Origin of the sequence: Kibdelosporangium banguiense, from assembly GCF_017876405.1 — a bacterium.
Lineage (GTDB): Bacteria > Actinomycetota > Actinomycetes > Mycobacteriales > Pseudonocardiaceae > Kibdelosporangium > Kibdelosporangium banguiense.
Genome location: NZ_JAGINW010000001.1, coordinates 10217588 through 10275258, shown reverse-complemented (window position 1 = coordinate 10275258; position 57671 = coordinate 10217588). Strand labels below are relative to the sequence as shown.

Here is a 57671-nt window from a genome sequence, read left to right as displayed (position 1 = left end):
GCACGAACAGCAGTAGCAGGTTGGACGCGATTCCGGAGGCGAGCGCCACGCCCACGGTGGGGGCGACCATTGTGGCGAAGCCGGTGAGCCCGGCGACCCGGCCACGTTGCTCTGCCGGCAGACGGTCGGCTTGCACGTTGAGAAGCGATGCGGTGGCGGTACCCCAGCCCAGCTGAGTGAGGATCCATCCGACGTGCAGAAGCGCGACGGAGCTCGCCAGGCCGAGGACGACCAGACCGAGAAGGCCGACCGCGAGACCGCCGAGCATGAAGGGCCGACGGCGGCCAAGGCGTGATCGCGTCCGATCGCTGAGTACCCCGACCAGCGGCCCCGTCACCAGTGCCGCGATCGACCCGGCGGCGCTGAGCCAGCCGAGGATCTCCTCACGGCCGGGGGCGATCCGTTCGATCGCCAGTGACAACGAGAACGCGCTGGGCAGGATCAGCGCCAACATGACGCCGAACGTGGCGAAGACCAGGCCGATGACGAACATCGGGCCTACCCTCGTGAGCACCTTCGGTGTCGCCATGACGCCGGTCTGCGGTGCTACGCCCTCGACCGGCTCCGTCTTGGTGGGTGGCTGAACAGGTGGTGCTGGCTTCGTTGCATCCGACACAGAGTCCTCCTTGACCCGACAACGGATGTGACGTGGAGCGAGCTCGCGTGGAGTGAGACCGTAGCAGCGAATTTCTCGCCCCGACAGACTTTTCGCCTGAATCTTTCGCTTCTGCGAAAAGTTGGTGGTACGTTGCTGTGCAAGGGGATCTGCCGGGGTGGCCCGCCTGGCATGGTGTCTCCGGGTGAGCACGTACACGGCCGGAAGGACGGATCAGGCAATGACGCCACGCACCGGGAGCCGGGGGCCGTACGCGAGGACTGCTCGTGTGCGCCAGGAGATCATCGAAGCGGCCATGGCCGTGTTCGCGGAGGCGGGGTATCGGGCGACCACGATGAAGGAGATCGCGCGGCGCGTTGGTCTCACCGACCGCGCCATCGTGCATCACTTCCCCAACAAGGAGGAGTTGCTCCTGAGTGTGCTGGCGGCGCGTGAGTCGGAGAGCGAACAGCTCGCGCCGCGCAGTCGGGGCGAGGCCCTGGCCGGGATGCTCGCAATCGCCAACGACAACATGACCCGCCCTGGGCTGGTGGAACTGCACTCCACCCTGTCCGCGGAGGCGACCTCGACCGAGCACCCCGCGCACGAGCACTACACCAAGCGGTACATGGACTTCCGCGAGTATCTGGCGGGAGCGTTCGCCGAGCTGAAGCAGCACGGCGAGCTGCGCTTTTCGCTGGAACCGGACGAACTGGCCTCGATGCTCATCGCCCTGTGGGACGGTCTGCAGCTCCAGTGGCTCTATGACAACGATGCCGTCGCCGTGCAGAAACTGCTGCGAGGCTTCCTGGACATGGTGGCCCCCGCCGCGGTCTCCCAGGACGTAACCAGCTGATTCACACCCTGATCCGCGTTCTCACCCTCCCTTTTGGAGCGTCAACGACCCATGAACGCCGACCACCACATCGACGCGACTCGGCTGATCAGTCAGCTGGCCCTCGACGAGAAGATCTCTCTGATCAGTGGGGCCGATTTCTGGCACACGGCCAGTGCGGGAGCGGTCCCCGCGATCATGATGACCGACGGACCGCACGGTCTTCGGCGGCAGGCCGGGCCGGGCGACCACCTCGGCATCGGGGCCAGCGTGCCGGCGACGTGTTTCCCTCCGGCTGTGGCACTGGGATCGACGTTCGATCCAGAGCTCGTGCGACGAGTGGCCGCGGCGATCGGAGCGGAAGCGGTCGCACAGGACGTCGGTGTGGTGCTCGGTCCGGGCATCAACATCAAGCGGTCGCCGCTCTGCGGGCGGAACTTCGAGTACTTCTCCGAGGATCCGCTGGTCTCGGGCGAGCTGGGTGCGGCCTGGGTGCGAGGCATCCAGTCGGTCGGCGTCGGGGCGTCGTTGAAGCACTTCGCGGCGTACAACCAGGAGGAGGACCGCATGCGCGCCTCCAGTGACGTGGACGAGCGGCCGCTGAGGGAGATCTACCTTCGCGCGTTCGAGCGTGTCGTGCGGCAGGCCGCACCGTGGACGGTGATGTGCTCCTACAACCGGATCAACGGTGTGTACGCCTCCGAAGATCCGTGGTTGCTGACCTCGGTCCTGCGTGATGAGTGGGGCTTCACGGGCGTCGTGGTCTCGGACTGGGGCGCAGTCGGCGATCGCGTGAAGGCTTTGCTGGCGGGTCTCGACCTCGAAATGCCCACGAGCGGCGGACGGTCTGGCGCCGATGTCCGGCGAGCGGTCGAAGCCGGTGTGGTCACGGAGGACGTGGTGGACCGCTCCGCCGCACGTGTCGCGGCTCTTGCGTCGCGTGCGGCGAACGAGGGCACGGATCCGACGGCGGTCGACTTCGAGCAACACCATGCGCTGGCCACGGAAGTGGCGGCTCGATCGATTGTTCTCCTGCGCAACGAGGGAGACGTGTTGCCGCTCTCCTCCGGTGCGCGGCTTGCTGTCATCGGTGAGTTCGCGCGCACCCCGCGGTACCAGGGTGCGGGCTCCTCGCGGATCAGCCCCACTCGGTTGGACACAGCTCTGGAGGCGATCCGCTCGTACGCGCGGGACGTCGTGTTCAGGCCCGGCTACAGCCTGGACAAGGACGTAGACGACGCCTTCTCCGCGCAACTGCGGAACGCCGCGGTCGCCGCGGCCAGGGACTCGGACGTGGTCGTGTTGTTCCTCGGCCTTCCGGGGCGGGACGAGTCGGAAGGCTTCGACCGGACCACCATGGATCTTCCACGGGCGCAGCTCGAACTCGTCGACGCGGTCGCGGCCGCGAGTCCGCGGACGGTGGTGGTGCTGTCGAACGGTGGCGTCGTCGCACTCCCGTTCCGGGACCGCGTGGCGGGTCTGATGGAGGGGTGGTTGCTCGGCCAGGGCGGCGGGACCGCGACGGCAGATGTACTGTTCGGAAAGGTCAATCCGTCGGGCCGCCTCGCGGAGACCATCCCCTTGCGGGTGCAGGACAGCCCGGCCTTCCTCAACTTCCCCGGCGAGTTCGGCCGGGTTCGCTACGGTGAGGGATTGTTCGTCGGATACCGCTGGTACGACGCCCGCTTGATCGAGGTGGCGTATCCCTTTGGTCACGGGCTCTCCTACACCACGTTCCACTACGCCGACGCGAATGTCAGTGCGCTCGATTCGGGTGATCTGGTCGTCTCGATCGCGCTCTCCAACACCGGCGCCGTGTCCGGACGCGAAGTCGTCCAGGCCTACGCGGCGCCGGTCGCCTCGCGTATGCAACGGCCGGAGCGAGAGCTAGTGGCGTTCGCCTCCGTCGAGCTCGCTCCCGGCGAGACGCGTCGGATCGAACTCCCGGTGCTGCGACAGGACCTCGCCTATTGGGACGTCCGGGTTGGACGGTGGGTTGTCGAGGGTGGGCCGTACCGGGTGGAGGTAGGTGCATCCAGCCGAGACCTTCGTCTTTCCTCGACCGTCGAGGTTCGAGGGGACGATCCGATGGTGCCGTTGTCGCCGTCGTCGTCCATGGGCGAGGCGATGGCGCATCCCGTCGCCGGTCCGATGCTCAGGCAGGCGATGGCGCGCAACGGCCGCACGAACGACGACTCGGCGGAGTCGCTGTTCGAGGATGCCGAGGCGATTCAGCGCATGACGGCCTCGATTCCGCTGGGTCGTCTCGGCTCGATGGGGGCGCAGCTCGGGGATGAGGAACTTGCGCATCTCATCGAGACCGCCAACAGCAAGCCTTTGTGCTGAAGCCCCAAGATGGGCTGTCTCAACGCGAGCGTCCCGTTCGACCCGGAGGCCGAACGGGACGTCGCACCTGTACCTCTGCGATGCTGTGATCCGTCCGGGGTACCGATCAGCGCACAGGCATCGTCGCCTTCCACTTGCCGGTCAGATCGGCGCCCCTGATGACGCCGTTCAAGTGGTAGAACAAGCCCCACGAGTCGATCATGGACCGGTCGGCGAACACGCACATTCCCGCGAACTCCGTCGGCTCCTTCTGGCTGCTCGGTGCCCAGCCGCCGACATCCGACGGATTGGCGCCGAACTGCACCGCCCCACCCAGCTTCACGCAGTAGTCGTCGGCGGGGTTTTCGCCGCCCGTCGACGGTGGCTTCTGCGGCTTGAAGGTGTAGGCCAACGCGGCCAAGGTCGGCTCGTCCGCCGCGAGAGAGTCGGCGGAGACCGTGATCGTGGTTTGTTCCTTCTTGTCGGTGAAATCGCACATGGTGAACCGGCCACCCAGCCGCACCGGGGTGTAGTTGGTGTTGGCCCAGGGCGAGTAGTCGATCGCTTTGCCGCCCTTGGCCGCACACCAGCTCTTGTCCGACTGGGACGCCGCCGGGCCGGGCGTTTCGGCCCCGGCCGTGGCGCCGGAAAGCAGGCCGGCGAACAGGATCGCAGTCAGGGAACAGAAGCCGATCGTTGATTTCCGGAGCATGCGTCCTCCTGGAAGAGTTCGGGGATCTCGACTCAGCGGCGATACCTGACATTGCCGGTGATCTGCCCCGCAGGACAAGCACTCTGCGTGACCAGTTCCCGTCACGAGACGTAAATACGACAAGGAGTGAAATGCTCGAAGCCGTCGGTTTGTCGCCAGTGGACAGCCGGCTGTACGAAACTGTCATCCGCCATCCGCGTTGCAGCACAGCTGAGCTGTCGGAGCACTGCGGCCTGGCAGCCCGGCAGGTCGCGCGGCGGCTCACCCGGCTCGCCGCACAGGGAGTGATCACCCGGATTGCCGGGCGGCCGGCCCGCTATCTGGCCGTCGCTCCCGACATCGCGATCAACGGTCTCGTCGTCCAGCGAGAGCAGTCCCTGAACGCGACGCGAGCGGTCGTCGGCGAGCTGACGATGCTCTACCGGGCCAGCACTCGAAGTGCTTCGCCCAGCGACGTCCTCGAAGTCGTCACCGGTCAGGACGCCGTCGCCGACCAGGTCGAGGTGCTGCACCGGGGCGCCCGCACCGAGATCCGGGTCTTCGACAAACCGCCCTATGCGAGAAACCCCGACGAACACCGCGAATCCGGTCGCCAGGCCTACCGGCCCGGTATGCGCTACCGGATCGTGTACGACCGTGCGGCGCTGTCCTGGCCCGATCGATTGGCCGAGGAGATCCTCCCCGAGCACCACCGGCCGAGCGTACAGGCCAGGGTCCGCCCCGCTCTGCCGTTCAAGCTGTTCCTTGCTGACCGGCACCAGGCCGTCATCCCCATCAACACGGCACCCACCGCCGTCGACGCCGCGTACGTCATCCACCCGTCGATCCTGCTGGACTCCCTCGCCGCGCTCTTCGACGCCGAATGGGACCGCGCCACCCCTGTCGGCACGCCCGCCGAGCACTCCGCGGAGTGCGACCTCGACGAGTCCGCCCGTCGCCTGCTCACCCTCCTCGCGGCTGGGTTCACCGACGAGCACGTCGCGCGTTCACTGGGCTGCAGCCTCCGGACCGCGCAACGCCGGGTCGCCGAGCTGATGCGCAGGCTTAGCGCCACGACCCGCTTCCAGGCGGCGCTCCGCGCCCGCGACCGGGGACTGCTCTAGGTCGTGACCACCATTGATCACCGGGACACCCGGCTGTCGCGGTTCAGTAGGTGGCGCGGCCGCCGCTGATGTCGTAGACGGCGCCGGTGGAGAAGCTGACCCGGTCGGAGCTGAGGAAGGCGACGAGCTCGGCGACCTCCTCCGGCCGGCCGGCCCGCTTCATCGGGATGAGGCTCGTGATGTGGTCGAGGACCTCGGGTGCGGTGTCGGCGTTCATCGGGGTGGCGATGACGGCGGGGGCGATGACGTTGACGAGCACGCCGCTGGTGGCCAGTTCCTTACCGGCGGATTTGGTGAGTCCGATGACGGCGGCCTTGGTGGCGGAGTAGATCGAGAGGCTGGGGTTGCCGTCCTTGCCGGCCATGCTGGCGAAGTTGACGACGCGACCCCAGCCGCGTTCGCGCATGCCGGGGACGAAGACACGCATGGTGTTGACGGTGCCGAGGACGTTGACCTCGAAAACACGGCGCCACTCGTCGGTCGTGGTGTCGAGCAGGGGCTTGCTGGGTCCCACAATGCCGGCGGAGTTGACCAGGACGTCGACGGGGCCGATCTCGTCGGCGACCCGCCTGAGGGCGTCCTCGGCGGTGACGTCGGCGGTGATGTCGGCACCGCCGAGGTCGAGGGTGACGACCTTGAGGCCGTCGGCGCGCAGGCGCTTGGCGGTGGCGGCGCCGAGGCCGCGTGCTCCGCCGGTGACCAGTGCCGTCCTGACGGTGCTCATCCTTCTCCTTCGAGCATGTGCCGGTAGGAGCCTTCCAACTATCGACACGGTGGTCTATCTTTCGGAATGACGAGGAGATTACCCAGATCATGAACGAAGTGACAGGACCCGGCCCACGGGACGTGGCGCGGATGGACGAGAGCCGGCTGGTTGGGTCCAACCGGGTGCTCGCGGTGCTGAAGGAGCTCGCCCGATACCCCTGCGGGGTCGGTCTGGACGAGCTCACCCGCGTGATCGGTAGCCCCAAACCGACCGTGCACCGGGCGCTGGCGTCGCTGCGCCGGGCGGGCCTGGCCGACCAGGACGAGCGCGGCCGGTATGTGCTGGGCGACGAGTTCCTGCGGATGGCGTTCGCGCACCACGAGGTGCGGCCGGAGCATGTGCGCATCCGCCCGGTGCTGGAGACGTTGGCCGCGCGATTCGGCGAGACCGCGCACTACGCCGTCCTCGACGGCCGGACAGTCGTCTACCGGGCCAAGGTCGACCCGCCGGCCGGCTCGGTTCGGCTGACCTCGACGATCGGTGGCCGCAACCCCGCGCATGCCACGGCAGTGGGCAAGCTCCTCCTGTCCTATCGCCTGCAGACGCCGGACGACGTCCGGAACTGGATCGGCGACCAACCGCTGGAACGGCGAACGTCCAAGACGCTGTGCGGTGCCGACGAGCTCCACTCGGACCTGCGGGCGATCCAGGATCGCGGCTACGCGGTCGACGACCAGGAGAACGAGGTCGGCATCAACTGCCTGGCGGTTCCCGTCTTCGCGACCTCTCCGGCCGAACCGTCCGGCTCGGTGAGCATCAGCGCGCTGGCCTATCGGACCCCTGTGGCCCCACTGCTCGACGCGGTGGACGACGTTCGCCGGGTGCTTGGCGCTCTCGGCGAGGAGTACCGGTGAACCCGGCCGCTCCCTGGTCCGCGTCCCAATCCTGAAGGAGTTGCCGTGTATCTCATGCGTATCGGCGCGCCTGGTGCCGAGAAGCCCGTCGCGCGTCTCGACGACGAGACCTACGTCGACCTGTCCGACCTCGTGACCGACTTCGACGAAGCGTTCTTCGACAGGGGCGGACTGAACCGTATCGACCAGGTCGTGGCCGAACGGGCCGCCGCCGGGCGCACCTCCCGCTTCGCCGGCGAACGCATCGGCGCGCCGATCGCACGCCCGCACCAGATCCTCTGCATCGGCCTCAACTACCGCGACCACGCCGCGGAGACAGACCAGGCCGTACCGGACGAGCCGATCCTGTTCACGAAGTCACCGAACACGCTGATCGGCCCGAACGACGACGTGCGCATCCCGCGTGGCTCCACGAAACCGGACTGGGAGGTCGAGCTCGGCATCGTCATCGGCCGCCGCACCAGCTACCTGGACTCGGTCGAGGAAGCGCGCGACGTGATCGCCGGGTACACGGTCGTCAACGACGTCAGCGAGCGGGCGTTCCAGATGGAGCGCGGCGGCCAGTGGACCAAGGGCAAGTCCGCCGAGACGTTCAACCCGGCCGGCCCGTGGCTGGTCACCCCCGACGAGATCGGCGACGTGCTGGCACTGGACATGTGGCTGGACGTCAACGGCGTCCGCCGCCAGACCGGCAGCACGAAGACGATGATCTTCGACCCGTACTTCGTCGTGCACCACCTGAGCCAGTTCCTGGTGCTCGAGCCCGGTGACCTGATCAACACCGGCACCCCGCCCGGCGTCGGCATGGGCTTCACCCCGCCGATCTGGCTGCGGCCCGGCGACGTGATGGAGCTGGGCATCGCCGGTCTCGGGACGCAGCGCCAGAACGTCGTCGCACCCCGATGAAGGCCCTCATCCTGCACGGACCCGGCAAGGCCACAGTCGAGGACGTTCCCGCCCCGGTCGCGACGCCGGGAGAGGTGGTCGTGGACGTCGAGCGGGTCGGCGTCTGCGGCACCGACATCGAGTTCTTCGCCGGTGACATGGCTTACCTGCGCGAAGGGCACTCGTCGTACCCGATGCGGCTGGGGCATGAGTGGGCGGGCGTCGTTGCCGCGGTCGGCGACGGTGTCGATCCCGCCTGGCTCGGCCGCCGGGTCATGGGCAACACGATGATCGGGGACGGTACCTGCCGGCGCTGCCAGCGTGGACATCAACACGTCTGCGAGAACCGCGACGAGGTCGGCATCCGCGACGGCCGCCCCGGCGCGCTGGCGGAGCGCATCGCGGTCCCGGAGCGGTCGTTGCGCGGTGCGCGCCCGCCAGGCGCCGGACCCGGCCCGAAGATTCACGTGGATCCGCGGCAGGTGTGACACCAACAGCCGACAGACACGTTCGGCCCTGCTCGGCTAGTTCCACGCCCAGACGTGCGTGCCGCGGATGCCCGTGAAGGTGACGTACTCTCCGTCGCTGGTCGCGGCGGCGCCGCTACGGGGCTGGCGGCCGTCCCAGACGAGGACGCCGTCCTGGGTGATCTTGCGCGCGTGGCCGAAGGTCGGGATGCTGACCGCGCCAGTCTGGGTGTGCGGTGCGGCGACCTGCATCTCGAAGGCGCCCGGTCCTTGGGGGTTCCGGCGGATGCCCCACTTGACGTTGATGGCGCCCTTGGGCGTGGGGACAGCGCCTGCGCTCCAGGTCAGGTCGCCTGGCTGAGGCCTGACGCTGAACTGTGCGAACCCAGGACCGGTCGGCGCGACTCCGAGGACATGGGTCGACAGCGCCGCGGCCGGCCCGGTGGACCATCCGTGGGCCGCGCTGTCGCCGCTGGCCAGCGCTCCGCCCGGGAGATTGATCCGTTCCCAGGTGACGCCTCCTGGGTCCTTGGAGAGCATGTACCCCCACTCCTTGCGCATCAGCTGCAGCGCGGCGTCCGGCTGGTTGGCGGTGAAGTCGGCGAGCAGGTTCCATCCGCCCATGAAGGGGGAGACGAGCTGGGTGAGCGACCCGCCCGCGGGTGTGACCGACATGGTCCCGTAAGGACTGTCCAGCTTCTCCTGCATCGTGCGCACGATCTCCGAGGCGCGACCGGAGCCGGCCAGGCCGCTGATGATCGCGAAGGAGTTCGCGTCCTGAGGCAGGTATTTCGATCCTGGTGCGTCGGAGTACGCGTGCAGTTCCGGGCTCCAGAAATTGGCGTTGAAGGCCTTCTTCAGCCCGGCCGCGGTAGCGGCGTACTTGGTCGCGAGGTCGGTTGCCGAGAGCTGGCGAGCAAGGTAGGACGCTTCGTCGAAGCCGAGATGGACCAAAGCGTTGTCCCACGCCGGGACGCCCGAGGCGACACCCAGGCTCCATGAGACTGTCGACAAGGGTTCCTGTGGGTTGTAGAGCCCCTTGCTGTCGATCTGTTGCTCGGCCCAAGCCAGGGCGGAGGTCACTGCCGGCCACATCTGCGAGAGGAAGTCCCTGTCACCGGTGTAGCGGTAGTACGTGTGGAGCGCATCCACCACGGCGATCGAGTAGGCCCCTGACCAGACCATGCACTTCGACGCCGGTTGCGTGGGGTAACAGTCTCCTGGCAGCACTGTGGGCGTGCTGGCCGCAGTTGCCGCGGCCGGTGTGGCCCTGCAGTGCTGTACGAACGGCGACGGCGCGGCCGGGCTCCCGACGGTCGCGGTCGTGGCGACGTGACTGGCCATGAGGCAGATCGAGTCACGCAGGTATTGCGGATCCGACATCACCAGGGTGGTGCGGCCGGCGATGCCCAGGTCGCCGGCCCAGACACCCCGGTCACGCTTTGCCCCGTCGATGAGCAGCTTGAGCGACCCGTTGTCCAGACCGGGGACCGTTGCGGTTCCAGGCAGGACCTGGGTCAGGTTGAGCGTGTAGGCGCTCGCGTACCAGATGCGATTGAGGAGGTCGTCGTTCGACACGAAGTAGCCGCGCAGCTTGGCCGCGGTGTCCCGGTTGGCACTGAAGGTCGTCTCGTCGGCCGAGATCGTGACGCTGCCGGGTTGCGTCAGCGTCAGCAACTGGTACCGCTGGCCGCCCTGCAACTGGATGTCGGTGACCTGACCCGGAGCCGACAGCGGGTGATCTTCGTACCTCTTACCGGTGCCGACGTATCCGAATCCCGGGTCCCCGCCGGTGTCACCAGTGTCAGTGAGGGTGCCGAGTTGTTCGCTGTGGGCGTTACGCAGGACTGGCGTGTCTGACACCGAGGTCACGGTGATCGTCGTCCGTCCGGCAATCATCTTGCCGTAGTCGAAAACCACGGTGGGCGCTGTTCCGCCTGGCTGCATCGTCATGGTCAGGCGCCCGCTGCCTGGCGCACCCTCCAGCACCGACGCGGCATCGGTCACATCGCCGGACGTCCGCACCACCGCGACCGGTGAGACCACCGCCGAGTTCGGCGCCTGGACGTATCGGCTCCAATCCGGGTTCGCCGGCCAGAGGTGCGTCGCCGCGGCCGCCGCCTGGCCGGCCTCTCCGGTGATCAACGGCGGCACGGCTGCCACGGCGACGAGCAACACGGCGAGCATGAGACCTCCTGAAACTCTTGACGTTTCAATTTCACAGGTCATGGACGAGCGCCTCTTGGCCGGCGAACTAGCGTTCGGTTTGGTCCTGGACAGCGGGAACAGGCTCACGCGTCTGTTCGGGTTGTTCGAGAAGGCAAGTGAAGACGTGGATGCCGCTGCCGACCGCGCGCTCAGCCGAGCCGTCCGGAAGAGCGACCCATCCCGTTGTGCCGATCGGCAGCTTCAGGCAGAGGGTGAACAGACGTCCCTCGAGGTTCCACGACACGCTGACATCACCGTACGGCGTGCGGTGAGTCGCGCCGGCGCTGGACAGTGTGCCGCCAGGCTTGGGTGCGACCAGAACCTCTCGATATCCCGGCGCCGACGGTGCGAGGCCGGCCACGGTGCGGTGCATCCAGTCGGCGATGCTGCCGAGCGCGTAGTGGTTGAACGAGGTCATCTCGCCGGGATTGATGGTGCCGTCCGGCAACATGCTGTCCCAGCGCTCCCAGACTGTGGTCGCACCGAGGGTGACGGGGTGCAGCCAGCTGGGAGATTCTGTCTGCTGCAGGAGGCGGTAAGCCGCCTCCAGGTGGCCGGTGGAGGTGAGTGCGTCGCAGATGATCGGCGTCCCGATGAAGCCGGTGCCGATTCGGTGACCACTGTCGAGCACGAGCCGCGCGAGCCGATCGCCTGCCGTGCGCCTCTGATTCGGTGCGAGCAGGTCGAAGACGAGGGCAAGAGCGTACGAGGTCTGCGACTCCCGGTGAGCTGTCCCGTCGGAGGCGAAGAACTCGGCGAAGACGGCTCTCCGGTCCTTGGCGAGTTGCTGGAATTTGACCGCGTCCCGGGTGCGGTCCAGTGCGTTCGCCATCGCCGCGATCATGTCGAGAGAGCGGACCTGATAGGCGGCGAGGACCAGGGCCGGGTCGGTCGCGCCATCGCCCGGCCGGTCGGGCGGGGCGGTCGGATCGAGCCAGTCGCCGAACTGGTGCGATGACGACCGCGGGTCCCGTGGATCGAGGGACAGCAGGGCTTGTGTCCAAGCCACCGCACTCGAATACTGCCGCTCCAGCACCCCGGCATCGCCGAATCGCTGGTACAGGGTCCACGGCACGATCGTCGCGGCATCTCCCCAGCCGGCCATCAGGGGCTCCGCCTGGACGTCGCGGCGTCCGGGGTGCCAGACGTCCACCCAGGGAACGAAGATCGGGACCTTGCCGCCGGGCTCCTGATCCGCCGCCAGGTCGCGTAACCACGACGACAACATGCCCGCGCAGTCGTACAGAAAACCGGCGGTCGGCGCGAACGCCGCGATGTCTCCCGTCCAGCCGAGGCGCTCGTCGCGTTGCGGGCAGTCGGTGGGAATGCCGAGGAAGTTGCCGCGCATGCTCCAGACGACGTTGTCGTGCAGGCGTTGCAGAAGCGGGTCCGAGCAGGTGAAGGTTCCGGTGGCCGCCATGTCCGTGTGGCAGACGACGGCCCGGACCGCACCGACAGGGGGCACTCCATCCTTGCTCGGCCACCCGCCGATCTCGACGTAGCGGAAGCCATGCACCGTGAAACGTGGCTCCCAGTGCTCTGTATCTCCGCCGCGAAGCGTGTAGACATCTCGTGCTAGCGCCGAACGCAACGGCCTGGTTCCCAGTTCACCGTGCTCCAGGACTTCGGCGTGCCGAAGTTCGATCCTGTGGCCGGCAGGTCCCGCGACAGTGAGCTGAACACGGCCGACGAGGTTCTGCCCGAAGTCCAGAAGGACTCGTCCGGCTGGGGATCGGATGACTCGCACCGGCTGGATCGTCTCCGTCCTGCGCACGGGCGGAGATTCCGGAGCAGCGAGAACCGAGTGGTCGAAGGGGAGGACCTCGGCCGGTGCCCAGTCAGCGGGCCCGTCGGAGGCAATAGACCAGTCGTCGCGAAGCAGCCGCGCGTCGTAGTCCTCGCCGTCGTAGAGGTCGCTCGAGATCACGGGACCGAGGCCCCAGGACCAGTCGGCGCCGGTGGCGATGGTTTCCCGGCTGTCGTCGCGGTAGGTGAGCTCGAGCTGCGCCAGAAGACCCAGGTCCTGGCCGTACACTTCGCGCCGCCCCGTCCAGCCCATGCGGCCGCGATACCAGCCGTCTGCGACCATGACGCCGATCGCGTTCGGTCCGTCGCGCAGATGAGTCGTGATGTCGTGCGTGCGGTACAAAAGGCGGTGCTGGTAGCTGGTCCACTCCGGTGCGAGCACATCGTCGCCGACCCGCTCGCCATTGATTTCCGCTTCGTAGACGCCAAGTGCCGTTACGTAGAGCCGTGCCTGGAGCAGGTCGTCCCGGACCGTGAACTCCCGGCGGAAGACAGGGAGGCGTTCGGTCGTCGCCCTAGGCGAGACCATGAGCGCCGACCAGTCGTTCGCGTGGAGGAGCCCGGTTTCCAGTTGTAGCGGTTCGCTCCACTCCGTGGGAGCCGTCTCATCGTGACCCCAGACCCGGACGCGGGCGCGCACCTGTTCCCGCGAGCCGAGCGGCGGGAAGGGCCACGGCACGAGCACTGACTCGTCGCTGCGGATTTGTCCGCTGGTACTGCGGGAGAAGTCGCGCTCAAGCTCGATCTCGTAGGACTCTTGGCGCCAGTTCGGTGAGTCCCCCTCGATCAGCCAGGACAAGCGTGGTCGTGGTGTACCCAGTCCGAGGCCATCACGCAGATGCTCGACGGTCGGTGTTCGAACACGTACGACGGGAGAAGCGGGCATGGTGTCAGACCGAATCCTTTGTGGAGAGTGACGGCGAATCGGCAAGCCCGCTCAAGACGCCGGGGGTGGTGCGCTCGTGTTGCGCTCCACGAGTTTGGGGGTGACGGAGTAGGAGACCGGAGCGTCCCGGCCCTCGAGTCGCTCGCGCAGCAGGCGCGCACTCACCGAGCCGGTCAACGTCCCCGACTGATCGATGGTCGTCAACGAGATCTGGGGGACCGCGGAGACGTTCGTGTTGTCGTAGCCGGTGACGGTGAGGTCCTCGGGTACACGCAGACCGCGCTCACTGGCAGCTCTCAACACGCCGAGGGCGGCGATGTCGGCACCAGCGAACACAGCCGTGGGTGGATTGGCGCGCCCTAAAGCTTCAAGGGCTCCGCGGTAACCGCCGTCTTCGGTGTAGGAGGTCGTGACGACGTCCGGTTCGAGGCCTCTCTCAAGCATGGCGGCGACATATCCATCGGCCCGCGCGGTGTGCGAGAGGACCGAAGGGCGTCGAAGCTCGCCCATCGGATGCGATATGTGACAGATCCGGCGATGCCCGAGGTCCGCCAGGTGCTCCACCATCAGGGCCGCCCCCATCGCATCGTCGTCGACCACGCTGTCGTAGTTGCGGCCACGGCCGTGCCGGGCGATCACGACGACCGGCACGATGTCCGCCAGTTCCTCCAGTCGCGCGGTGGGCACGTTGGGCGCGATCAGCACGAGGCCGTCGACGTTGCTGTCGATCAGCGTCTCGATGCTGCGTTGCTGCCGGTCGGGAGTTGGTCCTCCTGGGCCGAGCACGACCTGGTAGGCAGACCCTTCGAACTCGGCCTGGACACCTTCCACGATCTCCGGTGCGAAGGGCGACCGGATGTCGGAGAGAAGGACGCCGACGGTGAACGTGCGCCCGCGCATTGATCGCGCGCCGGTTCGTGGCCGGTACCCGAGTCCCTCGATCGCACCCTGAACCTTGTCCCTCATCTCGGCGCTCACGCCGTAGGCATCTCTGAGCACCTTGGACACCGCGGACACCGAGACGCCGGCCTCTCGAGCCACGTCGCGGATGGTTGGCCGGGGAAGCTGCGGTCTTGTCGACACCACACGCCCTCTTCGCAGATGAAGACTTCTGTCGACACCGTTCTACACGCAGTGCGGCAACGCTGACAAGCCGTATCTGACGGTCGCTGACCTCGTCAGCAAGGTCTTGTCACGACTGTCAGGAACCTATTGACGGCAGATTGCGCCCGCCTTACGGTTGCGGCGTGTAGAACATTGCACACTCTCTCCACCAGCCCCGTCCGGGCGTTCGGGGGCGCTCCTGGATCGAACGAAGGGACACTCAGTGTTGAGTTCCGACCGACGGCGCGGCGTCGTCACCGCCGCTGCCGCCGCGCTTTGTCTCACGGTTGCCGCCGGTTGCTCCTCGGGAAGCGGCGGCGCTCAAGGTTCCACGACCGCCGACCTGTCCGGACCGGCGCCCACCGGCGTCACGCTGACCCTGTGGCACAACACAGCGGACGGCAAGGCGCTGCTCAACCTCTACAAGGCCTACGAGAAGGCCTCAGGCAACAAGATCGAGTTCTTCGACGTCCCGGCTGACTCGTTCGAGAACACCGTCCAGGCCAAGTGGGCGACCGGTGCGCGCCCCGATGTCCTGGAATACCACGGCGTCAGCAGTGCGATCCGAACCCTCAACGGCGCCAACACACTGGTCGACCTGTCGAGCATGCCGTTCGTGGCCAAGGAGGGCGCCCTGGCCAAGGTCTCGGGCAACCTCGACGGCAAGACCTACGCCGTCACTCTCGGCTTCCCGCAGGTCTTCGGCGTCTACTACAACAAGACGGTGTTCACGAAGGCCGGAGTCAAGCCTCCGCAGACCTTCGCTGATCTCAAGACTGTCTGCCAGACGCTCAAGACGCAGGCGCCTGGTGTGGCCCCGATCTTCGAGGCCGGCGGTTCCGGCTGGCCGCCTCAGATCCTGCCCGGCAACTACATGGCCAGCGCCAACGAGAACGACGCCTACGCCCAATCCGTGGTCGAGGGCAAGGCGAAGGTCAACGATCCCGGCGGCCCCTTCGTCGCAGCACTGACCGCCTACGACGACCTTCGCAAGAGCGGCTGCTTCAACTCCGACGCCAACACCGCGAAGTACGAGGACTCGCTGAAGGCCGTCTACGAGGGACGTGCGGCCATGGTCGCCCAGCACTCCGACAACGTCGCCACGTTCAACACCAACGCCGGTGGTGACACCAAGAAGGTCGACGAGACCATCGGATTCGCCGGTGTGTCCGGCGGAGGTTCGAAAGCCTGGTTCGCACCTAGCCCGCTTGGCACCTACTACGTGCCCAGGAATCAGGACACGACCAAGCAGCGCGCCGCGCTCGACTTCGTCAACTGGATCAGCACCACCGGCTATCCGGACTACGTCAAGCAATCCCAGGCTCTGCCCACGATGTCCGGTGTGACGGCGCCCGAACTGCAGGGCCTGACCCTCGAGATCGGCAAGGCCTACGAGTCCAGCACCTTGGGCATCGGCTCCAACATCCCCGGCTTCAACGCCTTCGGTTCTCTCGCCGCCCAACTGCTCGCCGGTCAGCTGACGCCGCAGGAGGCCGCCGACAAGGTCCAGCTGAGCGTGCAGCAGGCCATCGCGGCTGGGAAGTGACGACCTGATGACGGGGCCGGGGAGGCGAAGCGGATGACAGAGGTGAGTGCCGAGGTGAAGGCATCGGGCAGAACCGGGAGGAAACCGGAACGTCCTTCGGGAACGCCGGCCCCTGCTGGCCGACGACGTCTGCGCCGGGCTGGTGAACGGTCGACGTTGCACCACTATCTCTTCGCAGCGCCTTCGATCGTGCTCGTCGCGATCTTCTTCCTGGCCCCGTTCGTCCTCAGCGCAGGCCTGGCTTTCACGCGGTGGACCGGTTTCAGCAATGTGATCACCTTCAACGGGCTCGACAACTTCCGGATTCTCGACGAGCTCGGTGTCCTGTGGCACGCGATCGGTGTCACCATCGCCTACGCGGTGATCGCGATGCTCGTCCAGAACGCCGTCAGCCTGACGCTCGCGCTGGCGATGCAGCGCTCCAACATGATCAACTCGTTCTTCCGGTCGATCTTCTTCATTCCCGTGCTGATCTCGCCACTCGCGGCCGGCTACGTCTGGTCGGCGCTGCTGGCGCCGAAGGGACCGATCAACGGCTTCCTCGACTTCCTGCTGCCCGGCGGGTTCGACTTCGCCTGGCTCGGGCACGATCTCTCGGCCCTCGTCGTGGTCGCCTCGATCGACGCCTGGAAGTGGAGCGGGCTCATCACGCTCGTCTACATCGCGGGCCTCAACGCCATCCCTGCCTCCCTCGTGGAGGCGGCCATGATCGACGGAGCCGGCCGCTGGCGACGGTTCTGGCAGATCAAATGGCCGCTTCTCGCGCCGGCGGTGACGTTCAACGTCGTGGTCACCCTCGTCGGAGCCTTCAGCGCGTTCGACATCATCGTCGCCACCACCAGCGGTGGCCCCGGCAACGCGACCAGCGTCCTCAACATCACCATGTACCAGCAGTTCGGGCAGAGCTACTTCGGCACGGCGAGCGCCCTGGGCTTCGTCGTCACCGTGATGGTCGTGCTCACGGCCGTCCCGCTGGTCACGTGGCTTCGCCGTCGGGAGGTGGCCGCATGACGACCGTGCCCAACGTACGGCGCCACCCACGGCGCCGCGCGCTCATGCCCATCATCCGCTACACCGCGCTGAGCCTGTTCGCGCTGCCGTGGATCGTTCTCCCGTTCTGGATGGTCCTGGTGAACTCCTTCAAGACCGAAGGAGAGGCGAACGGGCTCACGATGAGCTGGCCCACCGAGTGGGCGGCGGGGGAGAACTTCTCGACCGTCATCACCGCCGGGCACTACTTCACCGGCCTGCGCAACAGCCTGTTCATCGCCGTCCCGACGATCGTCGCCGTACTGCTGCTCGCCTCGATGGCGGCCTGGAGCTACGGCCGGTCGAAGTCCCGGACCCTCAAGTTCACCTACCTCGCGTCGATCCTGTCGATCGTCCTGCCGCCGGCGATCATCCCGACGACGTTCGTGCTCCAGCAGCTCGACCTCAACGGTAGCGCGCTGGGCTACCTGCTGACGGTCATCGGCACCAGGGTCGGCGGAGTCATCTTCCTGGCGACCGGGTTCGTCCGCGCGCTGCCGCCCGACATGGAGGAGGCGGCGGAGATCGACGGCGCCAGCCATTGGCAGGTCTACCGGCACATCATCCTGCCGATGTTGTCGCCGGTGCTGTTCGTGGGCACCGTCATCATGATCATCTCGGTGTGGAACGACTTCTACTTCGCGCTGTTCCTCCTGCAGGACTCGGCCAGCGCGACACTGCCGCTGACGCTCTACCAGTTCGCGTCGGCATCCACGCACGGAGTCCGCTGGAACCTGGTGTTCACCCACGTTCTGCTCACCAGCCTGCCACTCATCATCACGTACATCGTTCTCCAGCGCCGGGTTCTCGCGGGTCTCGCCGAAGGCGGCGTGAAGGGCTGAGCAAGGCCGAGAAAGAGAAAGCGAGAACAATGCTCGACTACCGTGACACCAGTCTTTCCGCGGACGCGCGTGCCGCAGCGCTGCTCAGCCAGTTGACGATCGAGGAGAAATGCAGCCAGCTCGTCGGTGTCTTTCCCTGGGTTCTCGTCGACGCCGACGGTTCGGACGCGGAGGGCTCCGCGGAGGTTCTTCGAAACCCGCCGGGTCACGTGGCGGGTTTGACGGCCGACGACCCGAAGCGGCTGGCTTCGCTCACGGGGGCCGTTCAGCGCAAGCTGGTCACGCAGACCAGGCTCGGCATTCCCGCCATCATCCACGGCGAAGCACTCAACGGCTTCGTCGCGGGAGGCCACACCACGTTTCCCACCGGTACCGGGCTCGCGGCGACGTGGAGCCCGGAGCTGGTCGAGCGCATGGCGAGTGTCATCCGCGAGCAGATGTGCCGGACCGGGGTCCGGCAGGCGCTGTCGCCCGTGCTGGACGTCGCGCTGGATCCGCGCTGGGGCCGGGTCCACGAGACCTACGGCGAGGACCCGTACCTCATCGCGGCGCTCGGGGTCGCCTTCGTGAGCGGCCTTCAGGGGCCCGACCTGCGCAACGGCGTCATCGCGACGGCGAAGCACTTCCTCGGCTACGGCCTCGCGGAAGGGGGCATCAACCTCTCCGCGGCGGAGACGGGCTCCCGGCGACTCCGGGACGTTTTCGCCTACCCGTTCGAAGCGGCTGTTCAAATCGCCGGGATGCGTTCGGTGATGAACTCCTACGGCGATGTCGACAACGTGCCAGTCGGCGTGAACCGCGAGATCCTCACGGAACTTCTGCGCGACACCATGGGTTTCGATGGGTTCGTCTCGTCGGACTACGCGACCACCGAGCACCTCGTCGAACGGCAGCGTGTGGCCTCCGATCCCGCGCACGCCGGGCGGCTGGCCATCGCGGCGGGGCTCGACGTGGAGCTGCCGACGGCGTACGCGTATGGAGACGTGCTGGCGAAGGAAGTGCGGCGCGGCGCGGTCGACCTGCGTGACGTCGACGCGTCTGTCGAGCGCGTCCTGCGCGCCAAGTTCGAGCTCGGCCTCTTCGAGAACCCGTATCCGCAGGAGCGAATCACCCTCAACGCGGTCGCCGAGGAGGGCCGCGAGCTGTCCCTCGAGCTTGCGCGCAGGTCCGTTGTCCTTGCCAAGAACGACGGCATCCTGCCGCTTCCGGCAGGCAAGCTGAAGGTCGCGGTGATCGGACCGCACGCGGATGTCGTCACGTACCAGTTCCCGACATACGCCTACCCGGCCTGGCGGGAGATGATCGTCCGGATGTCGCGTGGCGAGCTGGGAAACGCCATCGGTGTCGAGCACACGGCTGTTGCCTGGAACGGCGAGCTGTTTCCCCCGGTGGATCCGGAGAGCTTCGTGCGGGAGCGTTACGACGCCACCTCTCTCGTGCAGGAGATCGGAGACTTCGCTCCCACGGTCGTCACGCAACCTGGCAGCGGCCTGACTCAGGAACTGGGGCCAGAGGCCGTCGAACGGGCCGTCCTCGCCGCCGGTGAGGCAGACGTCGTCGTCCTCGCACTCGGAGGCGCGAGCCTCTGGTTCAACAGCGATCGGACGGAAGGAGAAGCGAGCGACTCGGCCGACATCTCGCTGCCTGCGGCACAAGCAGCTCTCGCGGAAGCCGTGTCGGGCACGGGAAAGCCGCTCGTGGCCGTCCTCGTGCAGGGGCGCGCGTACACCCTGCCGGAGGCTGTGAAGAACGCGTCCGCCGTTGTCATCGCGCCCTACGGCGGGCCGTTCGGGCCGAAGGCAGTGGCGGAAGTGCTCTTCGGCATCACCAATCCCAGCGGCAAACTGCCCTACAGCATCCCGCGCCACACGGGCCAGATCCCCGTGTATCACCACCAGAAGACCGGAACCGGGCGCAGGAACCCTTACCCTCCAGCAGTTGCGCAGCACTACCTCGACATGCCCGCGACCCCGCTGTACACGTTCGGTCACGGTCTGAGCTACACGGACTTCGCTCTCACCGACGTCGCCCATGACTCCGAAGTGGACACTCACGGGTCCCTGAGCATCGCGTCGACCCTCACGAACACGGGAAGCATGGCCGGCGCCACGGTCGTCCAGCTGTACCTGCGGTTGACGAGCAGCGGGGTCGCACGGCCCGCGCAGCAACTGGGTGGTTTCAAGCGCGTCCATCTTGCTCCCGGCGAGTCGCGTCGGGTTTCTTTCCGGGTGGAGGCCGCGCAACTCGGCTGCACCAACATCGACCGTGAGTTCACTGTGGAGGCCGGGCCCGCGTCGTTCTTCATCGGGTTCGACTCCGACGGCCGGCAGTTGGAGGGCACTTTCGAACTGGTGGGTGCGCCCAGGGTCCTTGCCAGTGCGCAACGTTCCTTCCTGTCAGAGGCCGTGATCGAGGGCCAGTAGGGCCCGTGTCCCATCAGAACACCCTGAACGCGGGCGCGTGAACGCGCGCTCGTCATTGCTCCCCCTGCCCGGAGTCGTGCGGGAGAACGGAGAAAACCATGAAAGGTGTCCGACGCAGAGCCGTCCAGAGAGTCCTCGCGGGGCTCGCGGCAGTCGCGGTCGCCGTCCCGCTGGTGGCCGCCGTGCGCCAGCAGCCGGCGGCTGCCGCGGCACGGGACTACTTCCCCGTTCCCGACGCGGCGCTGGTCCGGCCGCTCGGGGTCATCGATCCAGGAACCTGTGCGCCGCCGCCCGCGGCGCAGGTGTGTCAGGGTGCGTCTCCCAACGCGTGGGACGCCATCTACGGCAATTTCCCGATCTCCGTGCCGGGGCTGGGCATTCCGGTGGGTGGAGTCGGTGCCGGCTCCTTCATGATCAATCAGGCGGGCACCTTCGGTCCGTGGAACTTCGGCGGGCAACAGGGGAGCAGCTGGGAGACGCGGATCGCGCCGCAGGCGGCCTTCCACGTGCGTGAGCAACTGGGGACGCAAACGCCTACGGTGCGCACCCTTGCCACAGATGGCCCGCAGCGAGTCGGTACCCAAGGACCCGTCGCACCGAGGTCATGGGGATCCCCGCTACCGGCGTGGAACGAACTCCAGCCTGGTGAGGGTGACTACGCGGCTCTGTATCCGTTCGGCTGGATGAACTACAAGCCGTTCAAGACCGACGTGTCCATGCGCTTCTTCTCCCCGATCGTCGCCAAGGAGGACAGGCGGACCTCGCTGCCTGTCGTCTACTTCGACGTGCGCATCGCGAACCACACTTCGCAGCGGGCCGACATGTCGGTGATGTTCACGATGCCGAATGCCCCAGGCCACGTGGCAGGCACCCGCACCGACCCAACCGTGGAACAGGGGCCCGCCTCCGTCCGCAAGGGTTTCAGCAGCCGCCACCGGCAGTTGGGTGGGGTCGAGGCGGTCACGCTGAGCGCCGACGATCCGGGCAACACGCCGGATGCCACGAAGTCCGAGTGGACGCTTGCCGCCATGCCCGCGCGTGGGCAGAAAGTCTCCTACACGACCTCCTGGAACGGGGCCGGAGACGGGGCTGACGTGTATGCGCCGTTCAGCGCCAGCGGCAAGTTGCCTGACAAGGCGCTCGACGATAGCGCATCGGCGGGTGCCGTCTCGGTGTCGGTGAAACTGGCTCCGGGCGAGGTCACCACGGTGCCCTTTGCGTTGGCATGGGACTTCCCTCAGGTCGGGTTCGCCAACAACCAGACGGTGTGGATGCGCCGCTACACCAACTTCTACGGGGCGAAGGAGAACCCGCAGAACGAGTACATCCCTGGCAGCTATCCCTTCCACCAGAGCTTCGCGATCGCGCGTGACGCACTCTGGTGTCGTGACGCGGCACTCCGCGCGGTTGAAGGGTGGTGGAAGCCGCTCGCGACAGATCCCGTCTACCCCAAGGTCGTTCGCACCTCGGCATTGAACGAGCTGTCGATGCTGGTGTTCAACAACTCGTTCTGGGAAGGCGGCCTGGTCAGCAACAGCATCGTTCCCACGAGCTTCTCGTCCGCCGGACCCGGTCAGCATCTAGGTGCCTCGAGACCGGGAACCCACCTGTTCGGCGTGCAGGACACCGGTGCGGGCGGCTTGTCCGGCATGGGCAGGACGACGGACATCCAGACCTATGGCTACAACGCCTACTTGAGGTTGTTCCCCAACCTGCTCGAAGGAACTCTCGCCGCCAGCGCGGAGGCGACCGAACGCGCCTTCAACCGCAATGCTCCGGATCTCTACGTGAGCACCCAGGACGGATCACCGTTCATCAAGTGGGGCAACGCGCAGGACGCCCCGATCCAGGGTGGAACAGACTCACGACCGCCGAAGCCGGGGGTGACGCAATGGGGCGACAGTCCGAGCAAGTTCATCTTCCACTGGTACGCGTACTCGAAGTTGACCGGCGACCAGGACTTCCTGCGCGAGACCTGGCCGGCCATGAAACACGAGATCTCGTTCCTCCAGGCGTTGATCCCGCCGGGTACCCACCTGCCCGTCGACTCGACGTCGTTCGCGAACATCTACAATGGACTACCGCAGACCGGTGCGGGGCTCTACAACTCCCAGCTGTACCTTCTCGCGCTCTCGGCCGCGATCGCCAGCGGTGACCAGCTTGGCGGCGAGGCCAGCTACGTGGCGCGTCTGCGCGCCGACCTGGCGGCGGCCAAGACCGAGTTCGAGGCAGTGTTCTGGAACGCCGAGAAGGGTTACTACCGGTTCACCAGCTCCGGCCCCTACGCCGACCACATGTTCCTCGACGCCTTCTTCGCGCAGCACCTCGCCGAGGACGTGGGGTTGCCGGACATCGTCGACAAGGCGCGGCATGCCCAGCAGCTGGCCAGGCACCACTCCGCCCTGCGGCGGTACAACGCGGACGGCGAGCTGATCGGGTCCACAACCGTGGCGATCCCCGGGGCCCAGCCTGGAACGACCGGCCCCGGCATCAACACCGGCACGAACTACCTCGCCGCGGCGGACCTGTACCGCACCGGGACGCATACCAGGGATCCGAACCTCAAACGGTCCGGAGTGGAGCTCGCCAGTGCGATCGCGCACCAGACCTGGTTCAGAAGCGACAACGGTTTCGCGTTCAACCCGCCCAACTTCTGGACAGACGGCAGCACTCATCAGTACTACTACCCGGCCTACTCCCAGGTGATGGGGGTATGGGATCTGATGCACGCCATCAAGCCCATCACCACCTCATGAACCGCGCCGCGGCCCTCGCTCACGGCGAGGGCCGCGGCGTCCAGGAACACGCCATACCGAACCAAGGCAAGGTGGACGAGTCGTGACCAGGAACGTTTCGCCAGGCGCCGACGCGTGGCCGAACCCCCTCATCCCCGGCATGAACCCGGACCCGAGCTGTATCCAGGTAGATGACCACTACTACGCGATCACCTCGACCTTCGAGTACCTCCCGGCGATACCGGTCTACCGGTCGGACGACCTGAGGACGTGGCATCACATCGGCAATGTCGCCACCCGGCAAGAACAAGTGGGGCTGCTGCGATGCCCGGCCGGTGGAGGGGTCTGGGCGCCCACCATCCGCTACTTCCGCGGCACCTTCCACGTCATCGTCACCGTGGCGAACAGCCCGCGAGGGTGCGTCCTGTTCACCGCGCAGGACCCGGCCGGACCGTGGAGTGACGGTCTGTCGTTCCCCGGGATCTACGGCATCGATCCCGATCTCGCCTGGGACGGCGACGACGCGTACGTGACTTTCAGCGGACTGCACAGGACGGAGTCGTCCATCGGCCCGCTGGACGGCATCATGCAAGCTCGAGTCGATCTCACCTCGGGCGAGCTGCTCGAGGAGCCGCGACGGTTGTGGTCCGGCACCGGGTTGAGCGCCTCCGAAGGTCCGCATCTCCATCTCCGTGACGGCTTCTGGTACCTGTTCATCGCCGAGGGCGGAACCGAACGCGGCCACGCCGTGAGCGTGGCGCGCAGCCGAAGCATTCAAGGCCCGTTCGAGGGCGCTCCCCACAACCCGGTGCTCACCGCCTCTGGCCTTGACCGGCCGGTGATCAGCACTGGCCACGGGGACCTCGTCACCGCCCCTGACGGCCGTGACGCGCTGCTGCTGCTCGGTACCCGGCCGGTGGACCGCGCCAGGGCGTTCTCGGTGCTGGGGCGAGAGACCTTCGTGACGACCGTGGACTGGATCGATGGATGGCCCACGCCACGTCCCGTCGAACTGGCGCCCCGTCAGGAGCCGTGCGTCGAGCACTTCGAGCTAGCGGGCACAGCCGCCCTTGACGACCCGGGATGGCTCGCGGTGCGGCGCCCGCCGGCCGCTGTGTTGGCGGCCGTTCCGCAGACGCGAGACGGTTGGCTGACGTTGCAGGGCGAAGGGGAGCTGCTGCGATCCCGGACTCCAGCGTACGTCGGTCGGCGTCAACGGCACCTCGCCTGCAGCGTCGAAGTCGAAGTCGACTGCAACGGCGGTTCTGGGGGCTTGGCTCTCCGCTTCGACGAGGAGTCCTCGCTGACTCTCCTCGCCGAACGCGGCACCGATCCGGCGGTCAACACCATCAGTGCCAAAATCGACCTCCCCGGGTTGTGCCACTCGACCTCGATCGACGTGCCCGGCGGACTGGTAATCCTGCGTCTCGGCACGAAACCACCGGCGCCTCGCTATCCGCCCTGGGCAGAGGGCGGCGACATCATCACGCTCAGCGTCGTCGACGCCAACGGCGGCGAGACCGAAGTGGCGAACCTGGACGGACGCTATTGGGCTGTTGAAACCGCCACTCCCTTCACTGGGAGGGTCATCGGCATGATCGCGGATGACGGCCGCGTCCACTTCCGCCACTTCCGGTACCACGGCGCGGCCGGGACTTGAGCCGGCAGCGTGGGCGATCTCCCGGCGGCGACCCACAAGAGCTCGTCATCTCGCCCGGTAGGTTGTCCACCGGCCGATCCGACCCGGTACGCGCCGTCATGGATTACGCTCCTTCTGCTGTTGGGTGATCCAGGCGGCGAGCTGGGTGCGTTTGGTGAAACCGAGCTTGGCCAGGATGCGCTCGACATGGCCTTCGGCGGTGCGCTGGGCGATCACCAGCCGAGCGGCGATGTCCTTGTTGGACAGTCCCTGCGCGACCAACTCGGCGACCTGCCGTTCCCGGCGGGTCAATGGCGTCCCCGCGGTATCCCTCGCGGTGGCGGTCGGGGTGGCGGGCGCGGGTTTCTCGCTAAGCGCGTAGGCGATGGCTTGGTCGAGGTCGAGGTCGGCGCCGCGCGCGAAGGCGGCCTGGAACGCGCGGTCGCCGAGGGTGCGGCGGGCCTGCTGCTCGCATGTCTCGTGTGCGGCCAGGTGACGCGAGGAGCCGAACAACGGGTCGCCGCCGACTAGAGGCCACAGTTGCTGCGCCACGCCGAGCAGCACCGCGGCCCGCTCGTCCTCGCCGGCCGTCCCGGCGATCCAGGCCAGCTGCTCGATCGTCAACGCCCTGCCGAAAATGTCGTGGAAGACGTGTGCGGCCCGGAGGCCGTCCTTGGTGTGTGTGCTGGCCAGGGCCACCTCGCCCCGGGTCCATTCGGTGAAGGCCAATGTGTTGAGCATCCGGCCCCGCGCCCAGTGCTCGCCGCGCTGCTCGCACAGTGCGCAGGCCTGCCGGCACAGTGTGATGGCACGGGCGAGGTCACCTTGGAAAACGGCTGTCGTGGCCAGCGCGCTATAGGCCATGATCACGGTGGTGTTCAGTTCGCCGAGAGTGTCGAAGCGCGCCACGGCATCCTCCAGCAGGGCCCGCGCGCGCCGGAAGTCGCCGCTGCACCATGCGACAGCTCCCTGAATGAACAGGGCGTACGCGAGCATGGTCTGGTCGTCATGCTGCTGGGCCCAGTCGCGACACTGCGGGGCCATGGCCGTGGCGGCGGGAAGGTCACCCTGCACTATGGCGAGGATGGTGTTGCGCCACAGTGCAGTGGCCCGCGTCCTGCTCGGCTCGGTGTCCTGGGCCAGTGCCCGGTCCAGCCAGTGGCGTCCCTCGGCCACGAAGCCGCAGCTGAACCAGTAGAAGAACAGGGCAGCGGCCATGCACAGCCCGGTCTGGGACTCGCCCGGGGTGCTCAGGCAGAACTCCAGCGCGGCCTGCAGGTTGGGGTGCTCACCTCGGATGCGGGCGGCCACTCTCCGCTGAGTGGGGCCGAACCACTCGGCCTCGCCGCGTTCGGCCAGATCCAGGTAGTAGTCCCGGTGCCGCCGACGCAGTACCGCCTCCGCCCCGGCCGCGCGCAGGGTGTGCCGTCCGTAGTGGCGGAGGGTGTCCAGCAGCCGGTAGCGGGCCGGGAGGCCGTGGTCGTGGTCCTCTCTGATCAGAATGGACTTGTCGACCAGCCCGGCCACGAGATCGAGCACCTGGTCGCGGTGGATGCCGTCACCAGTACAGACCGTTTCGGCTGCGTCGAGGTCGAACCCGCCGGCGAACACCGACACCCGGGCCCACAGCGCCTGCTCCGCCGACGAGCACTGCCCGTAGCTCCAGTCGACCACCGCCCGCAACGTCTCGTGGCGGGCCGGCACCTCCCGCCAGCCTGCGCGCAGGAGCCGGAACCGGTCGTCCAGCCGGTGCAGGATCTGCTCCGGCGAGAACACCCGCAGCCGCGCCGCGGCCAGCTCGATGGCCAACGGCAACCCGTCCAGCCGGCGGCAGATCCGCGCCAGTGTCGTCCGATTGTCGGTCGTGACCTCAAAGCCGGGCCGCACGAGCGTCGCGCGCTCCGCGAACAGGCGGATCGCCTCGTTGCCAACCAGTTTCCCCGGCGACATCCGCTCCGGGTTCGGCAGCGGCAGCGACGGCACCGCAAAGATGTGTTCGCCCAGGACGCGCAGGGCGTGTCGGCTGGTGGCCAGGATCCGTAGTCCTGGCGCTACAGGGAGCAGGTCGGTCGCCAGCCCCGCGCACCGGTCCACCAGATGCTCACAGTTGTCCAGCACCAGCAATAACTGCTTGTCCCGCAGGTAGTCCACCAACACCTCCCGCGGCGGCCGCGCGGACTGATCCCGCAGCCCCACGGTGTCCGCGACCGTCTGCTCCAGCAGTGTCTGGTCCTGCAACGCGGCCAACTCGACCAGCCACACCCCGTCGGTGAACGCCCGCCGCACCCCGGCCGCCACCCGCAGCGCGAGTCGCGTCTTGCCGACACCACCGACACCGGTCAACGTCAGCAGCCGGGTGGCGGACAACAGCCGCCTGATCTCGGACAACTCCCGGCGGCGGTCCACGAAACTGGTGACCTCCGCAGGAAGATTGCCACCACGCGGCCGCGACCTAGCGCCCGACATCCCAGATCTCACGCTCGTAGCTGTCACCCAGACCCACGCCAGGCAGGTTCAACGCAACCACCAGCAATCACGATGCGTACACCGTGATCTTCCGCAGGGCACTACACAAACCTCCACAGAAAAAGACGCGGGGCAGCCAGCAAAATCGTGGGATCAAGCATACTCGTGGCCGGCCCCAGCGTTGTTGGCGTTCGCTGCGGATATGGACTTCCGCAAACGGCGTTACCTCGCGCAGGTGAAGCTGCTCGCCTTGGCCGGGTCGCCTGCCCGGTAGCGTGGCCAGGTGTCGATGTCCGGGTCGGTCGCATCGTATTTCCGCGAAAGGGTTTTTGACGCGCCGCCACCTCACTCGGCATCGCGACCGTCTCACAGGCCGCGCTGGCATCAGCGAAACTGTCGTCGTGATCAACGACTGACAATCCGGGCGCCCGTGGATCCGTCGACGACTACCGGGCAGTGCTTCGTTTAAGCTCGCGGGTGATCGCGGATCGGACGACCTTGATCGATGGCGTGCGGGCGCTGCCACGGCGGACGGCGGTGGAGATCGTCGCTTGGGACGGTCGGCAGGGACGACTGGGGCGCCGAGGTTTCACCGATCCAGCTGTGACGCCGGGGGAGCGGGCCGCGGGCGCAGCCGCGAGCAGAGGAGAGTTCATCTCACGTTTCTTCGAGGGACGGCTGGCTACTTGGATTGCCTCGGCCGGGTGAGGCCGGCGAACTTGTCGAGGGTCTCGTGGGTGACCCGGTTGTCGCGATGGGACAGCCGCGAAGACGTGACCCCCGCCAGGGCGGCGACCACCATTTCGGCCAGCAGGATCGGACCTGGCGATGCGGGACCAGATCGCCGGATATCCGGAGATGTGTGAGCGGGGCGTGTCGATCCGTCGCGCATCCTGTCGCAAACCTCGCCGCCAGAATTGGGCTTCTGTCGTAACGGTTCGCCCATCCGCCGGTGCAGGATTGCAGGCATGGCCTTCGGATCCTCCGCCTTCCCCACGAAGCTCACCATCCTCGCGAACAGCGAGGCGATTGGCATGCTCGTTGCCGAGCCTGCTGACGGCGGCTTGACCATCAACTCGGCTGTCGACAACAACGGCCGTGGCGCGAAGCTGACCGAGACTGTGTGCCTCGACGAGGCAGGGAAGCCTGCAGTGTGGACTGTCGACGGCACGTCGCTGGCGGGTGGCGAGGTCGGTGAGCGCTTCGAGCGCGGTACCGACGGCATCGCTGTCTGGTCGAGCCAGGCGGACGAAGGCACGACGGCCAAGGAGGGCTTTTACCTACCCGCTGACAGCAGCTCCTACGTGCTGGCGTTGATCGTCGGCCACGCCCTCGCGACCGGCGGGCGCGTGCCGCTCCTCCCGGAGGGATGCGCGGAGGTGCGCAGGGTGGACATCGATGTGCAGTTCAGCGAGCCGATCGAGGTTTATGCAGTCTCGGGCGTCGCCCTGCACGAGCAGTACGTCCTGCGCTCACCGGATGGCCGTGTGCTCGGAATCGCCGACTGGTATCTGCACCTCGTCGACGACCTCCTATCCGAGACACAGCAGCTCGACGATGCTCTTGAGGCCGCCACTCGACGACGCTTCGCGGCCGTGTCGCAGGAGGCGACGGTCCATGTGGGTGGCACGCTGGTGGTGCGCGACGTGCGTGTCTTCGATCCCAAGACCTACGCCGTGTCTGAGCCGCGCACGATCATCGTCCAGGACGGCACCATCGTCGACGTCACGACCGCCGCGGCCGACGTTGCTCACGCGACAGTCGTCGACGGTGCGGGGCGGATGGCGCTGCCCGGCCTGCACGACATGCATTCCCATCTCGCTGCCTCCCTTGGCCTGCTGTACATCGCCGCGGGGGTGACCAGTGTGCGCGACATGGGCAACGACAATCACAAGCTCGACGAGTTGACGGCAGCGATTTCGGCAGGGGAGCTCGTCGGCCCGTCGGTGGTCGCCGCCGGTTTCATCGAGGGCCGCTCGCCGTTCTCGGCCCGTTCCGGTCGCGTCGTCGCGAGCCTTGACGAGGCCATCGAGGCCGTCGCCTGGTACGACGAGCACGGGTTCCACGCGATTAAGATCTACAACTCGTTCAACCCTGACTGGATCCGTGCGACCGCGGACGAAGCACATCGCCGGGGCATGCGCGTGATGGGGCACATCCCCGCGTTCATGGACGCTGACCGCGCGATAGCCGACGGCTACGACGAGATCACCCACCTGAACCAACTGGTTCTCGGCTGGGTGCTTGAGCCGCACGAGGATACACGCACACCGCTGCGTGTCACGGCGATGGGGAGAGCCGCGCGGCTCGACCTCGACTCGGAGCGAGTGCAGTACACGGTGCGCTCCATGGTGGACAAGGGCATCGGGCTCGACACGACGGTCAGCCTGCTCGAGGGTCTGCTGTGCAGTCGCGCACGCCAGGTGACCCCGGGGGTGGCGCCCTTGCTCGACCACGTGCCGGCTGGTTACCGCCGCTCGTTGCTGCGTACGTACCTTCCCTGTCAGTCCGAACAGGAACTGGAGGACTACGCCGCCGGGTTCCGGCGACTGCTGGAGATCATGTCACGCCTGCACAAGCTGGGCGTGCCGCTGTGGCCGGGCACGGATGACGGCACGGCAGTGGCGCTGCACCGCGAGCTTGAGTTGTACGTGGCCGCCGGAATCTCGCCGAGCGAGACGCTCGCGATCGCCACCGCGAGAAGCGCGTCGCACCTCGGTCGTGGCGAGACGCATGGCGTGATCGAGCCGGGCCGCGTCGCCGATTTCATCCTGGTTGACGGAGACCCGACCGAGGACATCTCGGCGATCCGGCAGGTCGCTCTCACCGTCGCCGCAGGGCGGGCGATCGTGCCCGCGCGCATTTTCGCGGCGATGGGCATTGTCCCGTGGGCCGAGCCGCCTGTGATCGAGCTGAACTGACCGAGCCTTGACCATGAATCAAGGAGGTACCATGCTGCGCGCTCACAAGTTGCGGCAATATGAGGATAAGCTGGGAAACGAGATTGTCTTCGCGGGTGAATCACATGACTCGGTGACCGATATTCGGTTCCGGGGAAGCGGGAACAAACTGATTGTCGCGTCCGATGCGAAGATAGTCGACTTGCGAGTGGATTTCATCGGTGATCACGGAACCGTTGAGATCGGTTCGACGGTGGGGAATTCCGTTGGGCTGCGTTTCGCCATGCGCGTCGGCCACCACTCGCGGATCCGGATCGGCCGGGATGTGAGCAGCGAAGGTGTTGTGCTGGTGTCGGCCGTGGAGGGAACAGAGGTGTCCATCGGCGAGGACACGATGCTCTTCGCGGGAATCGAAGTGCGGTCCGATGACACCTATCCGGTATACGAGGTGGCAACGGAGAAACGCCTGAACGATTCAAGGTCGATCACCATCGGCGAACACGTGTGGATCGCGGAAGGTGCCACGATCATGGGTGGTGTGACCATCGGCAACGGTGCTGTGATCTCGACCAGGAGTATCGTCGATACCGATATTCCCAACAACTGCATCGCGATGGGCGCGCCGGCACAGGTTGTGAACAGGGATATCGCCTGGGAACGGCGCGTGGTACTGGACCGGAAACGCGGCGATCTGCTGCCTGCCGACGGGGAAAAAACAGCGCGGTACTGGGGCCTCACGCGCGCCGACGTGCCGAATTAGAGGCCGGCCCACCGCCGCGCAGTCGCTGTCGCGGCGGCCTTGTCATCCTCGTCGAGGGAGGCGATCGTCGACGCGTGGTTGCCATCGCGGGCGACGTACACGTAACTGTCGACCGAACCGGGCCCGATGCGGAACGGCTCGGCGCCCCACGGGTCATTCTCGCCGTACACGAACATCAGTCGCCGTCCGTTTTCACGCACCCAGCGGTCGATGTCGCGCATCGCTTCGGGGGCGAAGTTGAGCGGGATGTCTCGGCGCACGCGGTGACGCGGTCCGTAGGTGCTGGGGTGGCGCAGCAGGCCGTCGAGGTGCGGAGTGGTGTAGCTGGGGAAACCGAGATCCAGGCCGGCCGCCACGTAGTACGGCTCGAAGAACATAAGCCGTTCATCTGTGAAGTTGTCCCAGCCGGCGGCGGCGTCGATGAACGCGAACAGTTCCTCGGATGACGCTGTAGTGACCGGAATCGGGTCGTTGATCGTCTTGTTCTGCCAGAACCGCCACGCCATGTCGCGCACGAGCCCCTCGAACGCGATCTCAGCGTTGCCCGCGATGTCGAACGTGTGCCCCTTCTCCTGCGCCCACGTGTTGAAGTGGGCCATCATTTCGTCCCACCGCAGCAGGGCCTCACGCTGCACGGCGATGAGGGCGGCGCGGTGCTCGGGAGTTCCGGTGCGCGCGAAGAACCGGTCCGTCGCGACATCCCTGCTCTCGGGCAGGTGGTTGGGCGATCCGTAGGCGACGACGCCGTCCATGTCGTGTGAGTAGAAGCGGGCGTAGTAGGTGGCCGTCATGCCGCCTTTGCTGCCGCCGGTGGCCAGCCAGTTCTTCCGGTAGATGGGCTTGAGCGCGTGGAAGAGCCTGTGCTGGTCGCTTGCGGCCTGCCAGATCGTGAGCTTCGACCAGTCGGCGGGATCGGGGCGCGACGGCGTGAAGAAGCGGTGCTCAAGTGCGACCTGGTTGCCGTCGATGAGCTCGGCGAGTTCGACACGGCGCGGTTGCGTGCCGACGTAGTAGCCGGACGTGAGGAACACGGTCGGGCGGGTGGCCGACCGGTGCGCCATGGTGAACCGCTGCCGGAAAGTGCCCTGCGCGGGATCGCGGTGATCCACCGGCTGCTCGTAGGTGAAGACATGGAACTTGAAGCCGTCGCCCATCGTCGTCTCGACGAGCTCCATCCCCGCGACCGCTTGTATCCGCTCCGAGATGTCCGTGTCGAGCTGCGGTTCGATCACAGTGGATCTCCGTGTGAGCGGGTCACACCACTGCGCCCGACTGGATGACGTGACGGATGCGGCCTGGCTCGGCCAGTGCGCTGATGTCGGTGAGCGGGTCGCCGTCCAGGACGATGAGGTCGGCGTGCGCGCCGACGCTGATCGTGCCGATCCGGCCGGTCATCCCGAGCAGTTCCGCGGCGACGGTGGTGGCGGAGCGGATGATGTCGAGGGGCGGCTGTACCTCGGCGCGGATGCGGAACTCGGTGTTCTGGTGGCGGTGCATGGCGCCCAGCAGGTCGGTGCCGAAGGCGATGCGTACGCCACCGCGGTGGGCGCGTTCGAGCGCGCCCAGCCCGGCAGTGAGTACGTCGTCGACCTTGCGCCAGCTGTCTTGCGAGAGCCCGGATTCCCGCCCCTCGTTCTTCAACGCCCAGTAGGTGACGAGGGTGGGGACTAGGAACGCGTCGCGTGCTCGCAGCTGCGCCACCGCGTCGTCGTCGATGAGGTTGCCGTGCTCGATGGTGCGCACGCCGGCTTGTAGCGCTCTCGTCACAGCGCGCGCGGTGTAGGCGTGTGCCGCGACGTACCGGTTTGCGGCCTCGGCCTCTTCGACTACGGCCTTCAGCTCGTCCATTGAATACTGCGTCGAGTCGATGCGGTCGGTAGGCGAAGCGACGCCACCACTGGCCATGACCTTGAGGTGGTGGGCGCCCTTACGCAGTTCGTCGCGCGCCGCGGCCCGCACCGCGTCTACGCCGTCGGCCACGCGTCCGAGGCCGGCGCCGCAACACTCCTCCAAGACACGCACGCCACGCGGACGCGTGTCGCCATGCCCGCCGGTCTGACTGAGCGCCTTGCCGCAGAAGAAAAGCCGCGGTCCGCTGATCAGACCCTCGGCCTGCGCGTCGGCAAGGCCGAAGTCCGCGCCGGACGCGTCACGCACCGTCGTAAAGCCGCGCTCGAGCATCCCACGCATGATGCGTGCGGCGTGCGCCGCGACGTACGCGGGCGACCACTCCTGTAGCCCACGCAGGTCTGCGGTGGCAGCGGTGACGTGCACGTGCGCGTCGATGAGACCCGGCAGTACCGGCGCGCCACCGAGGTCGATGACTCGCGCCGACTCGAACGCGCGCAAACCATGACCGATCTCGGCGATGAGCCCGTCGACGCAGTGGATGTCACCGAGTGAGTACTCGCCCGTCGCGACGTCGAGCATGGTCGCCGCGCGCAGCAGCAGATCGGTCACGATGGCGGTTTCTCCTGGTCTTCTCGGGCGGATCGGGTCAGTCTGCGCCAGCGTGCCGGGGCATGCCACGGCACCGTGTCGAAAAATGCCACGCCTGTCTTCGAACAATCGCCCAAAGGCCGCGAGCGGCGTTTACCGGCAGACTTCCCCGATGCGGATCAGTGACCAGCAACGACTCGTGACCCTCACGGCACCGACGATATCGCCGCCGATCGGATGACGGACCACCTGCGCGCGGCAGCCGGGCGTGTGGCCCGCGTTTCGCCATGATCAGGCTCGGCTAGTTCCTTCGTCCACCTTGGAGAGTCACGTTGGCCATCACGCAAGCCGGTCCGGCTCGGACAAGGCCTCTGGCCGGCAGTCCTTGGCCTGCCTTCATCGCGCGCCGCGCCGTCTCGTTCGTCGTGTCGCTGTTCGTCATCGTCACGGGTGTCTACTTCATGTCCCGCGCACTCGGTGGCGACGCCGTGCGCGCCTCGGCAGGGCCGTTCGCCGACCCGGCTTTCATCGCGCAGCGGCGTGCGGAACTCGGGCTCGACGAGTCGGTTTTCGTGCAGTACGTGACCTACCTACGGCACATCGTGACGTTCGATTTCGGTGAGTCGATCTCGTTGCGCCGCCCTGCGATCGACGTCGTGATGGAACAGCTGCCGGCGACTGTACAGCTCGGCCTGCTCGCGTTCATCGTCGCGGTGCTCATCGCCGTGCCCCTCGGCATGATGGTCGCGGCACGCAGCCGTAGGCGCGAGGGCCGCGCGTCGGCGTTCCACTTCGGAACCGGCCTGCTCGCGTCGATTCCCGACTTCCTCATCGCGATCTCGCTGATCGCGGTGTTCGCGATCACCCTCCGGTGGCTGCCGCCGGCCGGCGCTGACAGCCCCGACGCGATCGTGTTGCCCGTGGCGACTGTCGCGATCGGACTCGCCGCGACACTCAGCCGCATCGTCTACATCGAAACGTCACGCATCCTCAAGGAGGACTACGTGCGATCGGCTCGCGCGATGCGCCTGCCATGGCACATCCTCTACGGCAAGCACGTGCTGCCCAACGTGCTGACCGCCACCATCACGTTCGCAGGCCTCATCCTGGCGGCCCTGATGGGCGGGATGATCATCACCGAGACCGTGTTCGCGTGGCCGGGCATCGGCCGCCTGGTCACCACCTCCGTGCAGAACCTCGACTACACCCTGTTGCAGACGGTCGGCCTCGTGATCGCCGTCATCACACTCTCCATCACGTTCGTGGTCGACGTCCTGCTGGCGCTGCTCGACCCACGCTCGCTGATCGTGGGGAGCTGACATGAAGCCACGTGCCAGGTTCTCCCGCTTCGTCTTCGCCGATGCCGGTGCGACTGTCGCTTTTGTCCTCGTCCTGCTCGTCGCCGTCGTGGCCATCGTCGCTCCGCCATTGTGGAGTGTCGTCGCCTCGACGATCGACCCGACGAGCCCGCGCCAGCTGCCCGGTGCCGAGCACTGGCTCGGCACCGACGAGCTTGGCCGCGACCTGCTACTGCGCAGCCTTGTGGCGGCCCGTACGAGCATTCTTTACGCACTCGGCGCGACCGCCATCGCGTTCGGTATCGGCATCACCGTGGGCCTTCTCGCCGCCGTGCTCGGGCCTGCCGCGCGCCGCGTCGTCAACAGCGTGGTCGTGACCCTCATCGCCTTCCCTGGCATCCTGCTGGCGATCCTCGCTGCCACGCTGTTCGGGCGCTCCGGCCTCGCCGCGATGATCGGCCTCGGCATCGCCGGTGCGCCGCAGATCGCGCGCCTCACGATGAACCTCGTGCTCACCCAGGCGGGCAGCGACATGATCGCCGCGGCACGGGCCGTCGGCATCCGCGGCCGGCGCCTGATGGCCCGGTATTTCCTGCCGAACATCGCCGATCCGATCGCGACCCTCGCGATCCTGACCGTCGCCGGCTACCTCATCGCGATGGCGTCGCTCAGCTTCATCGGCCTTGGCGTGCGTGAGCCTGAGTTCGACTGGGGCCTCATGCTCAGTGGAGCGATGACGAACATCTATACGAGCCCGTGGATGATCGTTGCCCCCGGCCTTGCCATCGTGGTCACCGGTGTCAGCGTGAACGTGCTTGGTGAACGGATCGCCGCAGGGCTCGACCCACGCGCCCGCGCGCTGGTCTCCCGGCGCGGATGGCTGAAGCGCCGCTCGGAAACGGCTCCGGCAGACGCAGCTGACTCCGTCGCGGCGGAGACCGACGATGCCGTGCTGTCCATTCGCTACCTGCACGCCCGCACGAAGGCCGACGGCACCGGCCTGCTGCACGGCATCAGCATCGGCGTACGGGCGGGCGAGCGTCTCGGCATCGTCGGCGAATCGGGATCGGGCAAGAGTCTCACGTTGTCGGCTCTCGCCAACCTGCTGCCGGTCGGCGTCGCCGCGGAGTCCACAGCACACCGCCTTGACGGCACCGAAGTCGACACCGAAGTCGGTACTGAGGGCGAGGCGCACGCCCGCTTGCTCGCCGACGGCGTGAGCATGGTGTTCCAGGATCCGCTCGGCTCGCTCAACCCCATGCTCACCATCGGCTCCATCATGCGGGACCGGCTACGCGGGCAACAGCTCAGCCGCACCGAGATCCGCGAGCGCTCGATCGCCGCGCTGGAAGCGGTCGGCATCCCTGTCCCAGCCGCTGCGCTACGCCGTCGCCCGCATGAACTCTCGGGCGGTCAGCGTCAACGCGTGATGATCGCGATGGCCCTGCTCGGCCGGCACACCAAGGTCCTGCTGGCCGACGAGCCGACGACGGCGCTCGACGTCTCGGTGCAGGCCCAGATCGTGCGACTGCTCGTCGAGGTCACCGAGCAGCGCGGCCTGGCGTTGGTGTTCGTCTCGCACGACCTCGCACTGGTGGCGCAGTTGTGCGACCGGATCGCGGTGATGAAGGACGGCCGCATCGTCGAACACGGCACAGCCGAGCAGATCGTCACGAATCCACGGCACCCCTACACGAAGCTCCTGCTCTCGGCGACATCGCCGGAGTTCGTCGATGCGGAGGGTCCACAGTGAACGGGATCGTCGCCGAGGGGATCGAAGTGTCCTACGGCCGTGGCCGCCGCAAGGTGCGCGCACTCAATCACGTATCGGTCGCGGTGCAGCGAGGCAACTCGCTCGGGATCGTGGGGGAGTCGGGTAGCGGCAAGTCGACGCTTGGCCGCGTGATCGCGGGTCTACTCGAGCCCGACTCGGGAACGGTCGACCTCGACGGCACACCGCTCGCATCGATGCCGCGCACCGGCCCCGGCTCGCTCTCGCGAGTGCGTCAGATGATCTTCCAGGACCCGAACTCGTCGCTCAACCAGCGGATGCCCGCGGGCGCGATGATCCGTGAAGCGCTTGTGGTCAACGGCATCGAGTGCGACCCCAAGGAAGAGATGGTCCGGCTGCTCGATCTCGTCGGCCTGCCGGCCACAGCGGCCGACAGCTATCCGTTCGAGCTCTCGGGCGGTCAGCGGCAGCGCATCGCGATCGCACGTGCGCTCGCGGCCCAGCCGCGGTTCCTCATCTGTGACGAGATCACCAGCGCGCTCGACGTGAGCGTGCAATCGGCGATTCTGCGGCTGCTGCGTGACATCCGCGACCAGAACGAGCTGACGCTGGCGTTCATCACCCACAACCTCGACATCGTCAGGGCCCTTTGCGACGAGGTGATCGTGCTGCAGGACGGCCACATCGTCGAGGCGGGGCCGACGTCCGACGTCTTCGACCACCCCCAGGACCTCTACACGCGCAGCCTGCTCGACGCAGTGCCCCGGTTCCCCTGGCGCCCGTTCAGCGTGGCCGCAGCCGATTGACCCTGCTTGCCGCCCATCCACCTCACCCGCCGGAGCGTGCCGTGAAATCACCCAGGCCAGCCACCGCAGTCGCGTTGTCATTGATCCTCACCGGCTGTGCCGTCGCAGGCGGCGGCTCGTCCGGGCCGCAGACGTTGTCGATGCAGATGGGCGACGGCTTCGACAACCTCGACCCCGCGCTGTCGCGCACGACGTTCGCGGGCATCGTCCAGAAGTTCGTGTACGACACCCTGGTCACGTTCGAGCCGGGCACGCGGAAACTCACGTCGAGTCTGGCCAGCAGCTGGGAGTTCACCGCCACTACCGCCAAGTTCACCCTGAACCCGAAGGTCACCTGTAGCGACGGCACGCCGTTCACCGCCGCGACGGTCAAACGCAACCTCGACCGCATCAAGGACCCGGCAACCGCGTCTCCCACAGCCGTCTCGATCATGGGCAGCACCAACTACGACGTCACCGCGGATGACAAGGCCGGCACCGTATCCATCAAGTACGCGGCGCCGGTGGTCATGATCGAGGCTCGCCTGGTGCGTGGCCCGTTCATGGTCTGCGACTCGGGCCTCGACCGTGCCGAGTCGCTGAAGACGACGCCGCTGGGTACCGGCCCGTACACGCTGACTGAGGGCAACCCGGGCGCCGGTTTCACCTTCGCCAAGCGCAAGGACTACACCTGGGGGCCGGCCAGTGCCTCGACCACCAGCGCGGCGCCCGACACGGTCAAGATCGACTTCTCGCCGGACAGCAACGCGACCGCCAACCTGCTGCTCGGCGGCCAGCGGAGCATCGGGATGCTCGGTGGTCAACCAGCCTTGCGGGTGAGCAACGTCAACGGCATGCAGAAGGCGGTCGCGTCGCAGCTGACCCTGAGCCTGCTCTACAACGTCCGCAACGGCTCGTCGACCAGCGATCCGGCCGTGCGCAAGGCGTTGCAACAGCTGGTGTCGGCCAAGGACTGGGCCAATGTGGTCGGCCCGGCGGGTTCCGCCGCCGAGAGCCGCCTGCCCGAGGGCGCCGCTTGCTCTCCCTACGGCAAGGTGACCGACATCCTCCCGCCGGCGGGCGTCCCGGCCGCCACGAAGACCATGACCGACGCCGGCTACGCGAAGGACGCCTCGGGGATCTGGGCAAAGGGCGGTCAGCCCGTCACAGTCCGCCTCGCACCGGTCGAGACGACTGACGTCGGCGCGGAGTTCCTGCGCAATGTCTGGGCGTCGTTCGGTTTCAAGGTCGAGGTGAATCCCTCGTCGACGAACGAGAAGTACAACACGGTCCTGTCGGGCCGGGGCTGGGATGTCACCGCCCTCAGCATCGGTGCCGAACGCCCGACGTACGACACCTTCGGTGGGAGCGAGCCGGCCGAGCGCGGGCAGAACCTCGGCGGCGTGCACGACCAGGCGTATGACTCACTCGTCGCCCAGGCGGCGGCCGCGGGTCCCGAAGGTGGCTGTGACCTGTGGATCAAGGCCGAACGCAGGCTCGTCGAGCTGACCGCCTTCACCCCGCTGTCGCTGGTCGACACGGCGTACTACTCGTCGAAGTTCCGCATCGCGGCCAGCGGCCCGTACCTGGCGCCGACGGCCATCTCCGCCCAGTAGCAGCCGTCCTACGTGCGCGGACACGCGTCCTCTGGACGGCTGGTGCCGCCTTCCGGACCTAGAATCAGGTCAGGGAGGGCGGCACCGGTGTTGGATGAAGTCCAGCGTTCGATCGACGACCTCGCAGAGACTCTGCGCAGGTCCATCACAGTCGACGATCCGAACCTGAAGCTCATCTCACATACACGGTCGTTCGGCGACGAGGACACGACGCGCGTCCAATCGATCATCAACCGCAGGCTCGGCGATGACGTGATGCGGCATCTGCTCGTGACCCATCGCCTGCGCAGTCTGCGCGAGCCCCTCCGGCTCTCACCGGATGACCTGGCCGGCTCGCACGCACGGGTCGTCGTGCCGCTCTGGCATCGTGAGGAGCCCTGCGGGTTCCTCACGCTCATCGACCGCGACGAGTCGCTCGAAGAAGAGGACCTGCGCGAGGTCGTGAAGGTGAGCGCTCGTATCGCCGAGGTGCTCTACCGGCGTCAGCGGTCATTGGAGGTCCAGGAGTCGGAGCGCGAGCGCATCCTGTGCGAGCTCATTCTCGGCGACGGACCTTCGCGCGTGCGTGCCGCGGACGACATGCGCGAGCTCGGACTGATCAACGACGTGGGCATTTTCCACGTGCTCACGCTGGCATATCCGTCGGCGCGGGCGCGCCTGCGTCCACTCAAGACCTTGGTGGCGCGCCGGCTGGAGGTGAGGGCGTACCGCTCGTGGCTCGTCGCCGGTGTCGGCGACAGCGTCGTATTGCTCGCGGCGGGTGATCCGGGGCCTGAAGAGCGTAATATCCGCGCACTCGCGGAGCAGCTCAACCGTATGGAGGACGGGGGCGAGCGTCCGACCGTTGCCATCGGCGGTGCGGTTTCGTCGCTCGAGGAGGTCGCGAAGTCGTACGAACAGGCGAGTGCCGCACTGCGTGCCGATCACGTGCTGCGGCGTCAGGGCGTCATCGACTGGGACGAGCTGGAGCCCGGCCAGATGCTCGCCGTGCTCGCGCCCTCGCCACCACCCGCTCATCTGGTGCCACCGCGGCTGGCGTCGATGGGCGAGGTGCTGTCCGACGAGCTGCTCGCCACGCTCCGCTGCTTTCTGGAGAACATGGGCGACGTGTCGAAGGTGGCCGAAAAGCTCTACGTGCACCGTTCGACCGTCTACTACCGGATTTCGCGCGTCGAAGAGCTGATGGGGCTTTCGCTCAGCGACGGCACCGTGCGCCTTGTGCTGCACTGGTGGCTGCGCAGCGCTGATCTGCGTGACGGACACCAATCGCTCTGAGGACAGAACAAGTGTCGCAGGGGAAGGGAGGCGTCTTTCGTCATTCGACGAGGGCGCTTGGCGGATGCGCCTGCCTAGCATCGTTGGAGTGATCATCAGCGCAGCACGCGAAACGACGTCCCTATGAAGCAACGGGCGCCGTACGGCACCTGGCGTTCGCCGATCGACGCGGCGGCGCTCGCGGCGGAACATCCCGTCCACGACGCCGCGTGGGTGGGCGACGACGTGTGGTGGCTCGAGCGAAAGGGCGCTGAGGACGGTCGGCTCGCGGTGCGTACGCACGGCGACGGCAGTGATCCTGTCGACGTGCTGCCGGCACCATGGGACGCGCGCACGCGAGTGCACGAGTACGGCGGCGGGGCATGGGTGGCGACGCCCTCACGCGACCTTGTCTTCGCGGAGTTCACAGACCAACGCCTCTATCTGCTCACGTCGGGCGAGACGACTCCGGCACCGCTGACGCCTGGCGGCCTCGGGTTCCGCTTCGGCGATCTCGCCGTGCGCGACGGAGATGTGGTCGCGGTGCGCGAGTCGCACGCCGCCGACGCGCTCACCCGCGACATCGTGCGCGTGCCTTTGGATGGGTCGGCGGCGTCGGATGCCGACCGCATTACGTCGGTAGTCTCCGGTTCGCGTTTCCTTGCGTCGCCACGGTTTTCGCCCGACGGCACGCACCTCGCCTGGATCGCCTGGGATCACCCCCAGATGCCCTGGGACGGCACGCAGCTGCGCGTCGGCGCGGTCGCCCCTGACGGCACCGTGCCTTCCTGGCGGACCCTGGCCGGCTCGGCCACCGAGTCGATCGTGCAGCCGGAGTGGGCGGACGATCGCACACTCACCATGAGCGCCGACCCCACCGGCTGGTGGAATCTCGAGCGCATCGATCTTGACGGAACGCGCGTGCCCCTGCATCCGGCGCACGCCGAGTACGGCGGTGCGGCGTGGCTCCTCGGATCGAAGTGGCACCTCCCGCTGGATGACGGGTGCGTTCTCGCGGTCAAGACATTCGGCTCCGACCGGCTCGTGCGCATCGACCCGGTCACGGGCGAAGAAACCGAGCTGCCCGTTGCGCTCACAGCCATCCAGCCGCTCGCACATCGCGACGGGCGCGTGCTGGTATCGGGCGGCTCATCAACGCTGTCGCAGGGCATCCGAGTCGTCGACCTCAACACCGGCGAGATGCACGACGTCCGTCTCTCCGCCGAGATGCCAGTAGGGCCCGAGTGGCTGCCGATTGCCGAACAGCGCGTCTTCCGGGGTCTCGACCGCGACGTGCACGCGCTTGTCTATCCACCGCGCAGTCCTGAGGCTGAGGCGCCCGAAGGCGAGCTGCCGCCCTACATAGCGTTTGTGCACGGCGGCCCGACCACGCGCTCGATGGCCCCACACGACCTGCTGCGCAAGGCGTACTTCACGAGCCGCGGGATCGGTGTGATCGACGTCAACTATGGCGGATCCACAGGCTACGGCCGCGACTATCGCGAGTCGTTGCGCGGCGCGTGGGGTGTGGTCGACGTCGAAGACACGATCGCGGCGGTGTCATGCCTGGCCGAAGAAGGACTCGCCGACCTACGACGCCTGGGTATCCGCGGCGGTTCCTCAGGTGGAGGGACCGTACTGGTGGCGCTCACGACATCCGACGTGTTCGCGGCAGGGGCGTCGTACTTCGGGATGGCTGACCTCACCCGCCTGGCGCAGGACACACACGACTTCGAGTCGCGATATCTGGACGGGTTGGTGGGACCACTTCCTGACGCCGCCGCGCTGTACGTCGAGCGATCAGCACTGTCCAATGTCGACCGTCTGCGCACCCCAGTGCTTCTGCTGCAGGGTCTTGAGGATCCGATCGTGCCGCCCTCGCAGGCGAAGCTGTTCCGCGACGCACTTGCCGCGAAGGGCGTCCGGCACGCCTATGTGGAGTACGAGGGTGAGGCGCACGGCTTCCGGCTGCCTGCGACGATCATCGACTCGACCGAGAAGGAGCTCGCGTTCTACGGGTGGATCATGGGTTTCCAACCCGACGGCGTCGACCCGATCTGGCCGGAATCGTCGATGTCCCACAACAAGCGGCCATGATCTGGGCCCAGGTGCTGGAGGCGCGTACGGGGTCGGCGTCCGAACTGCCGTGCCTTCGTGATGGGCGGGTAGCCGTGACCGGCATTGACTTCGCTCTCCGCCGCGATGGACAGCTGAGCATGCTCATGTAGTTGGCCGCGTAGATGTCCTCCGGCCGGAACAGCGGCCCCCACTTCGTGATGATCCATTCGAAGTAGTTGGCCAGGGTCCATTCCGCGCCCACGCCGCGCAGCAGCAGCGCCCCGGCGGCGTCGATGACGGTGGCGCCGGCAGCCGTTTGCCCACCGACTCGATGGTGGTGCCGCGGACCAGGACGTCGGTCTCGGGCAGCACACCCTGGCGGGGATCCATGGTGACCGCGGTCGCCCGACGGAACAGGACGGGCCTGCCGGGCGCGAACAACGGACTGTCCACCGCGGACTACACCGTGCTCACCGTGCTCTCTGGGGCAACCGGCGGGCGGCTGCGTGCGTTTCACCTCGGCGCGATGATGGGCTGGGAAAAGAGCCGCCTGCACCACCAGCTCACCCGCATGTCCAAACGCGGCCTCGTCGAACGGCACAGCGGGGAAGCCCGTGCCGTCCATGTCACGCTCATACAGAAGGGGCATGAGGCGCTGACCGAAGCCGCCCCCAGCACAGTGACCACGTCCGCCGGCTGTTCATCGACTGCCTCAGCCCTGAGCAGCTCGATCAACTGGCCGGGCATCTCCGCCACGGTCCTGGCCAACCTCCAGCGGCCGGACAACGCCGCGGACTCCTGCACCGACGAGAACTGAGCCCGATCGGCAGCGCTGCTGGGCTTTGTGGAGGATCCCACCCGCGCGGGGGCGGAGTACGCTCCGGCTCACCGTGCTCCCGCCGGAGTGACCTTCAGTTGCGTCCGAAGGCTTTCTCGTTGTCGCCGTAGGTCTTGCCCGGGGTGAGCTGGGTGCTGCCGAAGAGTTGGCTGACGGTGACGAACTGGTAGCCGAGGTCCTTGAGGCCGCTGAGGATCGCGGGGACGGCGGCGACGGAGGTGGGGTGGTTGTCGTGGAGCAGCACGATGTCGCCGGGTTTGACCGTGTCGAGGACGGTTTGGGTGACCTTGGTGCTGTCCCGGAACTTCCAGTCGAGCGTGTCGAGGCTCCAGAGTGCCATGGGGCGCTCCACGGCGCCGCGGACAGTGTCGTTGATCGCGCCGTAGGGCGGGCGGATGAGGGTGGGTTTGCGGCCGGTGGCGTCGGCGATCGCCTGGTCGGTGCGGTCGAGCTGGTCGCGGACCTGGTCGGCGGTGAGCTTTCGCAGGTCGGGGTGGGACCAGCTGTGGTTGCCGATTTCGTGTCCTTCGGCGGCTTCCCGGCGGAGCAGGTCGCCGTGGTAGGTCGCGTTCTGCCCGACGACGAAGAACGTGGCGTGGGCGCCGAAGCGGGCGAGGGTGTCGAGCAGTTTCCCGGTGTCCGGGCCGGGGCCGTCGTCGAAGGTCAGTGCGACGCATCTGACCCGCTGACAGTCCACTGTGGACGGCTGAGGCGCGGGGGCGGGCGGTCGTGGTGTCGTGGGTGCCGCGCCGTCGAGGTCGAGCCGGTTGCCGGGCCGCAGGGCCTGCTGCTGGGCTCGGCGGCCTAGATCGGACAGCAGAGGTTCGGCCTGGACCCGGGGGATGACGGCCTGCTGACGCCCGGCGGGGACAGCGGCGACCGCGCCTTGGTCGAACCGGGCGACGAGGTCGCCGCCTTCGGTGAAGGCCAGGTCGGTCAGGGTGCTGGCGCGGAATTCGGGGACCAGCGCGGCTTTGAGGTTGCCGGGGTCGACGCCTTCGTGGCCGGAGAGGGCTTTGACGACGGCGGTGACGAAATCGTCCCCTGCGTTGTCGGCGAGGAGCGCGGTCGCGGGCAGTGATTTCTTCGAGCGCGTGTCGAACCAGTAGGTGGCGATGGTGGTGCCGTCTCCGGCGCTGGAGTAGTCGACGGTCGTGAGTTCGACACCGACGACATCGCCGGCGGCCGCGAGGAATCGGAAGCTGATGTTGATTTCCGGCGTTTCACCGCTGGGGCAGCCGGTCTCCGGGTCGGCGGCCTGTTCGTCGGGTCGGCTGGGCATCTTGTCGCGCAGGGTGGCGGTGAGCGCGTCGGCGCCCGGGATCGCGGGGTAGGCGGTGGCCCACGGGCAGGACGCGGATTCGCTGTGGTTGCTGACGACTTGCAGGCCGCTGATCCAGGTCGGGGTGACCGTTCTGATCTCGTTGGGGTGGCTGGGCTTCGACGGCTCCGCTGAACCGGGTTGCGGGCCTGTGCACGACGAAAGGAGCAACGTGGCCACGACCGTCGTCGTGCCGATCAGTCCGGCCTTCATGTCACCGAAGACGTGAGGCGGCGGCCCCGCGGTTCAACAGATTCCGCGGACTGTGGGTGACGCCGGTCATACGAGATCCCTCTGTGCGAATACCCGGCCTGGCCGCGCTACTGGGCGGGTGACCGGCCGAGGCGGGCAGCTTCACGTGCGTGAGCCGGTGAACTGTTCGGTGCCGGTGACCCGCAGCAGGTCGAGTTGCGACGCCGCGGGCGTTCCCGGTGCGGCGGAGTAGACGACGAGGATCTGTTCGCCTTCCGCCATGTGGAGGTTGTCGCGGTCGAGGGTGATTCGCCCGAGTTCGGGGTGCTCGAGGGTTTGGGTGGCGGGGTGCAGTCGGCCGGCCTGGCCGGCTCGCCATCCGGCCTCGAACCGGGCGCTGCCCGAGCGCAGGTCGGCGATGAGCTTGCCCAGTTCGGGGTCGGCGGGGTAGCGCGCCTGGGCGAAGCGCAGGCAACCTGCGGCTTCGGCGTCCGCCGCCTTGTCGGCGTCGGCTGAGTCCAGTGTCATCCGGCTGGGGCCGGTGCCGAGGAACCGGTGCCGAGGAACCGCTGCCGGATGATGTTGCGGTTCGCGGGTGGCCATCGGCTGTAGTCGCCCAGCAGCGCGGCGGCGAGCGGGTTCCAGGCCAGGTGGGCGACCTCCTCGCGGCGCAGTCCGGGCACCTGTCGGCGCGATCCGGCCGGGAGGCCGACATCGGCCGGTGACACTCGCGTACGTGCGGTGCGTAGCACTGCGGCCAGTTCGGCTCGGTCCATGTGTTCACCGTGCCGCAGGACCGTGATCTCGGGGTGGTACCGCCGGTCCCAGGGCACAGCGGTCCTGGTGGGTGGTTGCGCGGAAGCGGAAAGTAACCAACATGACCGAAACGACGACCGCCCTGGTGACTGGGGCGAACAAGGGACTGGGCCGGGAAACCGTGCGGCGGCTGGCGGGGCTGGGCTGGCGGGTGTTCCTCGCCGCCCGGGACACCGCGCGCGGCGAGGCGGCCGCCGCCGAACTTGTCGAGGACGGCCTGGCGGTGGAGTTCGTGCCGCTCGATGTGGCCTCTGAGGACTCGGTGTTCGCGGCTGCCGAGGCTGTGAAGGCGCGGTCGGGGCGGCTGGACGTGCTGGTGAACAACGCGGGTGTGGTGGATTCCGGGATTCCGGTCACCGATGTGCGCGGCGACGACGTGCGGGACCTCTTCGAGGTGAACGTGTTCGGCCCGGTCCGGGTGACGCACGCCTTTCTGCCTTTGCTGCGGGCGTCCGAGAATCCCCGGGTTGTGATGGTGTCCAGTTCGGCCGGATCGGTGCCCGACGCGATCGAGTGGGGGAAGACGTATGGCCCGGTTCTGGGCTACCCGTCGTCGAAGGCGGCGCTGAACATGATCACCACCCAGTACGCGATCGCGTTGGGGGATATCCGGATCAACGCGGTGAATCCCGGCAAGACCGCCACCGACATGACCGGGTTCTCCGCGGACAGCCAGCCGGTGACCGAAGGGGCCGAAGTGATCGTGAAGCTGGCCACGGTCGGGCCCGACGGCCCGACCGGTGAGTTCTTCGACAACGACGGACTCGTCCCCTGGTAGCCGGCGGTCAGGCCGGGTCTCCGAGGCGGTCGGTGACCCGGGTGGTGAGTTCGGCCAGCCAGGTCACCTCGCCGGGGGTCAGGTGGTCGAACAGCATCCGGCGTACGGCGATGACGTGCCCGGGTGCGGCGTCTTCGATCGCGGTGCGGCCGGTCGCGGTGATCGCGAAGGCGGCGCCGCGGCGGTCGTCGAGGCATTCGTGCCGCTCGACAAGGCCGCGTCGCTGCATGCGGGACAGTTGGTGGGACAGCCGGCTTTGTTCCCAGGCGAGGGTGGCTTCCAGATCGCGGGCGCGCAGGCCCGGCTCGGGTGCGTCGTGCAGGCGGGCGAGGACTCCGTAGTCGGCCAGGGAGATGTCGTGCTCGTCCTGGATCTGCCGGTTGAGCCTGGTGTTGAGCTGGGCGGTCATGTGGATGAGCCCGCGCCAGGCCTGTTGCTCCTCGTCGGTCAGCCACTTCGTCATCCGACGAGTTTAGCGGAATAGATGACGAGTCATCTAAGTTACATGATGTGTCATCTACTTAACTTGAGGAGGCATCGATGACCAGCCGGCTGATCGTCCAGCGGACCCTGACCCGGATCGGCGACCGGACCCACCTGGGTCCGGACGAACAGGTCGACGACAAGGCGCTCGCGTTCGTCCCCACCGACCCGGCACTGACCGACCCGTTCCTGGGCCTGGTCGAGGACTGGTTCTCCAAGCCGGGCTTCGAGTGGCATCCGCACCGCGGCCTGGAGACCGTCACGCTGGTCGTCGACGGCGTGCTGGAGCACGGTGACAACCTCGGCCACACCGGTGCGCTGGAGTCCGGTGAGGTGCAGTGGATGACTGCCGGGCGCGGCATCATCCACCGCGAACTGGCCTACCGCGACGAACACGCCCATGTCCTGCAGCTGTGGCTCAACCTGCCCGCCGCCAAGAAAATGACCCCGTCGCGCTACCAGGACCTCAAGGGCCATCCCCGCGTCCACGCGCCCGGAGTGGTGATCGACGTGCACGCCGGGACCGTCGATGGGGTCACCGGCGCCGCCGACACCTATCAGTCCGTGCAGGGCGTGGTGGCCACCCTCGAGCCGCTGGCCTCCTACGACCTGGCCGTTCCGGCCGAGCACCGGCTGTTCGCCCACGTCCTGCGCGGCACCGCGCTGGTGGGCGGCCGGATGCTGCACGAGGGTCAGGTCGGCTGGTCCGATCCCATCGCGGCGGCGGGGGAGAGTTCGGTGCGGCTGGCCGCTCCGGACGGAGACCTGCCGTCAAAGGTCATGGTCTACAGCGGCACCCCGCTGCACGAGCCCGTGGCCCTCGGCGGCCCGTTCGTGATGAACAGCAAACCCGAGATCGCCCAGGCGTACCGGGATTTCCACGCCGGCGCGTTCGGCCGAGTACCCCGGCTGGCCCGCGTGGCCTACGACCGTTGAACCGCAACCAATCTCGGAAGGAAAAAATCATGGACTCGAAAGTGATAGCACTGGCCGGCGGCAGTGGTGCGCTCGGCACGTTGATCGCGGAGCGGGTGCTCGCCAGGCCGGACACGACGCTGCGGCTGCTGGTGCGGCCCGGTAGCCGCGGCAAGGTCGCCGAGCTCGAACGTCGCGGCGCGCAGATCGTGGAAGGCGAGCTCGGCAAGGACGCCGGTGAGCTGGCCGCGTTCGTCGACGGCGCGAGCACCGTCGTCTCCGCCGTGCAGGGTGGCCCCGACGTGATCATCGACGGCCAGGCCGCCCTGCTGCGGGCCGCTCGTGCGGCCGGGGTAGCGCGGTTCATCCCTTCCAGCTTCTCCCTCGACCTGTTCAAGGTCCCGGAGGGACAGATCCCGTCCTCCGACTGGCGCCGCCAGTTCGGGGAACTGGCCGACGAACAGCGGGGCGAGGTCGAGGTGGTCCACGTGCTCAACGGCACCTTCCTCGACCGGTCGCTCCTGTTCTACTGGTACCGCGTCATCGACCCTGCGACGCAGACCGCGTACATCTGGGGCGACGGCGACCAGCAGGTGGACTTCACCACCTATCTCGACACCGCCCGCTACGCCGTCGAGGTGGCCGTCGATGACCAGCCGGTCGGCCGCGTCTTCCCGGTCGTCGGGGACCGTCTCAGCTTCCGTGACCTGTACGCGGTCTACGAGAAGGCCACCGGCACGACCCTGCGCGTCGAGCGCCTCGGCTCGATGGCCGACCTCGACGCGCGGATCGCGGAGCTGGCGGCCGGCGGCTTCGAGAACTTCATGCAGTACCTGCCGCTGATGTACGTGCGGTCGAGCTTCAACGGCGACGGCAAGCTGGACCAGGTGCACAACGACCGCTACCCGTCGATCGTGCCGACGAACGCCGAACAGTACTTCGGCACCGACAACGGCTGAACACCCCGGCCGCACCACGAACAAGATCAAGGAGCACACCATGTCCGCAACTCCGCGCGAAGTCTTCGAAACCCTGCTCGACGGCGTCGTCGAGCGCCGCTTCGACGGACTCGCCGACCTCTACGCCGAAGACACCGTCGTCGATCTGCCGTTCGCCCTTCCCGAGCCGCTACACCGTGAGGGGCGCCAGGCACTGGCCGACCACTTCGCCTGGTTCAGCACCCTGCCGGTGCGGTTTGCCGTCGCCAACCTGCGCATCCACGAGACCACCGACCCGGAGGTCATTGTCGCCGAATACGACTACAACGTGCACGTCACGACCACCGGCAAGGAACTCACGACCGCCAACATCCAGGTGATGCGGGTGCGCGACGGCAAGATCGTCGAGTCGCGTGATTTCCACAACCACGCCGTGATCGGCGCGGCCTACGCGGGGGACTGACTGCTCGCCGGCAAGTCCGCGACGGCGAGGCGTGGACTCCACGCCTCGCCGTCGGGACTTCAGCTCAGGCTGCCGGCCCGCATCCAGCTGTCGGACAGCGTGTAGCCGAGCGGGAACGGGTCCGTCGGGTCCAGGCCGACCTGCGACAGCTCGGTGATCCAGGCCTGCCCGGCCAACGGCGGAGCGCTCGTCGAGCACGACCCGGTCGAACGGATTTCACCAGCACGCCAAAGTAAGTGGGTCATGGCCACGGCCGAAGGACGGCATCTGGAGTGCGACCGTGTTGTGGTTGCCGCCGGGTTCGCGTCTCGGGCGCTGCTCAAGCCGCTGAGTGTCAAGGTGCCCTTGGAAGCGGCGAAGGGCACCAGCCTGACCGCGCACGGTGAAGGCGTCGCGCCTGCACGCCCGTTTAAGCTGTACGAGCGGATGGTCGCCTGCTCGCCGTTCGGATCCGCGGTCCGGTTGTCCGGGACGTTCGACATCGGCCGCCGCGATTTCGCCCTCGACCGCAAGCGCCTGGATATGGTGGTCCGGCACGGACTGTCCTATCTGGACAGCTGGCGACCCGCCGGGGCCGGCATCGAGTGGGCCGGGCACCGACCGACCATCGTCGACGACAGCAACTATCCGGCCTATCTGAAGGCGTTCGCCGATCACGACGTGCGGGTCACGCTCGACTCAAGAGTCACCTCGGTGGCGCGCACCGCCGACCGGCGCCTGGAGGTCACGCTACCGACGACTACGCGGGGACCACCGCGACCCGTACGGTCGACCAGATGGTCGTCGAGCACGGCACGGTCCCGGTCGACGACCTCTACTTCGAGCTGAAGCCGTTGTCCCGCAACCACGGCGCGGTCGGCCACACGGCGCTGCTCACCCTGTGGCCGCAGGCGATCGTGCGCAACGAGGCGGCCTCCTTCCAGCTCTTCCGCGTGGGGGACGCCGTGTCCAGCCGCAACGTCCACGCGGCGATCCTCGACTCCTACCACCTCTGTCTGGCGATCTGACCTTTCCCACGGTGATCCTGGTTGACGGCGGCTGGACCGTCGGCACCCGGAACCCGTGGCAAACCCGGTAGCTCTCAACGAAGAAGCAAGTCAGGGCCTTTATTTGAAGCTTCTGTCCAGCGGAATGTCGCGTCATCGCCAGTTGGTTTTGTGTTGCCGGCCGGTCCGGCCGCCAGGTCGGCTGCTCCCGTCGTCGTCCTTCGTCGTCGACGGTCCGAGAATCGAGACGGGTGTCTCTGTTGCCGGCGTCTTCGCGTCCTCAGACTGGATTACGTGCCAAGGCCGATGGTTCGACGAAGGGACCGAGCGTGACAGAGCTGACCGGCAAGGTCGCCTTCATCACCGGAGCCGCCGGTGGGATCGGCCTGGGGATCGCGCGGGCGTTCGCCGAGGTCGGTGGCAGGGTGGCGGTGGCCGACATCGACGAGGCCGTCCTGGCGGAGTCGGCGGCCGAACTGGCGGAGTCCGGCGCCGAGGTCGTCGCCGTGCCGCTCGACGTGACCGACCGGGACAGCTGGGCGGCCGCCGTCGAGAGTGTGCACGCGAAGCTCGGCCTCGTGCAGGTGCTGGTGAACAACGCCGGTGTCAGCACGAACGGCATGCGGTTCGACGAGGTGAGCCCGCGGGTGTGGGACCGTGTCGTCGAGATCAATCTGACCGGTGTCTACAACGGAGTGCACAACTTCCTGCCCGACCTGCGTGCCGCGGGCGGCGGGCACATCGTCAGCACCTCGTCCATGGGCGGCCTGATGGGGCTTCCGGCACTCTCGCCGTACTCGGCGACGAAGGCCGCTGTCATCGCGCTTTCCGAGGCGCTGCATGCGGAGCTGGCCGACGACGGGATCGGCGTCAGCGTACTGTGCCCGGGCGGGGTGCGAAGCCGGCTCTGGCGCACGTCCCGTGCGATCAAAGGGCTGCCCGACACCGACGTGCCACCTGACGACCAGAGTGGACAGTCGGCGACGGCCAGCATGCTCCCGGACGAGGTCGGCCGGCGGGTGGTGGACGGGGTGCTGTCCGACGAGCTGTACATCTTCACGCATCCGGAGATGCGCGGCTGGGTCGCCGAACGCGAGGAGCGGATAAGGCGCGGGTTCGATCGGGCGGAGGCATTCTCCGGCTGAGTGCCGCGGAGAAGGACGGGGGCGTTGTTTTCGGGGGTTCGTTGTCCCAAAAACAAGGGAAAGGGACGGATAATGGAGTCTGTCACCCCCAGAGGATTGCCACGGCGGCCGTACGTGCTCGTGCTCATCGCACTGATCGCCGCCGAGGCCACCAGCGCTTTCGAACTCTCAATGCTGTCCGCGGCGGTGCCGGACCTCATGGCCGAGTTCCGTCTACAAACGACAGACATCGGGTGGGCGTTCACCGGGTTCATGCTCGTGATCGCGGCGTCCGCCGCGGTCGGCGGCAAGCTCGGTGATCTCTTCGGACGCAAGAAGGTTCTGATCGTCGTCCTGCTGCTGTCCATTCTCGGCTCGGTCGTCAGCGTGGCGTTCGGCACCTTCGGTGCGATCATCGCGGGACGCGCGATACAGGGCGTCACCGGCGCGATACTCCCCTGCATCATGGGCATCGCCCGCGAGGCGGTGGAACCGAAACGGGTGCAGGTGACCATGGCCGTCGTCGCCGGCACGGTCACCATCGCCGGCGCGCTCGGGTTCTTCTTCTCGGGGCTGCTGATCCAGTACGCCAACTGGCACTCGATCTTCATTGCGGCCGCGGTCCTCGCCGGGCTCGCGGCGCTGCTGTGCCAGATCCTGCTGGCGCCGTCTCCCAGGACCTACGTCAGGGGCGACAAGATCGACATCGTCGGCGGTGCCCTGTTCGTGCCGGCACTGGCCGCGATCCTCTACTCCGTGACGGAGTCGCAGACTTCGGGGTGGGGTGATCCGGTGGTGCTCGGTGGTATCGCCATCGGGGTCGTCGTCGGGGTGTTCTGGGTGTGGTGGGAACTGCGGGTGCCGAAGCCGTTGCTGAACTTGCGCCTGCTGGCCAAACCGAGGTACGCGCTGACGATGTGCATCGTCGCGTTCGTCTCGTTCGGTGCGTTCGGCGGCATTCAACTGGTGCAGCCGATTCTGTTCCAGTCGCCGACCAGCATGCCGATCGGGCTCGGTCTGACGCCGTCGGTGTTCGGCATGATCGGGCTCGCGATCGCCGGGTTCGGTTTCCTGTTCGCGCCGGTGTCCGGCATGGTCGCCGGCCGGGTCGGTGCGAAACGCTCGATGCTCATCGGCATCGTGGGCCTCGCCGTCACCATGCCGAGCTACTTCCTCTTCCGGGACAGCCTCGTCCTCATGATCCTGGTGATGGTGCTGGGTTCGGTGGGCACGATGTTCGCGGTGACCTCGATCCCCACCATGATGGCCGAGGTCGTCCCGCCGGAGAACATGGGCGAGGGCATGGGTTTCTCGGTCGTCGTCCGGAGCCTGTTCCAGGCCATCAGCGTGTCGGTGTTCTCGCTGACGCTCTCGAGTGCGGTGGTGCCGGGCACGGCGCTGCCTACGGTCGGCGCGTACGGGCTCACGATGGCCGTCGGTGCCGTGGGCACGCTCGTCGCCCTGCTTCTCGTCCTACTGATGCGTGGCAGGCCCGCCGCGACCGGAGTGATCCCCGGAGCGGCGCCCTTGCCCGCACTGGCACAGGACTGAAAGTCTACAAAGGAGGAATTTCGTGCGTGTCGCACCACGAAGGATCAAAACGAAGCTGGCGGCCGGCGCCCCCGCTTTCGGCGCCTGCGTCCAGCTGCCCAGTCCGGACATCGTGGAGATCGTCGGGTACGCGGGGTTGGACTTCGCGTGGATCGACGCGGAGCACGGCAGTATGGGTGTCGGTGAGGTGAACCAGCTCGTCCGGGCGGCGGACGCGGCGGGCATCGACGCGATCGTGCGCGTCCCCGACCACAACGCGTCGTTCATCCAGAAGGTGCTCGACATGGGCGCGGCGGGCATCATCGCCCCGCACGTCCGTGACGTCGAGGTGGCACAGGCGGTCGTGGCCGCGGCGAGGTACGCGCCGGAGGGCGTGCGTGGCGCATGCCCTGCCGTGCGGGCGGTCGGCCACCTCACGATGGACTGGCCGGCCACGTTGCGGCAGATACGCGACGACGCGATCGTGATCGGTCTCATCGAAGACGCCGACGGCGTGGCGAACGTCGAGGAGATCGCGGCCGGCTCGGGCCTCGACGGGCTGATCTTCGGCCCGTACGACCTGGCCACGGAGCTGGGGCTGGACGGGGACGTCTCCGACGCTCGCGTCCGCGAGATGAACGTCCGGGTCCGCAAGGCGGCGCTGAACGCGGGCATCCAGTACCTCGCCCTGCCCGGCTTGGACGGCGCCGTGGGAGCACTGATGGCCGAGGGCGTGCGCCTGTTCAACGTGACCGCCGACCGCGGCCTGCTCTTCACGGCGTTCGAGTCCGCTCTCGCCGCCGCGCGCGAGGAGGCTTCGGCATGAGCCTCCCTTCCACGGACGACGTCATCGGGTACTTCAAGTCCCTGTCGAACTGGGGCCGCTGGGGGGACGACGACCGGCTCGGCACGCTGAACCTCATCACCGCGGAGAAGCGACGCGCTGCCGCGGCACTCATCCGGACCGGCGAAATCGTTTCGCTGTCCAGGAACATCGACCCGAACGGACCCCAGGACCCGCTCGGCGCGGGACTCGGTCAGGCGATGCGGTTCATGGGCATCGGCGAGGTCTCGAGCCACATCGGTAAGGGCGCGAGCCGCTTCGACGCCGTGACCGAGTCCGTCTTCATCTCGGCGCACGGGTCCAACACACACCTGGACGGGCTCGCCCACTACAACTGGGAAGGCCAGAACTACAACGGTTTCAGCGTCGACGAGCACGTCAACTCGATCCGTGGTTCGACCAAGCTGTCCATCCACGACGCCGGCGACGGCATCGTGACCCGCGGCGTCCTGCTCGACATCGCCGCGCTGAAGGGCGTGCCGTGGCTGGCACCGGGCACGCCGATCCTCCCGGAGGACCTGGCGGCCGCCGAGGAACGCCAGGGCGTCACCGTCGGTTCTGGTGACGTGTTGCTGGTCCACACCGGACACGTGGCACGGACCCTGAGCGAGGGCGTCGATCCCGAGCATCGCCAGCCGGGCCTGCACGCGGCCTGCCTGCCTTTCCTGCGGGAGCGGGACGTGGCCGCGCTGGGTGGCGACTGCATCCACGACGTCCAGCCGTCGGGCTTCGAGACGTTCGAGCTGTTCCGGCCGATCCATCTCGTCGGGCTGGTCGCGCTCGGGCTGTGGCTCATCGACGTCATGGAGCTCACGGAGCTGGCCGCCACGTGCGCGGCCGAGCAGCGGTGGGAGTTCTTCTTCGCGATGCTGCCCTGGCGCATGATGGGGGTCACCTCCAGCGCCACAAACCCGATTGCGCTGTTCTGATGGGCGGGATCGTGCTGGTGCACGGCGCCTGGCACGGGGCGTGGTGCTGGGACGGCGTCGTCGCCGAGTTGCGACAGCGCGGCGTGGCGGCGACAGCCGTCGAGCTGCCGCTGGCCGGCCTCGCCGCCGACGTGGCGGCTGCGAGAGCCGCGATCCAGGCCGCCGGCCCGGCGAGCGTGGTCGTGGCGCACTCGTATGGCGGCTTGGTGGTCTCGTACGCGGCCGCCGGACTGTCCACTGTGTCCCGGCTCGTGTACCTCGCCGCCTACCTCACCGAGCCGGACGAGGACGTGTCCGCGCTGATGAGCGGGAAGCTCACGGAGTCCCTCGTCTTCCGTGACGGCGAGGTCAGCGTCGACCCGGCGGCGGCCGCCGGGTTGTTCTACGGCGACGCTGCTCCCGGCACGGCCGCGGAGCTGGCCGGCCGCCTGCGCCCGATGACGATCGGCGTGGCGGTGCCTCCGGTGGTCACTCCGGCCTGGCGATCGATCCCGACGACCTATGTGGTCTGCACCAACGACCAGGCCATCCCGGCCGGCTCGCAACGCAGGATGGCGGCACGCGCCGAAACCGTCGTCGAATGGCCGACCGACCACAGCCCGTTCGTCACTCGCCCGCGAGTCGTCGCCGATCTGGTAGCCGGCCACCCGACCTGAGCTACCCCGTCGGTGCGTCCGCGTCGAAACCGTTGGTGTGGGCCCACAGCGCGAGCTGGATCCGGGACCGCATGCCGAACTTCGTGAGCAGGTGGCTGATGTGCGTCCGGGTCGTCCGTTCACTGAGGACGAGCACGTCCGCGATGTCCTGACTGGACAGACCGCGGGCGACGAGCCGCAGGACCTCCCGCTCCCGCCGGGTGAGGCCGTCGACGGGCGTGGACTTCTCCGCCGCCGACAGGGCGGCGGACACGCGCTGGTCGAGATACAGCCGGCCGTCGAACACCGCCCGCACGGCCTCGACGACGGTCTCCGGAGGGGCATCCTTGAGCAGATACCCCGAGACCCCGAGTTCGAGCGCCGGGCGAACGTAGCGCAGGTCGCCGAAACTGCTCAGGACCAGGATCCGGAGGTCAGGGAACCGCTTGCGCAGCTCACGCGAGGCGCTGATCCCGTCGCACACCGGCATGACGAGATCCATCAGCACGACGTCCGCCGGCGGTCGCGGCGATGGCAGGAACTCGTCGAGCGCGACGCGCCCGTTCGGCGCGTCTCCCACGACTTCGATGCCGGGAACGATTTCGAGCACAGACAGCAGGCCGCGCCGCACGATCTCGTGGTCGTCGATCACGTACACGCGCACCGGCATGGGCGTTCCTCCTGGTCACGAACATCATAGGTGGGCACGCGCACATCTGGAAGGTCCTCTCTGGACGGTGCATACTGGTCAGTCGTGGACCCGACTCCGGCAGACGGCCTGGTGCTCGAGTCGTCGCCGGGACCGGGCGACGACCACCGCCGCGCTCTCGCCATCCGGTTTCTCGAACTCGCCCGGAACGGAAACCTGGACGCGGTCGTCAAGGAGATGACCCGCGACATCGCGAGCCTTACCGGAATCCAGGGGCCGACGGTGGTGCTCATCGACCAGCACACCCAGGCACCGACCTTCATCGGCGGCAACTGGGTACGACCCGATGTGCTCGCGGCTCTGGAAAAGACCCGGGTCACCGGCGGATCGATGACGCTGTGGCGCGCCTACCTCGAGAACAGAATCCTCGTCGAACGCGACTGGCGTGGCCGGGTCATGACCGACCCGGGGCTCGCTCCGATGCGTCCCTTCGCCGCGGACCTGACCGATCTCGCCGCGATACCCCTGCCTTGGGAAGGCGGACCGATCGGCGTCATCACGGGACTGCTCGCCCGCGACGCCCGGTTGGGACCGGACACGTTCGCCCGCTGGTGGGAGATCGCCTTCGAGGCCGCGCTGGCGCTGCGGTACTCCGCGGCGATCCGCGGTGCCCGGCACGTCGGCACCGACCACGAACGCCTGCGCCTGAAGGAGGAACTCCACGACACCGTCTCGCAGCGGCTGTTCGGCCTGTCCATGCTCACGGCCAGGGCGCAGGCCGACGCCGCCGGACAGCCGGCACTGCACGCGCGGCTCACCGAACTGCGCACGCTCGTCGCCGACGCGTCGGCGGACATCCGTCTGCTGGTGGGAGAACCGGCAACGCCGACCGAGGGAGACCGGCTCTCGGCCCGGCTCGCGGCGATCGCACGAAGGTTCGGTGAGGCGAACGGCCTGCGTATCGAACTCGAGTTCGACGAGTTCTGGAACACGCTCAGCGAGGAATGCGCCGAGGACGTCGCCAGGATTGTCCGGGAGTGCCTGCGCAACGCGGCCAAACACGCGCACGCGACCACCGTGTCGGTCCGCATCGTCGCAGCGGTCGACGAACTGCTGCTGATCGAGGTCGTCGACGACGGCACCGGCTTCGATCCACGAACGGTTGGCGACGACGGCTTCGGTCTCGGCCTGATCGACAGGAGAGCCCGCGAGCGCGACGGCACATGCGAGATCCGCGCCGGCGACCCGGGCACGGCGATCCGTGTGCGGTTCGTACCCGAGTTCGAGTCGGACTGGCAGCTCGCCCGCCGTGTACTCGAAGCGGAGATCCAGCGACGGCCCGGGAAGGAAGGTGGCCGCTGACATCGCCGGCGTGTTGGCTGGTCCTCAGTTGGATCGGGCGAGTTCGGAGAGGAGGGCCAGCGTCCGGTGCTGTTCCTCGTCGGTTCCGTAGACGGCGAACATGGCGGATGTGGCGCCCAGGTCTTCCAGCCGGCGGATCTGCTCGGCGACCTGTTCCTCGTCGCCGACCACCGTCAGATCCTCCGCGCCGCCGGCCCCTTCCCGCTCGAACATCGCCTGATAGGCGGGCAGCGATTTGTAGATCGCGAACTCACGGCCCGCGACCGCGCGTGCGGTGTCGGGATCGGACGTGACACACACCGTCAGACCGGCCATGACCTCCGGGGTCGGCCGGTCGGCGGCGTCGGCGGCCTTGGTGATGGTGGGCACGACGTGGTCGGCCAGTGTTTTCGGGCCGACCATCCACAGTGTCGTGCCGTCCGCCAGCTGTCCGGTCAGCTCCAGCATCCGAGTGCCCATCGCGGCCACCAGGACCCTTGGTGGCGTGGCGCCCGGGACGGCGACCGGCGAGCGGGTGGTGTGTGCGGAGAACACCTCGCCCGTGTAGTCGATCTGGTGTCCGTGCAGGAGCGGCATCAGGATCTCCAGATACTCCCGCATCTGCCGGAGCTGCTTGGTGTAGGAGATCCCGTAGACGCCTTCGACCATGATCTGGTGTGAAACGCCGACCCCGAGGGTGAACCGCCCGCCGGTGGCGGCCTGCGCGGTGAGTGCCTGCACCGCGGTGTTCACGGGATGGCGGCTGTAGGCGGGCACGACAGAGACGCCCACGGACAGTGCGGGCGCCTCCCGGGCGGCGA

The 57671-nt window shown here is 67.6% G+C and carries 49 protein-coding genes (2 of these 49 running past the window's edge); 33 read left to right on the top strand and 16 right to left on the bottom strand.

Translation table 11 applies throughout. The features are described 5' to 3' along the window. A protein-coding gene (locus tag JOF56_RS46300; RefSeq protein ID WP_307855569.1) for an MFS transporter crosses the window boundary here: on the bottom strand, positions 1 to 616 show its 5' end (the start). It extends 722 nt beyond the left edge of the window; 616 of the gene's 1338 nt are visible here — the first part of the coding sequence; its start codon is at positions 614 to 616; its stop codon lies beyond the left edge, outside the window. 220 nt (positions 617 to 836) lie between these two features. On the opposite strand from JOF56_RS46300, the gene JOF56_RS46295 reads away from it, so the two are divergent. Both JOF56_RS46295 and JOF56_RS46290 read left to right on the top strand, forming a co-directional pair. Further along, complete coding sequence (locus JOF56_RS46295) at positions 837 to 1451, top strand: TetR family transcriptional regulator (RefSeq protein WP_209645872.1); 615 nt, start codon at positions 837 to 839, stop codon at positions 1449 to 1451. A gap of 51 nt (positions 1452 to 1502) precedes the next feature. Continuing rightward, positions 1503 to 3776 carry a glycoside hydrolase family 3 C-terminal domain-containing protein gene (locus JOF56_RS46290; protein ID WP_209645871.1) on the top strand — a complete coding sequence of 758 codons (2274 nt, stop codon included), beginning with the start codon at positions 1503 to 1505 and terminating at the stop codon, positions 3774 to 3776. Between the two features lie 106 nt (positions 3777 to 3882). On the opposite strand, the gene JOF56_RS46285 is transcribed toward JOF56_RS46290, so the two are convergent. Beyond that, positions 3883 to 4467: a hypothetical protein gene (locus JOF56_RS46285; RefSeq protein WP_209645870.1), complete on the bottom strand. Its 585-nt coding sequence runs from the start codon at positions 4465 to 4467 to the stop codon at positions 3883 to 3885. A gap of 131 nt (positions 4468 to 4598) precedes the next feature. Between JOF56_RS46285 and JOF56_RS46280 the strand changes: the two genes are divergently transcribed. Continuing rightward, positions 4599 to 5570: a winged helix-turn-helix transcriptional regulator gene (locus tag JOF56_RS46280; RefSeq protein ID WP_209645869.1), complete on the top strand. Its 972-nt coding sequence runs from the start codon at positions 4599 to 4601 to the stop codon at positions 5568 to 5570. Positions 5571 to 5613: 43 nt separating this feature from the next. On the opposite strand, the gene JOF56_RS46275 is transcribed toward JOF56_RS46280, so the two are convergent. Next, positions 5614 to 6294: an SDR family NAD(P)-dependent oxidoreductase gene (locus tag JOF56_RS46275; RefSeq protein WP_209645868.1), complete on the bottom strand. Its 681-nt coding sequence runs from the start codon at positions 6292 to 6294 to the stop codon at positions 5614 to 5616. Between the two features lie 89 nt (positions 6295 to 6383). Here JOF56_RS46275 and JOF56_RS46270 point away from each other — a divergent pair, with 89 nt between their 5' ends. From JOF56_RS46270 to JOF56_RS46260, 3 genes are read left to right on the top strand one after another with little or no spacing between them, the layout of a single operon-like run. Then, on the top strand, positions 6384 to 7190 hold the full coding sequence (locus tag JOF56_RS46270; protein ID WP_209645867.1) for an IclR family transcriptional regulator: 807 nt from the start codon (positions 6384 to 6386) through the stop codon (positions 7188 to 7190). A gap of 45 nt (positions 7191 to 7235) precedes the next feature. Next, entirely contained in the window at positions 7236 to 8096 is an 861-nt protein-coding gene (locus JOF56_RS46265) for a fumarylacetoacetate hydrolase family protein (RefSeq protein ID WP_209645866.1), read from the top strand. After that, positions 8093 to 8563: an alcohol dehydrogenase catalytic domain-containing protein gene (locus JOF56_RS46260; RefSeq protein WP_209645865.1), complete on the top strand. Its 471-nt coding sequence runs from the start codon at positions 8093 to 8095 to the stop codon at positions 8561 to 8563. The genes JOF56_RS46265 and JOF56_RS46260 overlap by 4 nt, the downstream gene beginning before the upstream one ends. Before the next feature lie 36 nt (positions 8564 to 8599). Here the strand turns inward: JOF56_RS46260 and JOF56_RS46255 are convergent, their stop codons facing one another. From JOF56_RS46255 to JOF56_RS46245, 3 genes are all read right to left on the bottom strand, one after another. Continuing rightward, the gene (locus JOF56_RS46255) at positions 8600 to 10729 is read right to left on the bottom strand and encodes an alpha-L-rhamnosidase C-terminal domain-containing protein (RefSeq protein WP_209645864.1); all 2130 of its coding nucleotides are present in this window, start codon (positions 10727 to 10729) and stop codon (positions 8600 to 8602) included. Between the two features lie 67 nt (positions 10730 to 10796). Next, positions 10797 to 13442 (bottom strand): alpha-L-rhamnosidase, encoded by a 2646-nt coding sequence (locus JOF56_RS46250; RefSeq protein ID WP_209645863.1) that lies wholly within the window; start codon positions 13440 to 13442, stop codon positions 10797 to 10799. A gap of 51 nt (positions 13443 to 13493) precedes the next feature. Further along, entirely contained in the window at positions 13494 to 14483 is a 990-nt protein-coding gene (locus tag JOF56_RS46245) for a LacI family DNA-binding transcriptional regulator (RefSeq protein WP_307855568.1), read from the bottom strand. Positions 14484 to 14772: 289 nt separating this feature from the next. Here JOF56_RS46245 and JOF56_RS46240 point away from each other — a divergent pair, with 289 nt between their 5' ends. The 6 genes from JOF56_RS46240 (at position 14773) to JOF56_RS60465 (ending at position 24781) form a co-directional block, all read left to right on the top strand. Beyond that, complete coding sequence (locus JOF56_RS46240) at positions 14773 to 16092, top strand: ABC transporter substrate-binding protein (RefSeq protein WP_209645861.1); 1320 nt, start codon at positions 14773 to 14775, stop codon at positions 16090 to 16092. A gap of 33 nt (positions 16093 to 16125) precedes the next feature. Continuing rightward, on the top strand, positions 16126 to 17103 hold the full coding sequence (locus JOF56_RS46235; protein ID WP_209645860.1) for a carbohydrate ABC transporter permease: 978 nt from the start codon (positions 16126 to 16128) through the stop codon (positions 17101 to 17103). Further along, positions 17100 to 17963: a carbohydrate ABC transporter permease gene (locus tag JOF56_RS46230; protein ID WP_245378682.1), complete on the top strand. Its 864-nt coding sequence runs from the start codon at positions 17100 to 17102 to the stop codon at positions 17961 to 17963. The genes JOF56_RS46235 and JOF56_RS46230 overlap by 4 nt, the downstream gene beginning before the upstream one ends. A gap of 29 nt (positions 17964 to 17992) precedes the next feature. After that, entirely contained in the window at positions 17993 to 20386 is a 2394-nt protein-coding gene (locus JOF56_RS46225; protein ID WP_209645859.1) for a glycoside hydrolase family 3 N-terminal domain-containing protein, read from the top strand. Between the two features lie 98 nt (positions 20387 to 20484). Beyond that, complete coding sequence (locus JOF56_RS46220; protein WP_209645858.1) at positions 20485 to 23142, top strand: GH116 family glycosyl-hydrolase; 2658 nt, start codon at positions 20485 to 20487, stop codon at positions 23140 to 23142. A gap of 82 nt (positions 23143 to 23224) precedes the next feature. Further along, entirely contained in the window at positions 23225 to 24781 is a 1557-nt protein-coding gene (locus JOF56_RS60465) for a glycoside hydrolase family 43 protein (RefSeq protein WP_307855567.1), read from the top strand. Between the two features lie 96 nt (positions 24782 to 24877). On the opposite strand, the gene JOF56_RS46210 is transcribed toward JOF56_RS60465, so the two are convergent. Next, positions 24878 to 27166 carry an ATP-binding protein gene (locus JOF56_RS46210; protein ID WP_307855566.1) on the bottom strand — a complete coding sequence of 763 codons (2289 nt, stop codon included), beginning with the start codon at positions 27164 to 27166 and terminating at the stop codon, positions 24878 to 24880. A gap of 1028 nt (positions 27167 to 28194) precedes the next feature. Between JOF56_RS46210 and JOF56_RS46205 the strand changes: the two genes are divergently transcribed. Together JOF56_RS46205 and JOF56_RS46200 are read left to right on the top strand one after the other, a co-directional pair. Continuing rightward, complete coding sequence (locus JOF56_RS46205; RefSeq protein ID WP_209645856.1) at positions 28195 to 30147, top strand: amidohydrolase family protein; 1953 nt, start codon at positions 28195 to 28197, stop codon at positions 30145 to 30147. 31 nt (positions 30148 to 30178) lie between these two features. After that, on the top strand, positions 30179 to 30886 hold the full coding sequence (locus tag JOF56_RS46200) for an acyltransferase (RefSeq protein ID WP_209645855.1): 708 nt from the start codon (positions 30179 to 30181) through the stop codon (positions 30884 to 30886). On the opposite strand, the gene JOF56_RS46195 is transcribed toward JOF56_RS46200, so the two are convergent. Both JOF56_RS46195 and JOF56_RS46190 read right to left on the bottom strand, forming a co-directional pair. After that, positions 30883 to 32118 (bottom strand): alpha/beta fold hydrolase, encoded by a 1236-nt coding sequence (locus JOF56_RS46195; RefSeq protein ID WP_209645854.1) that lies wholly within the window; start codon positions 32116 to 32118, stop codon positions 30883 to 30885. The two genes, JOF56_RS46200 and JOF56_RS46195, sit on opposite strands and share 4 nt — an antisense overlap. 22 nt (positions 32119 to 32140) lie before the next feature. Further along, complete coding sequence (locus JOF56_RS46190; RefSeq protein ID WP_209648893.1) at positions 32141 to 33349, bottom strand: metal-dependent hydrolase family protein; 1209 nt, start codon at positions 33347 to 33349, stop codon at positions 32141 to 32143. Between the two features lie 308 nt (positions 33350 to 33657). Here JOF56_RS46190 and JOF56_RS46185 point away from each other — a divergent pair, with 308 nt between their 5' ends. The 7 genes from JOF56_RS46185 to JOF56_RS46155 all read left to right on the top strand — a co-directional run bounded on the left by JOF56_RS46185 (position 33658) and on the right by JOF56_RS46155 (position 42885). Beyond that, positions 33658 to 34644 carry an ABC transporter permease gene (locus JOF56_RS46185; RefSeq protein ID WP_209645853.1) on the top strand — a complete coding sequence of 329 codons (987 nt, stop codon included), beginning with the start codon at positions 33658 to 33660 and terminating at the stop codon, positions 34642 to 34644. A gap of 1 nt (position 34645) precedes the next feature. After that, a complete protein-coding gene (locus JOF56_RS46180; protein ID WP_209645852.1) occupies positions 34646 to 36376 on the top strand; it encodes a dipeptide/oligopeptide/nickel ABC transporter permease/ATP-binding protein in 1731 nt (576 codons plus the stop codon). Beyond that, on the top strand, positions 36373 to 37161 hold the full coding sequence (locus JOF56_RS46175) for an ABC transporter ATP-binding protein (protein ID WP_209645851.1): 789 nt from the start codon (positions 36373 to 36375) through the stop codon (positions 37159 to 37161). The genes JOF56_RS46180 and JOF56_RS46175 overlap by 4 nt, the downstream gene beginning before the upstream one ends. Positions 37162 to 37202: 41 nt before the next feature. Continuing rightward, complete coding sequence (locus tag JOF56_RS46170; protein ID WP_209645850.1) at positions 37203 to 38756, top strand: ABC transporter substrate-binding protein; 1554 nt, start codon at positions 37203 to 37205, stop codon at positions 38754 to 38756. Positions 38757 to 38798: 42 nt separating this feature from the next. Continuing rightward, positions 38799 to 40031 (top strand): PucR family transcriptional regulator, encoded by a 1233-nt coding sequence (locus JOF56_RS58875; RefSeq protein WP_209645849.1) that lies wholly within the window; start codon positions 38799 to 38801, stop codon positions 40029 to 40031. A gap of 123 nt (positions 40032 to 40154) precedes the next feature. Beyond that, positions 40155 to 42107, top strand: coding sequence for a prolyl oligopeptidase family serine peptidase (locus tag JOF56_RS46160; RefSeq protein WP_209645848.1), 1953 nt, complete (start codon positions 40155 to 40157; stop codon positions 42105 to 42107). Positions 42108 to 42459: 352 nt separating this feature from the next. Continuing rightward, complete coding sequence (locus JOF56_RS46155) at positions 42460 to 42885, top strand: MarR family winged helix-turn-helix transcriptional regulator (protein WP_209645847.1); 426 nt, start codon at positions 42460 to 42462, stop codon at positions 42883 to 42885. Positions 42886 to 42979: 94 nt separating this feature from the next. On the opposite strand, the gene JOF56_RS46150 is transcribed toward JOF56_RS46155, so the two are convergent. The 3 genes from JOF56_RS46150 to JOF56_RS46140 form a co-directional block, all read right to left on the bottom strand. Continuing rightward, positions 42980 to 44440 (bottom strand): polysaccharide deacetylase family protein, encoded by a 1461-nt coding sequence (locus JOF56_RS46150; protein WP_209645846.1) that lies wholly within the window; start codon positions 44438 to 44440, stop codon positions 42980 to 42982. Between the two features lie 141 nt (positions 44441 to 44581). Then, positions 44582 to 44947: an MmyB family transcriptional regulator gene (locus JOF56_RS46145; protein ID WP_209645845.1), complete on the bottom strand. Its 366-nt coding sequence runs from the start codon at positions 44945 to 44947 to the stop codon at positions 44582 to 44584. After that, positions 44944 to 45252 carry an MmyB family transcriptional regulator gene (locus JOF56_RS46140; protein WP_209645844.1) on the bottom strand — a complete coding sequence of 103 codons (309 nt, stop codon included), beginning with the start codon at positions 45250 to 45252 and terminating at the stop codon, positions 44944 to 44946. Before JOF56_RS46140 ends, JOF56_RS46145 begins: the two co-directional genes overlap by 4 nt. Before the next feature lie 44 nt (positions 45253 to 45296). On the opposite strand from JOF56_RS46140, the gene JOF56_RS46135 reads away from it, so the two are divergent. After that, on the top strand, positions 45297 to 46013 hold the full coding sequence (locus JOF56_RS46135) for an SDR family NAD(P)-dependent oxidoreductase (RefSeq protein WP_209645843.1): 717 nt from the start codon (positions 45297 to 45299) through the stop codon (positions 46011 to 46013). A 7-nt stretch (positions 46014 to 46020) separates the two neighbouring features. Here JOF56_RS46135 and JOF56_RS46130 read toward each other — a convergent pair whose 3' ends face one another. Further along, positions 46021 to 46476: a MarR family winged helix-turn-helix transcriptional regulator gene (locus JOF56_RS46130; protein WP_209645842.1), complete on the bottom strand. Its 456-nt coding sequence runs from the start codon at positions 46474 to 46476 to the stop codon at positions 46021 to 46023. A gap of 77 nt (positions 46477 to 46553) precedes the next feature. On the opposite strand from JOF56_RS46130, the gene JOF56_RS46125 reads away from it, so the two are divergent. The 3 genes from JOF56_RS46125 to JOF56_RS46115 are packed head-to-tail and all read left to right on the top strand — an operon-like array spanning position 46554 to position 48812. Next, a complete protein-coding gene (locus tag JOF56_RS46125; RefSeq protein WP_209645841.1) occupies positions 46554 to 47432 on the top strand; it encodes a pirin family protein in 879 nt (292 codons plus the stop codon). A 29-nt stretch (positions 47433 to 47461) separates the two neighbouring features. Further along, positions 47462 to 48370, top strand: coding sequence for an NmrA family NAD(P)-binding protein (locus JOF56_RS46120; protein ID WP_209645840.1), 909 nt, complete (start codon positions 47462 to 47464; stop codon positions 48368 to 48370). 40 nt (positions 48371 to 48410) lie between these two features. Then, complete coding sequence (locus JOF56_RS46115; protein WP_209645839.1) at positions 48411 to 48812, top strand: nuclear transport factor 2 family protein; 402 nt, start codon at positions 48411 to 48413, stop codon at positions 48810 to 48812. 59 nt (positions 48813 to 48871) lie between these two features. On the opposite strand, the gene JOF56_RS58870 is transcribed toward JOF56_RS46115, so the two are convergent. Then, a complete protein-coding gene (locus JOF56_RS58870) occupies positions 48872 to 49057 on the bottom strand; it encodes a proline racemase family protein (protein ID WP_281065592.1) in 186 nt (61 codons plus the stop codon). On the opposite strand from JOF56_RS58870, the gene JOF56_RS58865 reads away from it, so the two are divergent. The 7 genes from JOF56_RS58865 (at position 48969) to JOF56_RS46080 (ending at position 54881) form a co-directional block, all read left to right on the top strand. Further along, a complete protein-coding gene (locus tag JOF56_RS58865) occupies positions 48969 to 49640 on the top strand; it encodes an NAD(P)/FAD-dependent oxidoreductase (RefSeq protein WP_307855830.1) in 672 nt (223 codons plus the stop codon). The genes JOF56_RS58870 and JOF56_RS58865 overlap by 89 nt on opposite strands. Next, a complete protein-coding gene (locus tag JOF56_RS46105; RefSeq protein ID WP_209645837.1) occupies positions 49589 to 49819 on the top strand; it encodes a hypothetical protein in 231 nt (76 codons plus the stop codon). The genes JOF56_RS58865 and JOF56_RS46105 overlap by 52 nt, the downstream gene beginning before the upstream one ends. A 308-nt stretch (positions 49820 to 50127) precedes the next feature. Further along, a complete protein-coding gene (locus JOF56_RS46100) occupies positions 50128 to 50943 on the top strand; it encodes an SDR family NAD(P)-dependent oxidoreductase (protein WP_209645836.1) in 816 nt (271 codons plus the stop codon). A gap of 72 nt (positions 50944 to 51015) precedes the next feature. Then, positions 51016 to 52473 carry an MFS transporter gene (locus JOF56_RS46095; RefSeq protein WP_209645835.1) on the top strand — a complete coding sequence of 486 codons (1458 nt, stop codon included), beginning with the start codon at positions 51016 to 51018 and terminating at the stop codon, positions 52471 to 52473. A 22-nt stretch (positions 52474 to 52495) separates the two neighbouring features. Beyond that, positions 52496 to 53278, top strand: coding sequence for an HpcH/HpaI aldolase family protein (locus JOF56_RS46090; protein WP_209645834.1), 783 nt, complete (start codon positions 52496 to 52498; stop codon positions 53276 to 53278). After that, on the top strand, positions 53275 to 54225 hold the full coding sequence (locus JOF56_RS46085; RefSeq protein ID WP_209645833.1) for a cyclase family protein: 951 nt from the start codon (positions 53275 to 53277) through the stop codon (positions 54223 to 54225). Before JOF56_RS46090 ends, JOF56_RS46085 begins: the two co-directional genes overlap by 4 nt. Continuing rightward, positions 54225 to 54881, top strand: a complete 657-nt coding sequence (locus tag JOF56_RS46080; RefSeq protein WP_209645832.1) for an alpha/beta hydrolase — start codon at positions 54225 to 54227, stop codon at positions 54879 to 54881. The genes JOF56_RS46085 and JOF56_RS46080 overlap by 1 nt, the downstream gene beginning before the upstream one ends. A gap of 1 nt (position 54882) precedes the next feature. Here JOF56_RS46080 and JOF56_RS46075 read toward each other — a convergent pair whose 3' ends face one another. Continuing rightward, positions 54883 to 55530: a response regulator transcription factor gene (locus tag JOF56_RS46075; RefSeq protein WP_209645831.1), complete on the bottom strand. Its 648-nt coding sequence runs from the start codon at positions 55528 to 55530 to the stop codon at positions 54883 to 54885. Positions 55531 to 55614: 84 nt separating this feature from the next. Here JOF56_RS46075 and JOF56_RS46070 point away from each other — a divergent pair, with 84 nt between their 5' ends. Further along, positions 55615 to 56871 (top strand): sensor histidine kinase, encoded by a 1257-nt coding sequence (locus JOF56_RS46070; RefSeq protein WP_209645830.1) that lies wholly within the window; start codon positions 55615 to 55617, stop codon positions 56869 to 56871. Between the two features lie 24 nt (positions 56872 to 56895). Here JOF56_RS46070 and JOF56_RS46065 read toward each other — a convergent pair whose 3' ends face one another. Continuing rightward, positions 56896 to 57671: the 3' portion of a TIGR03564 family F420-dependent LLM class oxidoreductase gene (locus JOF56_RS46065; RefSeq protein ID WP_209645829.1), read on the bottom strand. The gene runs 148 nt beyond the window's last position; 776 of the gene's 924 nt are visible here — the last part of the coding sequence; its start codon lies off the right edge, out of view; its stop codon occupies positions 56896 to 56898.

Coding starts and splice junctions, on each gene's coding strand:
- JOF56_RS46160 (WP_209645848.1), top strand. CDS start 40,155: ATGAAGCAACGGGCGCCGTACGGCACCTGGCGTTCGCCGATCGACGCG.
- JOF56_RS46150 (WP_209645846.1), bottom strand. CDS start 44,440: ATGAAGGCCGGACTGATCGGCACGACGACGGTCGTGGCCACGTTGCTC.
- JOF56_RS46205 (WP_209645856.1), top strand. CDS start 28,195: ATGGCCTTCGGATCCTCCGCCTTCCCCACGAAGCTCACCATCCTCGCG.
- JOF56_RS46145 (WP_209645845.1), bottom strand. CDS start 44,947: ATGACACTGGACTCAGCCGACGCCGACAAGGCGGCGGACGCCGAAGCC.
- JOF56_RS46250 (WP_209645863.1), bottom strand. CDS start 13,442: ATGCCCGCTTCTCCCGTCGTACGTGTTCGAACACCGACCGTCGAGCAT.
- JOF56_RS46075 (WP_209645831.1), bottom strand. CDS start 55,530: ATGCCGGTGCGCGTGTACGTGATCGACGACCACGAGATCGTGCGGCGC.
- JOF56_RS46295 (WP_209645872.1), top strand. CDS start 837: ATGACGCCACGCACCGGGAGCCGGGGGCCGTACGCGAGGACTGCTCGT.
- JOF56_RS46115 (WP_209645839.1), top strand. CDS start 48,411: ATGTCCGCAACTCCGCGCGAAGTCTTCGAAACCCTGCTCGACGGCGTC.
- JOF56_RS46120 (WP_209645840.1), top strand. CDS start 47,462: ATGGACTCGAAAGTGATAGCACTGGCCGGCGGCAGTGGTGCGCTCGGC.
- JOF56_RS46285 (WP_209645870.1), bottom strand. CDS start 4,467: ATGCTCCGGAAATCAACGATCGGCTTCTGTTCCCTGACTGCGATCCTG.
- JOF56_RS46085 (WP_209645833.1), top strand. CDS start 53,275: ATGAGCCTCCCTTCCACGGACGACGTCATCGGGTACTTCAAGTCCCTG.
- JOF56_RS46130 (WP_209645842.1), bottom strand. CDS start 46,476: ATGACGAAGTGGCTGACCGACGAGGAGCAACAGGCCTGGCGCGGGCTC.
- JOF56_RS46290 (WP_209645871.1), top strand. CDS start 1,503: ATGAACGCCGACCACCACATCGACGCGACTCGGCTGATCAGTCAGCTG.
- JOF56_RS46080 (WP_209645832.1), top strand. CDS start 54,225: ATGGGCGGGATCGTGCTGGTGCACGGCGCCTGGCACGGGGCGTGGTGC.
- JOF56_RS46270 (WP_209645867.1), top strand. CDS start 6,384: ATGAACGAAGTGACAGGACCCGGCCCACGGGACGTGGCGCGGATGGAC.
- JOF56_RS46135 (WP_209645843.1), top strand. CDS start 45,297: ATGACCGAAACGACGACCGCCCTGGTGACTGGGGCGAACAAGGGACTG.
- JOF56_RS46095 (WP_209645835.1), top strand. CDS start 51,016: ATGGAGTCTGTCACCCCCAGAGGATTGCCACGGCGGCCGTACGTGCTC.
- JOF56_RS46105 (WP_209645837.1), top strand. CDS start 49,589: ATGGTCGTCGAGCACGGCACGGTCCCGGTCGACGACCTCTACTTCGAG.
- JOF56_RS46200 (WP_209645855.1), top strand. CDS start 30,179: ATGCTGCGCGCTCACAAGTTGCGGCAATATGAGGATAAGCTGGGAAAC.
- JOF56_RS46260 (WP_209645865.1), top strand. CDS start 8,093: ATGAAGGCCCTCATCCTGCACGGACCCGGCAAGGCCACAGTCGAGGAC.
- JOF56_RS46230 (WP_245378682.1), top strand. CDS start 17,100: ATGACGACCGTGCCCAACGTACGGCGCCACCCACGGCGCCGCGCGCTC.
- JOF56_RS46220 (WP_209645858.1), top strand. CDS start 20,485: ATGAAAGGTGTCCGACGCAGAGCCGTCCAGAGAGTCCTCGCGGGGCTC.
- JOF56_RS46180 (WP_209645852.1), top strand. CDS start 34,646: ATGAAGCCACGTGCCAGGTTCTCCCGCTTCGTCTTCGCCGATGCCGGT.
- JOF56_RS58870 (WP_281065592.1), bottom strand. CDS start 49,057: ATGACCCACTTACTTTGGCGTGCTGGTGAAATCCGTTCGACCGGGTCG.
- JOF56_RS46225 (WP_209645859.1), top strand. CDS start 17,993: ATGCTCGACTACCGTGACACCAGTCTTTCCGCGGACGCGCGTGCCGCA.
- JOF56_RS46280 (WP_209645869.1), top strand. CDS start 4,599: ATGCTCGAAGCCGTCGGTTTGTCGCCAGTGGACAGCCGGCTGTACGAA.
- JOF56_RS46235 (WP_209645860.1), top strand. CDS start 16,126: ATGACAGAGGTGAGTGCCGAGGTGAAGGCATCGGGCAGAACCGGGAGG.
- JOF56_RS46125 (WP_209645841.1), top strand. CDS start 46,554: ATGACCAGCCGGCTGATCGTCCAGCGGACCCTGACCCGGATCGGCGAC.
- JOF56_RS46275 (WP_209645868.1), bottom strand. CDS start 6,294: ATGAGCACCGTCAGGACGGCACTGGTCACCGGCGGAGCACGCGGCCTC.
- JOF56_RS46255 (WP_209645864.1), bottom strand. CDS start 10,729: ATGCTCGCCGTGTTGCTCGTCGCCGTGGCAGCCGTGCCGCCGTTGATC.